Raw genomic sequence first — 57671 nt, 5'->3', positions numbered from 1 at the left:
GTGGGCACGCCGTTGTGCGGCGTTGTACTCCTCGACCTCGCGCGCCCGGGCCTCCTTGCGTCGGCGCCGCAGCCACATCAGACCGAAGATGACCGGCAGCAGGATCAGCGCCACCGTGCTGATCGCCGGTATCGGGTCGATCACCCGCGGCTCGGTGGACAGGTAGGGGCCGTTGACCGCCTCGTCGTAGATCCGTATCGGCATCCCGACGAACGCGCAGACGCCGATGTACGCGGCGAACCAGCACACGAAGGTGAGCACCAGGACCCGCAGCATGGACATCCGGGGCGGCGGCTCCTTCTGGACCGGGTCCGGCAGCGGTCCGGGCAGCGGCGTCTTTCTCGGCGGGGTGAAGAAGAGGCCCGTGCGCAGCGCGTCGTCGCGCCACTCGGGCCGCTTCCAGCGCGGGAAGTCCGCGACCACCCGCGCCACCCGCTCGGCCACCATGTCCAGCCAGTGTTCACAGGCCTCCTCGTAGTCCCGGAGGTAGTTCAGCGCCCGCGGCCGGAACTCCCTTGAGTACCCGCGCCCCACCCCGTCGCGCCACAGCGCGTAGTTGATGTGGCTCATGGTCTCGAAGCCGGCGTTCATGTCCGCGTGCATCGCGTCGACCGAGTCGCGGAGGTCCTGCAGCCCCTCGTCGACCCTGTCGAGGCCGTCGCGGACCACGTCCCTCGTCTCGGCGAGCAGTGTCTGGCTGCGCCGGGCGTTGCGGTTCGCGTTGACCGCCGCGGCCGCGTTGATCCCGTTGCCGATCACGCTGGAGGTGAGGAGCCACTTCTGCTTCGACGCCAGATCGCGGGTTGCGCCGGTCATGTCCGCGTAGTAACCGCTCATCTCTTCGTTGGTGGTCACCCTGTCACCTCCGGATCCTCACCGGCGCCCTGCCGGTTCACCTCGGATCATTGTCACCCGTAACCGGCGGAACAACCGTCGGGTGCGGGGAACGCTCCCCTCGGACGGGTCAGGCCGCGTCGAGCCCGGTGATGAACCCCGCGAGCCGTCCGGCCGCCTCGCCCAGCGCGTCGAGGAACGCCTCCGGGCGCTCGGTGTCCGCGCTGAAGGTGACCGTGTACTCGACCGCGTCCGCCAGCGGCGTGTAGCAGATCCCGAAGCCGCCGGGCGTGGTCGGCGCGAAGGCGTAGCGCACCACCTGCACGTCCGAGCCGACGGAGGTCGTCGACAGGAAGTCGGTGCACGCGGCGGCCAGCCCCGGATCCCGCAGGAACTCGGGGTCCTCCCCCAGCTCCTGCGCCGTCCAGCCGAGCGCCCACAGGTGCCGGTCCACGCCGCGGCCGGTCTTGCAGGCCTTGACCCAGTCACGGTGGGCGTCGAGGGCCGCCTGGAGCCCGGCACGGTCCGCCGAGCCCGCCGGCAGCGTGCGGGCAAACGTGACGGCGGCCGGGGTGACCGGGCGCAGGCACTCGGTGCGCCCGGCGGCGTACTCGCGCATGTCGACGGCCTCGTAGACCGCCCGCACCCGCCCGTAGGCGGCGAGCTGCGCGACGGTCATGACCAGCTGCGCGTAGGCGTCGGCGCTGAGCTTCATGTTCTTCGGCCGCGGCCGTGCCACCCGCCGGATCTCCAGGTCCGGCAGCGCGTGCTCCGGTGCGGCGAGGTCGCGGGTCCACGTCAGCTCCTGCGGCGCCCGATTGCCGACGTCGCGCCCCTCCCCCGCGGCGGTTCCCGCACCGTCGGTGTCGGTTGCGGCGAGCGCGTCTGCCCGGTCGCCGGCGTCGGCGCCGGCGAGCCCGGCCTGGATGTCGGCGACGGTCTGCACCAGCGTGGCGCCGTCGACGGTGGAGTGCTCGACGAGCAGTGCGGCCCAGCCGGAGTCGTCGGCGGCCAGCTCGTAGGTCAGGGGCTTATACGTCCAGTAGTGACCGGTGGCGAAGGCGCCAGCGCGCAGCCGGCCGGCCTCATCGGTCACCCCGGCCATCGAGGCGTCTCCGGGGGCGGGCACCGAGACGCAGAAGAGCGCGCGGGAGAGCCGCTCGTGCACGTCCGTGTTGCCGGGTTCGGTGAGCCAGGCGCGGAACCTGTCGTCCCCGCTGCCACGGTAGGAGGCGTCGGTGAATCCGGGTTCCTCCCCCACTCCGTCCGGGGCGGAACCACCGTTGGCCGCCAGGATCCGGGCGAACCCGGCCGCCAGCTCGGCGCGCGGGACGGCCCGGCACGCGGATGCCGCCGCGCAGGCAGTCCCACTGCCCGGCGGCCAGATCGTTGCCGCGCGCGTCGAAGCGGGCGCCGGTCTCACCGGCGGCCTCGGCGAGGTGGACGCGGGCCGCGGCGTGCACCACCTCGGCGAGACGCTCCACCCCGCGGGAGTAGGTCTCCAGGTTGATCTGGAACGAGACGTTCGAGCTCAGCGGCAGCGGCTCCCGGGTGACCAGGTAGCCGTCCAGCCAGCGCTCGGCGAGCCCAGCTGGAGCCGGCGGCCGCGCGCTCGGCGGCGTAGTTCTCCAGGGCCTCCTGGATGCGTGGACCTGCGCCCACGGCGAAGTCGTGGGCCAGACGGTGGGTGGGCGCGGCGTCGTCAATTACGGCGTCAACGCAGCTCAGGGTGCTTTCGAGCGTGTCGTTGAGGGGTGGCACGGGAAGTGGCTTCACCCGCGCCAGGCTACCGGTTCGAACCCGCGCCGTCCTGCCCGTCAGCGGTTCCGGGCTCCGGGTGCCCCCAGCCATCCTGCGGGTGCTGCGGCCGGGCCGCGCCCGGGGCCGGACGCGCGTCGCCAGCGTACCAGGCGGCTATGCCGCCCAGCTGCGGGTCCCTCATGGCCGGGTCGTTCTCGCGGAAGCGGCGCTTGCCGGTGCGGCGGGGGTCGTAGCCGCGCGCCGACCAGAGCAGCACGAGCACCAGCACCACACCGCAGGCCGCCAGGAGCAGCAGCACCAGGCCGATCAGCGCGATCTCTCCCCAACCGATGTTCATGGCCGCGAGGGTACAAGGTGGCCGCGGACACTGCACTCTCCAAGCGTCACTCATGCACCACGGTTGTGTGTGGATGTGTATTTTGTGTGAACTTGTGTGGTTTGTGTGTAACGGCCCGGCGGCCCGCCAAACCGCAGGCAGACGCGACGACGCCCCGCCCTCCGCTGGGGAGGACGGGGCGCCGGGCGCGGCTCAGGCGCGGACTACATCTCGAACTCGTCGAGCGGCACGGAGGCGCCGGTGAACTCGCCACCGAAGTCGTCGCCGTAGATCGACTCGCCGAAGGTCGGGATCGGGTACGCGGCGTTGCGCGCCGCCTCGGTCGGCTTGACCGAGATGTTGCGGTAGCGCGAGATGCCGGTGCCGGCCGGGATCAGCTTGCCGATGATCACGTTCTCCTTCAGGCCGATCAGCTTGTCGGAGCGCTTGTTGATCGCGGCGTCCGTGAGCACGCGGGTGGTCTCCTGGAAGGAGGCCGCCGACAGCCAGGACTCCGTGGCCAGCGAGGCCTTGGTGATGCCCATGATCTCGCTGCGCAGCTCGGCCGGGTCGCCGTTGGAGGCCAGGGCCTCCGCGTTGGCGGCCTTCGCCTCCGAGAGGTCCACCAGGGTGCCCGGGAGGAACTCGGTGGAACCGGAATCGATGACGGTGCCACGACGCAGCATCTGGCGGATGATGATCTCGATGTGCTTGTCGTGGATGGACACACCCTGGGTGCGGTAGACCGCCTGGACCTCGTCGATCAGGTGCTTCTCCACCCCGCGGCGGCCGAGGACCTCGAGCACGTCGTGCGGGTCGGCCGGGCCACGCAGCAGGCGGTCGCCCACCTCGACGTGGTCGCCCTCGCGCAGCGCGCGCTCGATGGTGGCCTGCGGGTTGGACTCCATCGGACGACGCACCTGGGCCAGGCCCTGGCGCTTCGACAGCTTCTCGTAGACAATGTCGTCGCCGCCGTCGTCCGGCGAGAGACGCAGGGTGTAGAAGTTGCCCTGGTCCTCGAGGTGCACCGTGCCGGCCGCCGAGGCGATCGGGGCGCAGTTCTTCGGCACGCGGGCCTCGAACAGCTCCTGGACACGCGGCAGACCACCGGTGATGTCGCCGCCGACGCCGCCCTGGTGGAACGTACGCATCGTCAGCTGGGTACCGGGCTCACCGATCGACTGGGCGGCGACGATGCCGACGGCCTCGCCGATCTCGACCAGCTTGCCGGTCGCCATCGACTTGCCGTAGCACTTCGCGCACACGCCGGCCGGGGTCTCACAGGTCAGCACGGAGCGGACCTTGATCTCGGTGACGCCACCGTCGACCAGCTTGTTGATGTTGGTCTCGTTGAGGTCGGAACCGGCCTCGAGGACGACCTCGCCGTCCGCGTTCGAGGCGTCGGTGGCCAGGACGCGGCCGGCGACCGTGGTCTCGTTGAGCGGGTGCGGCGCGTAGCCGGTGACGTTGCCCTCGGCGTCGAGGAGCTCCTCGGCGACCGGGACGCGCACGCCCTGGCGGGTGCCGCAGTCCTCCTCGCGGACGATGACGTCCTGGGCGACGTCGACCAGACGACGCGTCAGGTAACCGGAGTCGGCGGTACGCAGGGCGGTGTCGGCCAGGCCCTTACGGGAACCGTGGGAATTGTTGAAGTACTCCATCACCGACAGGCCCTCACGGAAGGAGGTCTTGATCGGGCGGGTGATGTACTCACCGCGCGAGTTCACGACCATGCCCTTCATGCCGGCCAGGGTCCAGATCTGACGCATGTTGCCGGCGGCGCCCGACTTCACGATCATCGGGATCGGGTTGTCGTCCGGGTACAGGGCCTCGACGGCCTCGCCGACCTCGTTGGTGGCGGTCTGCCACAGCTCGACCAGGCGGTCGTAGCGGTCGCGCTCGGTCAGGGCACCCTTATCCCAGAACTTGCGCTCGATCTGGCGGGCCTCTTCCTCGTAGCGCTCGAGGATCTCGTGCTTGTTGGGCAGGACGAGCACGTCGGCCATGGAGATGGTCACACCCGACCGGGTGGCCCAGTAGAAGCCGGCGTCCTTCATCTTGTCCATCGTCTGCGCGACGGTGATCATCGGGTACTTCGCGGCGAGGTCGTTGATGACGTCGCCGAGCAGGATCTTGCCGGAGCCGCCGCCCTTACGGATCATGACGCCCTCGCGGTACGGGTAGTCCCACGGCAGCAACTCGTTGAACATGATCCGGCCGAGCGTGGTCTCCGCCAGCCAGGTCTGGCCGCGCTGCCAGCCCTCCGGGAACTGCTCCTTCTCGATCTCCTCCGGCGGACGCAGGTGGGAGATGCGCACGTGGATCGGGGCCTGCAGGCCCAGCACGCCACGGTCGCGCGCCATGATCGCCTCGGCCATGTTGGTGTAGACGCCCTCGGCCGGGTGGTCCTCGGACGGCGCGACGTAGCAGCCCTGGCCGCCCAGCTCGTCCGGGCCCTTGTACATGGTCAGGAAGTACAGGCCGGTGACCATGTCCAGTCGCGGCATGGCCAGCGGCTTACCGGAGGCCGGCGACAGGATGTTGTTCGAGGCGAGCATCAGGATGCGGGCCTCGGCCTGCGCCTCTGCGGACAGCGGCAGGTGCACGGCCATCTGGTCACCGTCGAAGTCGGCGTTGAAGGCCTCACAGGCCAGCGGGTGCAGCTGGATGGCCTTGCCCTCGACGAGCTTCGGCTCGAAGGCCTGGATGCCCAGGCGGTGCAGGGTCGGGGCGCGGTTGAGCATCACCGGGTGCTCGGAGATGGCCTCCTCGAGCACGTCCCACACCTCGGGGCGCTGACGCTCGACCATGCGCTTGGCGGACTTGATGTTCTGCGCGTAGTCGTGCTCGACCAGGCGCTTCATCACGAACGGCTTGAACAGCTCGAGGGCCATCAGCTTCGGCAGGCCGCACTCGTGCAGCTTGAGCTGCGGGCCGACGATGATGACGGAACGGCCGGAGTAGTCGACACGCTTACCCAGCAGGTTCTGACGGAAGCGGCCCTGCTTGCCCTTGAGCAGGTCGGACAGCGACTTCAGCGGGCGGTTGCCCGGGCCGGTGACCGGACGGCCGCGACGGCCGTTGTCGAACAGCGCGTCGACGGACTCCTGCAGCATGCGCTTCTCGTTGTTCACGATGATCTCGGGGGCGCCGAGGTCGATCATGCGCTTGAGGCGGTTGTTGCGGTTGATCACGCGACGGTAGAGGTCGTTGAGGTCGGAGGTCGCGAAGCGGCCGCCGTCGAGCTGCACCATCGGGCGCAGCTCCGGCGGGATGACCGGGATCGCGTCCAGGACCATGCCGGCCGGGTCGTTGCCGGAGCGCTGGAAGGCGGCGACCACGCGCAGGCGCTTGAGGGCGCGCATCTTGCGCTGGCCCTTGCCGTTGGCGATGGTCTCGCGCAGGCTCTCGGCCTCGGCGTCGAGGTCGAAGTTGCGGATCAGGGTCTGGATGGCCTCCGCGCCCATGCCACCGGTGAAGTAGTCCTCGTAGCGGTCGACGAGCTCCTCGTAGATGGACTCGTCGATGATCATCTGCTTCGGGGCGAGCTTGACGAAGGTGTTCCAGATCTCGTCGAGGCGCTCGATCTCGCGCTCGGAGCGCTCGCGGATGTGCTGCATCTCCTTGTCCGCGGCGTTCTGCACCTTGCGGCGGGCGTCGGCCTTGGCGCCGGCGGCCTCGAGCTCGGCGAGGTCCTCCTCGAGCTTCTTGGAGCGCTCGGCGATCTCGGAGTCGGCGTCGTGCTCGACGTCCTGCTTCTCCAGCAGCATCTCCGCCTCGAGGTCCTCGAGGTCCGCGTGGCGGGCCTCGTCGTCGACGCTGGTGATGATGTTGGCGGCGAAGTAGATGATGCGCTCGAGATCCTTGGGCGCCAGGTCCAGCAGGTAGCCCAGGCGCGAGGGCACGCCCTTGAAGTACCAGATGTGGGTGACCGGCGCGGCCAGCTCGATGTGGCCCATGCGCTCACGGCGCACCTTGGACTTGGTCACCTCGACGCCGCAGCGCTCACAGATGATGCCCTTGTAGCGGACGCGCTTGTACTTGCCGCACTGGCACTCCCAGTCGCGGGTCGGCCCGAAGATGCGCTCGCAGAACAGGCCGTCCTTCTCGGGCTTGAGGGTGCGGTAGTTGATGGTCTCCGGCTTCTTGACCTCGCCCTTGGACCAACGGCGGATGTCCTCGGCGGTGGCCAGGCCGATGCGAAGCTCGTCGAAGAGGTTTACGTCGAACACGTAACTCCCTTTCACCTCCCCTTGGGGGAGGGATTGAAATGGCGGTAAGAGAACTTGACGGTGTGAGGCCCCTGCCCCGGGTGATTGCCGACGCCGCGTCAGTTGCGCGGTGCGGTTCTCACCCGTGGGCGGGGGTCGCCGTGGTTATGCGATGTCGGCGTCGGAACGCTCGTCGCGGGAGAGGTTGATGCCCAGCGACGAGCCCTCCATGTCGTCGTCGTCGGAGCCGGAGAGCTCCATCGGCGTGCCGTCGGCGGAGAGTACCTCCACGTTCAGGCACAGCGACTGCAGCTCCTTGAGCAGCACCTTGAACGACTCGGGGATGCCCGGGTCCGGGATGTTGTCGCCCTTGACGATCGCCTCGTAGACCTTCACGCGGCCCACAACGTCGTCCGACTTGATGGTCAGCAGCTCCTGCAGGGTGTAGGCCGCGCCGTACGCCTGCATGGCCCACACCTCCATCTCGCCGAAGCGCTGGCCACCGAACTGGGCCTTACCACCGAGCGGCTGCTGGGTGATCATCGAGTACGGGCCGGTGGAGCGGGCGTGGATCTTCTCGTCGACCAGGTGGTGCAGCTTCAGCATGTACATGTAGCCGACCGAGACCGGGTACTGGAAGGGCTCGCCAGAGCGGCCGTCGAAGAGGCGGGTCTTGCCGTCGCCGTCGACCATGACGTCGCCGTCACGGTTGGGCAGCGAGTTCTGCAGCAGGCCGGCGATCTCGGTGTTGCTCGCGCCGTCGAAGACCGGGGTGGCCGTCAGCGAACCGGCGGGGACGTCGTAGAGGTCCTCCGGCAGCGTCTTGAGCAGCTCCTCGTTCTTCGGGTCGTCCGGGTCCACGTGCCAGCCGGCGGCGGCGAGCCAGCCGAGGTGGGTCTCGAGGACCTGACCGATGTTCATACGACGCGGGACACCGTGGGTGTTCAGGATGATGTCCATCGGGGTGCCGTCCTCCATGAACGGCATGTCCTCCGGCGGCAGGATCTTGCCGACGACACCCTTGTTGCCGTGGCGGCCGGCGAGCTTGTCGCCGTCCTGGATCTTGCGCTTCTGGGCGACGTAGACGCGGATCATCTCGTTGACGCCCGCGGCCAGGTCGTCGTCGTCCTCACGCGAGAAGCGGCGCACGCCGATGACCTTGCCGGTCTCGCCGTGGGGCACCTTCAGGGAGGTGTCGCGCACCTCGCGGGCCTTCTCACCGAAGATGGCGCGCAGCAGGCGCTCCTCCGGGGTCAGCTCGGTCTCGCCCTTCGGGGTGACCTTGCCGACGAGGATGTCACCGGCGCGCACGTCGGCGCCGATGCGCACGATGCCGTGCTCGTCGAGGTCGCTGAGCACGTCCTCGGAGACGTTCGGGATCTCGCGGGTGATCTCCTCGGCGCCCAGCTTGGTGTCGCGCGCGTCGATCTCGTGCTCCTCGATGTGGATCGAGGTGAGGATGTCCTCCTCGACGATGCGCTGGTTGAGGATGATGGCGTCCTCGTAGTTGTGGCCCTCCCACGGCATGAACGCGACCAGGAGGTTGCGGCCCAGCGACATCTCGCCCTGGTCGGTGCCGGGGCCGTCGGCCAGCACCTGGCCGACCTCGACGCGGTCACCGATGTTGACCAGCGGCGTCTGGTTGTAGCAGGTGCCCTGGTTGGTGCGCTCGAACTTGCGCAGGATGTAGGTGTGGCGGGAGCCCTCGTCGTCCATCACGGTGATGAAGTCGGCGGCGAGGTCCTCGACCACGCCGGCGTGCTTCGAGATGATGAGGTCGCCGGCGTCGTAGGCGGCCGGCTTCTCCATGCCGGTGCCCACGTACGGGGACTCGGAGCGCAGCAGCGGCACGGCCTGACGCTGCATGTTCGCGCCCATCAGGGCACGGTTGGCGTCGTCGTGCTCCAGGAACGGAATCATAGCGGTGGCCACGGAGACCATCTGGCGCGGCGAGACGTCGAGGTAGTCGACTCCCTGCGGGCCGGTGACCTGGATGTCGCCGTCCTTGACTCGGACCTCGATGCGCTCCTGGACGATCTCACCGTCGGCGTTGACCGCGGTGTTCGCCTCGGCGATGGCGTAGCGGTCCTCCTCGTCGGCGGTGAGGTACTCGACGGTGTCGGTGACCTTGCCGTCGACGACCTTGCGGTACGGCGTCTCGATGAAGCCGAAGGAGTTCACGCGGGCGTAGGTGGCCAGCGAGCCGATCAGGCCGATGTTCGGGCCCTCAGGGGTCTCGATCGGGCACATGCGGCCGTAGTGCGACGGGTGGACGTCGCGGACCTCGATGCCGGCGCGCTCACGCGACAGGCCGCCGGGGCCCAGGGCCGAGAGGCGGCGCTTGTGGGTCAGGCCCGACAGCGAGTTGTTCTGGTCCATGAACTGCGAGAGCTGGGAGGTGCCGAAGAACTCGCGAATGGCGGCGGAGACCGGGCGGACGTTGATCAGCGAGGTCGGCGTGATCGACTCCGCGTCCTGGGTGGTCATGCGCTCGCGCACGACGCGCTCCATGCGGGACAGGCCGACGCGGACCTGGTTCTGGATCAGCTCGCCGACGGTACGCAGACGACGGTTGCCGAAGTGGTCGATGTCGTCGGTCTCGACGCGGATGGTCTCGCCGTTGGGGGCGGTCATCTCGCGCTCGCCGGCGTGCAGCCGGACGAGGTACTCGAGGATGGTGGCGATGTCCTCCTCGGTCAGCGTCATCAGACCGTCGTGGTCGCCGCCCAGGCCGAGCTTGCGGTTGACCTTGTAACGGCCGACCTTGGCCAGGTCGTAGCGCTTCGGCTTGAAGAAGGCGTTGTCGAGCAGCGACTGGGCCAGCTCGCGGGTGGGCTGCTCGCCCGGACGCTGCTTACGGTAGATCTCGAGCAGGGCCTGGTCGGTGTTCTCCACGCCGTCGTTCTCGAGGGTGGACATCATCAGCTCGGAGAAGCCGAACCGCTCGGTGATCTGCTGGGTGGTCCAGCCGAGCGCCTTGAGCAGGACGGTCACCGGCTGGCGACGCTTGCGGTCGATGCGCACGCCGACGGTGTCCCGCTTGTCGACGTCGAACTCGAGCCACGCACCGCGCGACGGGATGACCTTCACGGAGTGCAGGGGGCGCTCCGTGGACTTGTCGATGGTCCGGTCGAAGTAGACGCCGGGCGAGCGGACCAGCTGCGAGACGACGACACGCTCGGTGCCGTTGACGATGAAGGTGCCCTTGTCGGTCATCATCGGGAAGTCACCGATGAAGACGGTCTGGGACTTGATCTCCTGCGTCTCGTTGTTGATGAACTCCGCGGTAACGTACAGCGGGGCCGCGTAGTTGATGTCCTTGTCCTTGCACTCCTCGATGGAGCACTTCACGTCCTCGAAACGCGGCTCGGACAGCGAGAGAGACATGTTGCCGGAGTAGTCCTCGATCGGCGAGAGCTCGTTGAGGATGTCCTCGAGGCCGCTGCCGACGACGGCGTCCTCGCCGCGCTCGGCCTGCTTGCGGGCACGCCAGTCCGGCGTTCCGATCAGCCAGGCGAAAGACTCGCGCTGCAGATCGAGGAGCCCCGGGATCTCGATGGGCTCCGTGTACTTAGCGAAAGAGTGGCGCTTGGGCGCGCCAGGGATGTCGGCCACTGACTTGGTCTGGCGGGAGACTGCCAAGATGGGTCCTTCCAGCACCTCGTGCGGAGAGCCTGGCCGCCTGGGCGCGGGCGGCGGCATATCCGCTGGTAGATTAGCATTTTTCTCTGCTTTGGAATCCCCGCCCCCGGATAGCACAAAATCACCTTGTCAAATCGCCTCGTAAATTTGAGGCGTCAGCAAGGCGGTGCGGCACCGGCGGCGGATTCCAGCGCAAAGAAATAGCCTATACCACGTATGGCGCTCACGCAAGGACTGTGTTAAGGGTCGTCGGCGCGCGCCCGTGCGCTCCCGGAATGCGAGGTTTTCCCTTCCGGGCGGCCAGCGGCGGTGCGCCGGGAGCGAAGCGCCGGGAGCAGCGCGCCGGCCGCTACTCGGAGCGGGTGACCCGGCGCGCGGCCGGGCGGTCCCCGTCGTCGGCGCTGCGCGCGGCCCGACGGTCCTCACCGTTCCGGCGTCGTCCGCCGAAGACGCCGAAGGAACCGAGGACGCCGAGGAGCGCGACCAGTGCGCCGATGATTCCGAGCGCCCAGGAGACCGGAACGGTCGCGCCGGCGGCGTCGGCCTCGGACGCGGCGTCGAGAAGCTCGGAGACCTGAGAGTCGTCCATGGTTCCGTCGAACTCGAGGACCTCCTGGACCTTCTGCCCGTCCGGGGTGCCGTAGTAGTCGTCGATCTTCTCGTCGATCTTGACCACCAGGCCCGTGGTCTGGTCGACATAGTAGTCACGCTCGGCGGAGTGGAAGAGGTACCCCTTCTCCCCCGTGTCGGCCGGGGCCGCAGGCGCCGGGGACTCACCGTCGGGGGCCTCGCCCTCCGGGTTCTCTCCCTCCGGCGCCTCGGGCTGGGCGCCCTCCTCCGGAGCCGGTGCCTCGCCCTCGGGGGTTTCGCCCTCAGCGGGCTCTCCCTCGGCGGGCGCGGCGGGCGGCTCGGGCGCGGGCAGACGCGTCTCGTTGAAGACGCCGGCGTAGCGCTCGCGCACGTTGGCCGGCTCGATGACCTGGTGGTAGCGGTAGACCTCGCGGCCGTCGATCTCGAGCTCCTCCTGGAACTCCGCCGGGTGGGCCTCACGCAGGGTCTCGTCGAAGACGTCGTAGGTGGTCTGCTGGGCGTCGGCGGGGAACTTCAGCCACACCCCGCCCATGTCGACCTCGGTGGTCGGGCTGGCCAGCTGGTCGCTGAGCAGCGCCGCTCCCTCGGGCCGGCCGGAGAGACGGTCCATCCGCCAGTTCCACACGCCGGCGGTGATCAGGCGGTCCGCGTCGTCCTGCAGGCTGTCGCGCGAGAGCGTCGAGCCGACGCGCACGGAGACGGTGTCATCATCCGAGGGCTCCTCGAGGGTGAGGTGGTACTGGCGCGAGACCGGCGAGTCGAGCACCCGCCCGTCAGGGTCGGTCATCAGCCGGGTGCGCGCGGAGTCGTCGTGCACGGTCCAGGTCTGCTGGCCGATGTCGAGGGGCAGGCGGGCGTCGGCGGGCAGCAGTCGCGGGGCGAGGAGCCCCGCGACCAGCAGCGCGACTCCAAGCCCCACCAGCAGGGCAGAGACGACTCGGGACTTCGGCAGCATGGCCGCGAGTCTACCCGGCGCCCCAGGGGCCCTGCGATGCGCCGCGCGCGGTGTCGGCGTAGCCCTCGCGGGCCTCCCGGACGGCGCGACGGGCGTTGAACAGCATGATCAGCCCGGCGACGAGCGCCGCGACACCGAGTCCGAGGACCAGGCCGGACCACCAGTCCGGCGTTCCGAGGCTTCCGGTGGCCGCCGCCTCCGCCTCGGCGACACCGGGGCGTGTGCCGGCGCGGTCGACCCGGACGGAATTCGCGCCGCCGTCCTTGCTCTTGCGGTTCTTTCCGGCCGCGTCCTTGCCGTCCACGTCGTCCTCACCGAGGCGGCGCATCCCGCCACCGGAGCCGCTCGACTGCGATGCCTTCGACGCCTTCGGCGAGCTCGACGGCTTAGAGGACTTCGGGGACGCGGGGGACTTCGCCTGAGCCGGCGACTTGTCTGCCTCGGTGACTGAGCCCTTGGGCGCGGACTTCGCCTGCGGCTCCGACCTGGAACCGGTCTTGGCCCCGGAGCTCGACCCGCCGGCCGAGGCGGAACCACCGCCGGACGCGGGCTTTCCACCGGATGCCGGTTTCCCGGTCACCTTTCCGGATCCATTCGCGGATGTCGGGGCAGCGGTCTCGCCCAACACCTTCCCCTTCCGGTTCGTCGAGGTCGGCTCGGCGGCCTTCGACGTCGGCCGGGTCTTGGTGGTCCCGTCCCGGCGCGCGTCGCCCGAGCCGGCGCCGAAGAACGACCCGACGGCCTTGACCAGTGCGTCGCCGAGCTTCTCGATCGCCTTGTTCAGACCGCTGAAGGCCTGATCCAGGCCGTCGGCGTCGTCCGGGGCATCGTCCTTGGCTGCCGCGACCGCCTCGTCACCGACCGCGAAGTGCACCTCGAGGCGCTCGTCGAGATTCTCGCCGGCGAACGTGCCGGTGAAGCTGAAGGTGACCGTGTATTCGCCGGGCTCGGTGAAGACGAATGCCTGGTGGTCGTGTGCGTTGGGACCGTACGTGACACTCGAGTTCTTGTCGTCCGAGTCGAGCTCCACAGTGCTCTTGCCGAAGAGACTCGAGTGCGTGGTGACCATGCGGCCGGGGCCGGTGAACTCCGCGATGCGCACGGTCACCGGGTCGGACTCGCTGACGGCGTTGCCGGCGTCGGTCGTCGAGAAGCCGACCCAGGGCAGGTTGGGGTCCAGGACGTCCGGCAGGACCCAGGCTTTTCCGTCGATGCCCGGGATCTTGCCTCCGACATCTTTACGGGCGGTGTCCGGGACCAGGAAGGTGAAGGTGCCGGAGCCTCGGCGCTGCTCGTTGGTCACGTCCTCCTGGTCCTTGAGATAGACGGAGGGCCTGCCGCCCTCCGCGCCGAGCGCGAGGTCCATGTGCCCGGAGCTGATGGGGTGGCGCCAGCCGGCGGTCGCGTCACCGCTTCCCGGGTCACTCGGGCTCGGTTCCGTGGAGCCCGACTCCCCCGGCTTCTCCGGCTTGGTGGGCTCGCCGGTCTCCTCCGGTTTCTCGGCGCGCTCGGCTCCTCACTCTTGCCCGGTGCGCCGGTCTCCCCCGGCGTCCCGTTGTCGGACGGATCGGTCGACTCGGGTTCGACCGGCTCGGTGATCTCGTTGAGGTCCGTGGTGGTGCCCTCGGGCAGGCCGACCTGCTCGTCAGAGCCGACCAGCCACGTCTGGGTGACCTCCTCGGAGACCCCCTCGGTGCCGTCGGTGTGCCTGCCGCGCACCTTCCAGGTGAAGCTGTAGATGCCGGGTTTACTGAACGTCCAGTTGTAGTGGCCGTGCGAGCCGACCGGCGCGGTGAAGCTCTTCGCTCCCTCGGGCGCGCCGAACATCCGCTCCATCTCCGCGTCACCGAAGCGGCCGAAGAAGTTGTGCACCTGACCGCCCTCCGGCCCGGAGAAGTCGGTCAGCTCGAAGGTGACCTCGCCGTTCTCGAAGTCGGTGGGCACCTCGTACTCGTGAGCCGGGTCGAAGGCGCCGATGCCCGCCCACAGCGGGCGGAAGTTCTGCAGGAACGGCATCCGCTGCGGGCCGATCCAGAGCACGTCGCCGGGCCGGCCCAGGAATCTCAGCGCCGGGTTGTCGGGCAGGCGAAAGCGCGAGACCTCCGTGTCCGAGGTGTCCGCGTCGGGTGCCAGGCGCAGGCAGGATTCCTCGGCGGGCTCGACCTGCTGGCCGTTGACCACGGCCATCGTCAGTTTCCCGCCCTCGTCGCGCGGGTCAGCGGGCGCCTCCGTGGCATCGCCGACGAGCCAGGTGTAGGTCGCCGACTCCGAGGAGACGTCGCCCACGGTGGCCCGCACGGTCATCCGGTAGACGCCGGGCTCGGTGAAGACCCAGTTGGCGTGGGTGTGCGACGGGAAGCCCTGATGGATCACCGAGCCGCTCTCCAGGAGCGTCGACTCGGCGACGGGCCTGACCCCACCGAAGTCCTTCGTCTGGAAGAGGTGCACCTCGCCGGGGCCGTCGATCTCCTCGAACTCGATGTCGACCGCCTCGAAGCCGCCGGCGGCCACACCCAGCGTGTCCCAGCCGGGCCAGAGCGTGTTCTTCTTGGGGTCCGGAGTCTGCGGCAGGAAGTACGCCGGCTCGCCGATCTCCGGCACGTCGGCGACCTCCTCGCTGTAGACCTCGTCCTTCACCCGCAGGAGCACATCGGTCGGGTCGTGGGTGACGTGCGAGCCGGTGACGTCCTCCTTGAGGTTCAGGTGGAGCCCGCCGCCTTCGGCGGTGACGTTGAAGGCGTCCACGTGCCCCTCGGCGAGTTCGACGCGCTCCTGGGCCACCGGAGCGACTGGCGTCACCGGGGCGCCCGCACCCCCGCCCCCGAGGCGCGCCCCGGCGGTCCAGGTCCAGCCGGCGCAGGCGACCATCGCGAAGAGGACCGCCGCAGCCACGAACGCGGGGAGAGAGCGGACTCGGAGCATGGGACTGCCTTTCCGTGCGAGGATGGACGGCTCGTTGACAGTCCGAAGGTAGTCTATTGACACCTGTTTTCATTATTGAAAACCCACCGGTAATCCCCGAACGGGTGAAAACAATTTTCAATACAGTCCCAGAACCGACCCCGGCCCCGACAAAATGTGCACCAGGTTTCCGCGCCGCCCGCGTTTCCCCAGGAGAATTTCTCCCCTTCCTCAACTTGGTCCACATTTTGTCGAGCCGGCCGACCCCACCCCGCTCCCCCGCTTACCGCCCACCCCCCCCCAGGCACACGAAAAACCCGCACCCGCCGCGCAATGCGGCGGGTGCGGGTAAAGCGCTCGGTCGGACACTAGGCCGACGCACGCGACGTCGGTAATTGAGCCCTACCGGCCCTGAAGTGGACTACTTCAGGGTGACGGTGGCGCCAGCCTCCTCAAGCTTGGTCTTGGCGGCCTCGGCGTCCTCCTTGTTGGCGCCCTCGAGGACGGCCTTCGGGGCGGCCTCGACGAGGTCCTTGGCGTCCTTCAGACCCAGGCCGGAGACGATCTCGCGGACAGCCTTGATCACGCCGATCTTCTTGGCGCCGGCATCCTCGAGCACGACGTCGAACTCGTCCTTCTCCTCGGCGGGGGCGCCGGCCTCGGCACCCGGGGCGGCGGCGACGGCGGCGACCGGCGCGGCGGCGGAGACCTCGAAGACCTCCTCGAACTCCTTGACGAACTCAGAGAGCTCGATGAGGGTCATTTCCTTGAAGGCCTCGATGAGCTCGTCCTTGGAAAGCTTAGCCATGGCGGGCTTCCTTTCTGTGTTGTTGCCCTCGGCGACCGGTGGCGCGGTGGCCGGTTCGGTAGCGGCGGCCGGGGGCGGAAGGTGTGTGGGGTTGTGAAAAGTGGGTTAGGCGTCCTGCTTGTCGCGGAGCGCACCAGCCAGGCGTGCGACCTGACCGGCGGGCTCGTTGAACAGGCGGGCGGCCTTGGCCAAGTTGCCCTTCATGGCACCGGCCAGCTTCGCCAGCGTGGTCTCGCGGTTGTCGAGGTCCGCGATGGCCTTCACCTGGTCGGGGGTCAGCGGGTTGCCATCCATGTAGCCACCCTTGACGATGAGCGCTTCGTTCGCCTCGGCGAACTTCTTCAGCGCCTTGGCGGCGTCGACGGCCTCACCCTTGATGAAGGCGATGGCGGTCGGGCCGTTGAGGTACTCGTCAAGACCCTCGACACCGGCGTCCTTGGCGGCCAGCTTGAGAAGGGTGTTCTTGGCGACGGAGTACTGGACGTCCGGGCCCAGCGAGCGACGCAGCTCGGTGGTCTGGGCGACGGTCAGCCCGCGGTACTCGGTGAGCACCACGCTGTCGGCCTCCGCGAAACGGTTCTGCAGGGCCTTGAGATCGGCCTCGTTCTTCGGGTTCGCCATGTACTTCGCCTCCTTCCTCGTGAACGTATGCGGTTTGTCCGCCCGGGGTCCTTCCCAAAGGAAAAACCCCGTGCAGGGAGCACGGGGCCACAGGATGTGGGCTCCAAGTGTCTCCTGCGTGGGCCGTCCCGGTCTCCCGGGAACCTTCGACCCGGTTGCCCGGGTGACCGACGGTCTTAGGTGAAACTTGAGCTCGGCGATTTCCGACGCCCGCGCGGGGCGACGCCGCCGTTCAAACTTCGGGTGTGAAGCGTACCCGGCGTTTGCCCCGCGACCAAATCGCGGTGCGGGACGGGGAGTGTGCGGGGTCGTTCCCCTGCCTCGGCGGATCGCCTTATGACCCCGCGCCGGGGCGGCCGGGGCGCTGCGGCGGTAGCTTGGCTGGCATGCAGCGAAGTGGAGACGCCGGAGCCGACGCGCAGGCCGCGGCGAGTTTCCTGGGCACCTGGATCCGCTCGTTCATCCACCCCGACCGCAGCCCGCGCGGCGTCAACCGCTGGGACGAGCCGCTCGAGGGGCGCGTGCCGGTGGTGCTCATCCACGGCACCTGGATGAACTCCTACAACACCTGGGAGATGCTCGCCCCGCGGCTGGCGGCGGCCGGCCACGCGGTCTTCTGCTTCGACTACGGCCGCGACACCTCGAGCCTGGCCGGGCGGCTGCCCGGGGTGCACGGCACCCGCGGCCTGCTCGACTCGCGCGCCGAGGTCGCGGCCTTCATCGACGAGGTGCTCGATCGCACCGGGGCGCGGCAGGTCGACCTGGTCGCCCACTCGCAGGGCGTGGCGCAGGCGCGGATGTACCTGACGGACTCCGGCGGCGCGGACGCCGAGGACCCGGCCCGCAACCGGGTGCGCCGCGTGATCGGCCTGGGCGGGAGCAACCACGGCACCTACTCGTGGCTGCCCCGGATCCTGGGCCTCGGCCGGGCCGGCGTCGCCGACGCGGAGACCGTCGGCCCCGGCGCCGCGGACGTCGCCGGGCCCGGGGCTGAGCCCGGGCCCCATCCTCGGACCGGCGCCACCCGCACCCGGCGCGGCGAGCTCGGCACGCGGATCCTGCGCCTCATCGGCGGACAGGCCGCACTCGACCAGCTGGTCGGCTCGCCGGCGATGGCGCACCTCAACCGCTACGGCGACACCGTTCCCGGCGTCGAGTACACGATGCTGTGCACCCGCTACGACACCGTGGTGACCCCGTGGCGTACCCAGTTCCTCGAGGCCGGCCCCGGCGCGCGGGTGCGCAATGTGGTGGTCCAGCAGGGCGCGCTGGCCGACTTCAGCGACCACCTGGCCATGCTCTACTCCCCGCACGTCATCGACCTGGTCCTCGAGGCGCTCTCCGATGACGCCGAGGACTACCGGGCCGCCCATCCCGCCGCGGCCGGCACCGTCCTGCCCTTCTTCGGGGCACTCCCCCGCCGCCTGCCGCGGGTACGCCTCCCCCGCCACCTGCCGCGGGTACGCCTCCCCCGCCGCCTGCCGCGCGTGCGCCTCCCCCACCGCCTGCCGCAGGTCCGCCTCCCCCGCCGACGTAGAGCACGTCAGAGTGTGCGACGAGGGGATCGCACAAACTGACGGCCCGATTTTCGACACCCCGCTGACCTGCACCTTTTCACATAACGGTCGCGGGACCGTCAGAGTGTGCGCCCGCGGCGTCGCACAATCTGACGCTGAGCCAGCACGCCACCGAGCCAGCACGCCACCATCCCAGTGCCCCGCACCACCGAGCCGGCCCGCCACCACCCCAGTGCCCCGCACCACCGAGTCGGCCCACGACCGAGCCGGCCCGCCGCTGGCTGAGGCGGAGCCATCGGCCCAAGCCCACCACCGGCCCAGATCCACCACCGGCCCACGCCCACCACTGACCCAGGTCCACCAGACCCCGCCCCCACCCCAGAGACACACACCACACAGCCCGCTCTTGCCCCACACACAAGAGTTCTTTATATTGAACTTTAGTTTCCTTGGAACTGATTTTCAGTACGCTTTCAGTAGAAAGGCTACCGTGTCTCCCTCACTCACCAGCGGGAACAACCGCAACCGCCACTCCCGCAACCCCCTGCGTGCCCTGGCCGCCGTCCTCGGCGCCGCCGCGATCACGCTGACCGGCTGCGCCGGCGGCGACGCCACCTCCGACGGGGACTCCGACGCTCCCCTGTCCGTCTACGCCACCACCGGCTACCTCGCCGACGCCGTGGCCACGATCGACCCGACCGCGGAGATCACCACCATGGTCGGCCCCGGCGGCGACCCGCACACCTACCAGCCGTCCACCAAGGACATCGAGAAGCTGCGCGACTCCGACCTCGTCTTCTGGAACGGCCTGCACCTCGAGGCCCAGATGGACGACCAGCTGGCCTCCCTCGGTGACAAGCAGCTCGCCGTCGGCGACCAGCTGCCGAAGGACCTGCTGCTCGACTGGCCGGAGACCGACGACGAGGGCAACGCCCTGCACGACCCGCACGTCTGGAACAGCCCGGAGGCCTGGAGCCTGGTCGTCGACGAGGTCGCCGACAAGCTCGCCGAGACCGTCCCGGACCGCGCCGACGAGTTCCACGCCAACGCCGACAAGTACAAGGCCGACATCGACGCCGCCGTCCAACGCGCCCACGAGCGCCTCGACGACCTGCCCGAGCCGCGGGTGCTGATCACCGGCCACGACGCCTTCAACTACTTCGGCCGCACCTTCAACCTGGACATCCACGCCACCGACTTCGTCTCCACCGAGGCGAAGCTCTCCGCCGCCGAGATCTCCGATCTGGCCGACCTCATCGCCGAGAAGAAGGTCCCGGCCATCTTCCAGGACAACCAGGCGAACCCGCAGGCCATCACCTCGCTGAAGGAGGCCGTCCACGCCCGCGGCTGGGACGTGCGCGTCTCCGACCGCGAGCTGTTCGCGGACTCCCTGGGCGCCGACGCGGGCGTCGACACCTATCTGGGCGCGTTCAACCACAACGTCGACGCCGTCGCTGACGAGCTCGGGGCCGCCCGGTGATTGACGACGCCCGCGCACACGACGCAGCTGCATCCGTCACCGCCGCCGGACGCTCCGGCACATCCGCCTCCCCCACCGACCAGGTCTCGCCCGCGCCCGGCGAGCAGGCCTCGCCCACGCCCGGTACGGCCACCCCGGCCTGCCGGGCCGTCGGCCTGACCGTGGCCTACCGCGCGGAGCCGGTGCTCCGCGACGTCCACCTCGACGTCCCCGAGGGCGTGGTCATGGGGGTCGTCGGCCCCAACGGTGCGGGAAAGTCGACGCTGATCAAGGCGATGCTCGGCCTGGTCACCCCGCTGGCCGGCCACGCGGAGTTCTTCGGCGGCCGGCTCCGCGACAACCGGCTGCGGGTCGGCTACATGCCGCAGTCGGCGGGCGTGGACTGGGACTTCCCCGCCACCGTCCACGACGTGGTCACGATGGGCACCTTCGGCGCGCTCGGGCTGTTCCGCCGCCCGGGGCGGCGCCAGCGCGCCGCGGCCGACGACGCCCTCGAGCTGACCGGTATCACCGACCTGGCCGGCCGCCAGATCGGCGAGCTCTCCGGCGGCCAGCGCCAGCGGGTCTTCCTGGCCCGCGCGCTGGTCCAGGAGCCGGACCTGTACTTCATGGACGAGCCGTTCCAGGGAGTCGACGCCCGCAGCCAGGACGCGATCGTCGCGGTGCTGCACCGCCTGCGCGCGGCCGGCCGCACCGTCGTGATGGTCCACCACGACCTGGCCACGGTGCGTCGCTACTGCGACCACGTCACCCTGATCAACCGCGGCGTGGTCGCCTCGGGCCCGGCGGAGGAGTCCTTCACCGCCGCCAACATCCGCGCCACCTACGGCATCGACGACGACTCGGACTCGACGTTCCTGGAGGCGGTGCTGTGACCGTCACGCTCGCCGCGGGGCTGACCCCGCCGCCCGAATTCCTCGCCGACCACACCTTCCGCACGGTGCTGGTGGGCACGACGGTCATCGGCGTGGTCGCCGGCGCCCTGGGCACCTTCGCCTACCTGCGCCGCCAGTCGCTGCTCTCGGACGTGGTGTCCCACTCGGCGCTGCCGGGCACCCTGATCGCGTTCTTGGTCGCCGTGGGTCTGGGTCTCGACGGCCGCAACATGGCCCTGCTCATCCTGGGCGCGGTCGTCGTCGGCACGCTGGCGGTTTTCTGCACGGAGACGATCGTGCGCACCACCAAGCTCGCCGTCGACTCGGCCATGGCGGTCACCCTGACCTCGTTCTTCGGCCTGGGCATGCTGCTGATGCGGGTGATCTCGGACGCGCCGCTGCCCGGCAAGGGCGGCATCCAGGACTACCTGTTCGGCAACGCCTCGGTGATCACGCGCGCGGACCTGGCCGTCTCGCTGTCGGTTGGCGCGGTGGCGCTGCTCGTCGTGGTGCTGCTCTGGAAGGAGTTCGCGCTGCGGACCTTCGACCCGGCCCAGGCCGAGGTCACCGGACTACCCACCCGCGCGATCGACACCGCCCTGTTCGCCTGCATCGTGGTGGCCACGGTCATCGGGGTCAAGGCGGTCGGGCTGGTGCTCATGGTGGCCTTCGTGGTCACCCCGCCGGCCACGGCGCGGCAGTGGACCAACCGGCTGTCGACCACGGTGATCCTCGCCGGCGCGGTCGGCGGGCTGGGCAGCGCGGTGGGCAGCTACCTGTCCATCGCGCTGGGCGACGTGCCCACCGGCCCGCTGATCGTGCTGGTGCTCTTCGCCTTCTTCCTGGTGTCGCTGCTGTGCGCGCCGCACCGCGGCCTCATCGCCCGCGGGGTGGGCCGCGCCCGTGCCCGGCGTCGACTGCTCGCGGAGGTGGCGGCATGAGCTTCTTCCTCGGAACCGCCCTTCTCGCGGTGGTCACGGCCGTGGCCTGCGCGCTGCCCGGCGCCTTCGTCGTGCTGCGCAAGAACTCGATGCTCGTCGACGCCATCGGCCACTCGGTCTTCCCCGGCATCGTCGTCGGCTACTTCTTCACCCGCGACCTAGACTCCCCGCTGCTCATCCTGGGCGCGGCGCTGGCCGGCCTCATCGTGGTCCTGGGCAGCGAGTGGCTCGCGCGCACGGGGCTGCTCTCCGGCGACGCGCCGCAGGGCCTGGTCTTCCCGGCGCTGTTCTCCGCGGGCGTCATCCTGGTCACGCTGAACTTCGGCAACGTCCACCTGGACACCCACGCCGTCCTCGTCGGCGACCTCAACCTCGCCGCCTTCGAGCAGCTGACCGTCGGCGGGGTGCACCTGGGCCCGCGCTATCTCTACGTGATGCTGGCGGTGCTGCTTGTCGACGCCGCGTTCATCGTCGCGTTCCTGCCCCAGCTCACCGTGTCCACGTTCGACCCGCAGTTCGCGCGCACGATCGGCGTGCGTGCCGGCCTGCTGCAGGCGTCGTTCATGTTCCTGGTCTCGCTGACGGTCACCGCGGCGTTCAACGCCGCAGGCGCGATCCTGGTCGTGGCCCTCGTCGTCGTCCCGGCGGCGACGGCGCACCTGGTCACCCGCCGCCTGCCGGCGATGCTGGCGCTGACGGTGCTCATCGCCGCCGGCGGCGCGGTCGCCGGCTTCGGGGTGGCCTACCGGCTGGGTACGGCGACCTCGGCGTCGATGGCGGTCTTCTACGGCCTGCTCTTCGCCGGCGTCGCCGTCGTCGCCCGCCGCCGCGCCCGCGGGCGGGGCCGCAGGGGGCTGCCCGAGGAGCGCACGGGGGCGCTCCTGGAGGAGAAGGCCGTCCGGGCCTGACGGCCGGGCCGGTCGCCGGCTTTGGGGCGAGACACCGGCCGGGCCGGGGTCCCCGTCCGGGTGACCCCGGCCTCCCGGAATCCGCGGCGGAGGGGGCGCGCGCCACGTAGCGTGGGGCGCATGCAGATCTCAGCCGCCGACCTGACCGAACTGTGCCGCGCCGCCGCCCGCGCCCGCGGCGCCGACGAGCCGACCGCCGCCGTCCTCGCGCGCGCCGCCGTGCGCGCCGAGGCGCTGGGCAAGACCTCCCACGGGGTCAGCCACATCTTCGACTACTTCGACGGCATCGACAACGGCTCATTCATCGCCGACGCCGCGCCCGAGGTCACCCGGCGCGGCGCGATCACGCTCACCGACGCCCGCGGCAACACCGCCGCGGTCGCCTTCGACGCCGAGCTGGACAACTTCGTGCGCTGCGCGCACGAACACGGCGTGGCGGTCTTCGCCGCGCGCAACACCTTCACCGTCGGCGAGCTGGGCGTCTACGCCCACGACCTCGCCGAGCGCGGGCTCGTCGCCCTCGCGGCGGCCAACTGCCGCGCGCTGGCCGGCTGGGGGAAGGCCGAGGGCAAGGTGCTGGGCACCAACCCGCACGCCTTCGGGGTGCCGGCCGAGCCGCGGCCGGTGGTCATCGACCAGGCGATCAGCCAGATCGCCTACATGACCATCCGGGAGCGCGCCGCCCGCAGCGAGGAGATCCCCGAGGGCTGGGCGCTCGACGCTTCCGGCGAGCCGACGCGCTCGGCGCAGGAGGCCGTCGAGGGCGCGCTGCTGCCGGCCGGCTACAAGATGGGCAACATCGGCCTGATGGTCGAGTTCCTCTCCGGCATGGCCGGAGGCAACTGGTCGATGGACGCGCCGTCCTTCCGCGCCGGTGAGCGCCCGGACGTCGGCTTCTTCGTCGTCGCCTTCGACCCGCGGGCCTTCGAGTCGGGCACGGGCGCCGAGGCCTCCTGCGCGGCCGCCGGGGCGCGCGGCGGGCGGGCGAGCTTCGCCGAGCGCAGCCGCGACCTGGTCGCCCGCCTCGAGGAGCTGGCCGGTCCCCTGCCCGGGCGCCGGCACGCCCCGGCCGACCCGGTGGAGATCGACGACGCCCTGCACGCCCGCCTGCTCGAGGCCGCCGGGCGCGACTAGCCGGTTCCGTCCCCTCACGCCGGCGAACACCCTCCCGGATCGCCACGCGGGCACGGACCTGGTTGCACAACAGGTCACCCACCTGCACCCACGCGCGACGCCGGGCGGGCGCAGGCGGGGTGGGGCGGGACGTCGTCAAGCAATAGAGAGCGCCCCCGCCGCCGGAAACGGCGACGGGGGCGCTGAGCGGTGATCAGCTCACCGCACGAGAGGCGTTAGGCCTGCTCGGTGAAGTCCTTCTGGACGGAGGTGTCGACCGGGACACCCGGGCCCATGGTGGCGGACATCGTGATCTTCTTCATGTAGATGCCCTTGGAAGCGGAGGGCTTCAGGCGGTTGAGCTCGTCGATCAGCGCGCCGTAGTTCTCGGCCAGCTGCTCCGGGGTGAAGGAGGCCTTGCCGATGATGGCGTGCAGGTTCGAGGCCTTGTCGACGCGGAAGGTGATCTTGCCTCCCTTGATCTCCTTGACGGCCTTGGCCACGTCGGTGGTCACGGTGCCGGACTTCGGGTTCGGCATCAGGCCACGGGGGCCCAGGACGCGGGCCACGCGGCCGACGCGGGCCATCTGGTCCGGGGTGGCGATCGCGGCGTCGAAGTCGGTCCAGCCGCCCTGGATGCGCTCGAGCAGCTCGTCGGTGCCCACGACGTCGGCACCGGCCTCCTCGGCGGCGGTGGCGTTGGGGCCCTCGGCGAAGACGACGACGCGGACGGTCTTACCGGTGCCGTTCGGCAGGGAGACGGTGCCGCGGACCAGCTGGTCGGCCTTGCGCGGGTCCACGCCCAGGCGCACGGCGACGTCGACGGTGGCGTCGAACTTGCCGGTGGCGGTCTCCTTGACCAGCTTGGCGGCCTCGAGCGGGTGGTAGAAACGGTTGCGGTCGACCTTCTCGGCCGCGGCCTGGTAGGCCTTGGAACGCTTGCTCATGGTTGAAAATCCTCTTTCGGATCGTGTGGTCGAATGTGGGCCCTGAGCAGGCCCTGCCACGTGGGTGTGCTTACTCCTGGACGGTGATGCCCATGGAGCGGGCGGTGCCGGCGATGATCTTCGCGGCGGCGTCGATGTCGTTGGCGTTGAGATCCGGCTTCTTCTGGGTCGCGATCTCCTTGACCTGCTCCATGGTCACGGAGCCGACCTTCTGGGTGTGCGGGACGCCCGAGCCCTTCTGCAGGCCGGCGGCCTTGAGCAGGAGCTTGGCGGCCGGCGGGGTCTTCAGCTTGAAGGTGAAGGAGCGGTCCTCGTAGACCGTGATCTCGACCGGCACGACGTTGCCGCGCTGGTTCTCGGTCGCGGCGTTGTACGCCTTGCAGAACTCCATGATGTTGACACCGTGGGCACCGAGCGCCGGGCCGACCGGCGGAGCCGGGTTGGCGGCGCCGGCCTCGATCTGCAGCTTGATGAAGCCAGTGACCTTCTTGGCCATCGAAAATCCTCTTTCCTGGTTACCGGGCCGGGCGCGGTTCGATGGTCCGCACCCCACCCGTCCGGATGCCGGGGTGACGCGTACCCGTCCGGCACCGCGGGCGCCGGTCCGGGTGGCGCATGTTCCGGCCACCGGGGAGATGAATAAAGTTCTGGTCGCGCCCGTCGGTCCGGCCCCGTGCGGGGCGGCGACACGCGCGACCAGTCAGAGTACCGCAGGAGGGGGCGCTCCCCCAAACCGCGGCGGCTGCCGTGGGGCAGGTCGGCTACATGATCTTCTCGACCTGGTCCGCGGTGAGCTCCACCGGGGTCTCGCGGCCGAAGATGGAGACGAGGGCCTGCAGCTTGCCGGTCTCGTAGTCGATGTCGGAGATGGTGGCCGAGACACTGGCCAGCGCGCCGGTGAGGATGGTGACGGCCTCGCCGACCTCGAAGTCGATCTGCTGGACCGGCTTCTTCTCCGGCTCCGGCATGGCCACGACCTGCTCGCCGTCCTTGTCGACGGTCTTCTCGCCCTCGGAGGTCTCCTTGGGCATGAGGAACTTGGCCACCTCGCGGTGCTTGACCTTGGTGGCGTTGCCCTCGTTGCCGACGAAGCTGGTCACACCCGGGGTCTCGCGGACGACGGACCAGGCGCGGTCGTTCATGTCCATGCGCACGAGCACGTAGCCGGGCAGCAGCTTGCGCTTGATCTGCTTGCGCTTGCCGTCGCGCAGCTCGGTGACCTGCTCGATGGGCACGACGACCTCGTAGAGCGAGTCCTCGACCTCGAGGGTCTGGGCGCGCATGTCCAGGTTGGTCTTCACCTTGTTCTCGTAGCCCGAGTAGGTCTGGATGATGTACCAGTCGCCCGGCTGCTTCTTCAGCTCGCGGGTGAACTGGCGCAGGCGCTTGCGGTAGGCGGCCTCGGCGTCCTCCTCCTCGTCGGCACCCTCGGCCAGCTCCGCGGCGGCGGCCTCGGAGGGGGTCGGCTCGGCGGCGTCGCCCTCGCCGGCGGCAGCAGCGTCGGCGGCGGCGCCCGCAGCGGCGTCGGCGCCCTCAGCCTCGGCGCCCGCGGCGGTGGCACCCGCGGCACCCGCGGCCGCGTCGGCCTCGGTCGGGGTGGCCTCGGCCTGCTCGGCGGCGGCGTCGACCTCGGGGGTGCTCTCCTCCTGCGCGGTGGTGGCGGCCTCCATCATCGCCTCCTCCATCGCGGTGCGCGGGGCGTCGGCCGAGGGCTCCTGCGTGGGATCGACGGGGTTGACGGAATCAGAGTCGCTCATGTGGAACCACTTTCTTCGCTGCGGATCAGGGGTGGGGGTACAAAAATTTATCCCGCCCTCCCCCAGGTTAGCGGGGGCGGCGGGAGAAGTTGACGGGCTCGATCCTACTTCGAGGTCAGCGCCCACTCAACTCCGGCACCGGCGAGGAAGTCCACGCCCGCGACCAGCACGGTCAGCACGATCAGGAAGGCGAAGACGACCAGCGTGTAGGTGATCATCTGCTGCGCGGTCGGCCAGATGACCTTGCGCATCTCGGTGACGACCTCGGGCAGGTAGCTGGCCACGCCGCCGCCGGGGCCGTCCTGCTCCGGGCTCGGCTCGGCGCGCTTGGCCACGTAGGAGTCGCCGGTGACGGGGCCGGCGCCGGTCAGCTGACGCTTGCCGGTGGGGCGCGCCGGCTGAGCCGGCTTCTGGTTCTCGCGGTCCTCGCTCAAGGCTCTCCTCCTGGACAGGACTCGGTGGACGGATCCAACCAACTATAACAAAGGCGACGGCGCCGGCCGCGGGCCAACTTATGGGCCTCACGGTCGGCGCCGTCTCACCTGGCAGGGGCGACAGGACTCGAACCTGCAACCTACGGTTTTGGAGACCGTTGCGCTACCAATTGCGCCACGCCCCTATGGCGTGTGCCGTCGCCACGCGGCGACCTGCAACACACTAGCAGAACCGCCCGGCACGAACCTAACCGGCCCCCGACCCGCACATAGGCGCCCACGTCGGGCGGCGCGGCGTCGGCGAGCGAAAACGGCGAAACGGGCCGACCGGAACTTCCCGGCCGACCCGTTCATCTCGTAGCGATGGCGGGAATTGAACCCGCGACACAGCGATTATGAGTCGCTTGCTCTACCACTGAGCTACACCGCCGCGACGGCGCTGCCCGTTCCCGCACTCACGCGTTGTTCGAACGGGAGACAAGCAACAGAGCCCCCTGACAGAATCGAACTGTCGACCTTTTCCTTACCATGGAAACGCTCTGCCGACTGAGCTAAGGGGGCACGGCTTCGTGCTTCGGCCTTGGCCGCTGCGTTGAAGCCTGGACCAGGTTAACCCGCGGCGCGCAAGATACACAAATCAGCACCTCAACCGACATTTTGACGCCTCCTGAACCGTCGATTGCCGACGCCCCGTCGCACGCCGCGAGCGGTTCCGTGCGCCGCAGTGCGTGGGGCGCGCCCTGCGGGCGCGGGCGCCGTGCTGGCGCCGTGCAGCCCCTTGCGGGCCACGCGCACGGGTGCGACTCGGGCGCCGATGCGGGCCGCGGGGCCCGTGGGTGGGACAATGGACGCATGTTGAACGAGCGGGACGCACAGGCGGTCGACGCGGCGAAGCTGTACTACGCCGGCGGCCTGAGCCAGGCGCAGGTGGCGGAGCGCCTCGGCGTCTCGCGACCCACCGTGTCCAAGCTGCTCAGCCGGGCCCACGAGCGCGGCTTCGTCACCATCACGCTGCACGACCCGCGCGAGCGCGGCGACGAGCTGGTCCAGCGGCTGCGCGAGCGCTTCGGGCTCGTCGACGCCCGCGTGGTGCGCCCGCCGGCCGGGGCGCCGCTGCTCAACGAGCTCGGCGGGGCCGGGGCGGGGCTCATCGAGAAGCTCGTCACCGACGACACGACGCTGGGCGTCTCGTGGGGGACGACGATGGCGGCCGTCGCCGAGCACCTGCGCCCACAGAACCGCGTCGGGGTCAAGGTGGTCCAGCTCAAGGGCGGCCACTCGCACTCGGAGCGCTCGACGAAGGACATGGCGACCCTCGCCGGCTTCGCGCGCGCCTTCCGGGCCGAGACGTTCATGCTGCCGCTGCCGGTCATCTTCGACTCGGTCGAGGCCAAGGAGTGGGTCGTGCGCGACCGGCACATCGCCCACATGCTCGAGCTGGGCGCGAACGTCGACGTCGCTGTGTTCACCGCGGGCTCGGCGGACCCGGAGTCGCTGGTACTCAACCTCGGCTACCTGTCCGAGGAGGAGACCGCGGAGCTGTCCGCGCACGCCGTCGGCGACGTCTGCTCGCGGTTCTTCACCGCCGACGGCTCGCCGGCCGCCCCCGAGGTCGACGCCCGCACCGTGGGCATCACGCTCTCCGACCTGGCGAAGCGGCCCACCCGCGTGCTCGTCGCCGGCGGCGCGCGCAAGGCGGCGGCGATCCGCACCGCGCTGGACATGGGCCTGGCCACGCACCTGGTCATCGACCACGACACGGCCTCGCGCATCCTCGACGAGCCCGGCGACTGAGGCGCGCGGCCGCGGCACCGTCCCGCTGAACCTAGCCGCCACCGGACCCACCGGCCACGAGCCTTTCGACGCCACCGCCGCCCACACTTCCGCGGCGCACGCACTTCCCCGCCGCCCGCACTTCTCCGGCGCGCACACTTCCCCGGCGCGCGGCGCCCTTCACCCGGACCCCGCCTGACGCCGTTCGGCGCACCAGGAACCGCCGACGGCCCGAAACCCACCACCGGGAGTGCATAATCTCACACCAAAAGGCCGAACATTTGCAAATTTGCTCGTTGACATCTGTTCGCACGGGGGCTTACGCTGGGACCCGGCAACACCGCCACCGCCAGACAGGAGGGTCAGACAATGACCACCAGCACCCCCCACATCAACCCGCAGGGCGTCGAGATCGCCGAGACGGTCCTGCTGCCCGGCGACCCGCTGCGGGCGAAGTTCATCGCCGAGACCTACCTGGACAACCCGCGTCAGTTCAACGCCGTGCGCAACATGCTCGGCTACACCGGAACGTACAACGGAACGCCGGTCTCCGTGATGGGTTCCGGCATGGGGATCCCCTCGATCGGCATCTACTCCTGGGAGCTGATCCACCGCTTCGGCGTCCGCAAGGTCATCCGCGTCGGCTCCATCGGCGCCATGCAGGAGGACATCGACCTCTACGACGTCATCGTCGCCTCGTCGGCCTCGACCGACTCGAACTTCCTGAAGCAGTACAACCTGCCGGGCACCTACGCCCCCACCGCCTCCTGGAAGCTGCTCAAGGCAGTCACCGACCTCGCCGAGGAGCGCGAGGTGCCCCTGCACGTGGGCAACATCCTCAGCTCCGACGTCTTCTACAACTTCGACGAGACCGTCAACTCCCGGTGGGCGCACATGGGCGTGCTCGGCGTCGAGATGGAGTCCGCCGCGCTCTACGCCATCGCCGCCGAGGCCGGCGTCGACGCGCTCGGCGTGTTCACCGTCTCCGACAACCTGGTCACCGGCGGCGCCACCACCGCGGAGGAGCGCCAGACCGCGTTCACCCAGATGATGGAGCTCGCGCTCCCGCTGGCGGAGGTCTAGGGCCGTGAACAAGACACAGACCGCCAAGCAGGGCGAGAAGAACGCCGCCGCGCTCAACCCGAAGCGCGCCGTCCCGATCCTCCTGTTCACCTTCGTCTTCTGCCTCGTCATCGACAACGCCTTCAAGACGATGACGATGCCGATCGCCGAGGGCCTGGGCATCGACGACAACACCGCCTCCCTGCAGGCCTCCCTGGCCGGCGTGATCATCGGCATCGGCGCGGTGGTCTACGCCGCGCTCGCCGACTCGATCTCGATCCGCAAGCTGATGCTCGCCGGTGTCGGCCTGATCGTGGTCGGCTCCGCGATCGGCTGGATCTTCTCCGGCTCCTGGGCGATGGTGCTCACCGGCCGCCTGGTCCAGACCACGGGCCTGGCCGCCGCCGAGACCCTCTACGTCATCTACGTGACCAAGCACCTCAGCGAGGCGGACCAGAAGACCTACCTGGGCTTCTCCACCGCCGCCTTCCAGGCCGGCCTCCTCATCGGCGCGCTGACCAGTGGGTTCGTGTCCACGCACATCTCGTGGACCGCGATGTTCCTCATCCCGCTGATCCTCATCCTCGCCGTCCCGGCCATCTACAAAATGGTCCCCGAGGACGAGGCCGTCGAGGGCCACCTCGACGCCGTGGGGCTCGTGCTCATCGCCGTGTTCGCCACCTCGCTGACGATGTTCATGCAGGCGTTCAACTTCCTGTGGCTCATCCCGGCCGTCCTGGGTGTCGCCGGCTTCGCCTGGCACATCCAGCGCGCCCAGCACCCCGTGGTCAAGCCGGAGTTCTTCAGCAACGGCCGCTACGTCTGGACCCTGGTGATGGTCTTCCTGGTCTACTCCACGCAGCTCGGCTTCATCTTCCTGCTGCCGTACGCCGCGCAGGACCTGCACGGCATGTCCATCGACCGCGCCAGCCTGCTGATGGTGCCCGGCTACATCTGCGCGATCCTCGTCGGCGTCTTCTCGGGCCGCATCGGCAAGGTGCTGACGAGCCGGACGACCATCTACATCGCCTTCGGCATGATCGTCGGCGCCCTGGTCCTGTGCGCCCTGTTCATGAACCTGCACGTCGCGGTGCTCATCGTCGCGATCATCGCCTTCGCCTCCGGCTTCGCGCTCTTCTACGCGCCGCTGGTCAACACGGCCCTGAGCAACATCCCGGCGCAGAAGTCCGGCATCGCCATCGGCTTCTACAACCTGACGATCAACATCGCGGTCCCGCTGGGCATCGCCTACTCCGCCAAGCTCAACGACATCACGGACAACTATTCGGTGATCCTGTGGGTCCTCGCGGCCGTCGCCGCCGCCGGCAGCGCGATCTACGTGGTCGCCGACCTGGCCATGGCCCGCAGGGAGTAGGCCCCCGCCCGCGTCGCCTGAACCCCGCCCCGAGCCCGAACAACACCACCTCCAAGGAGAGAAAATGACTGACCCCAAGACCGTCGCGGACATGATCGACCACACCCTGCTCAAGCCGGAGTCCACCCCGGACGACGTCACCGAGCTGATCGCCGAGGCTGCGAAGCTGGGCACCTACTCCGTGTGCGTCTCCCCGTCGCAGCTGCCCGTCGAGACCCCCGAGGGCGTCCACGTCGCCACCGTCGTCGGATTCCCCTCCGGCGCCGTCAAGGCCGAGATCAAGGCCGCCGAGGCCGCCCGTGCCGTCGAGGACGGCGCAGAGGAGGTCGACATGGTCATCAACATCGCCTTCGCGCTGACCGGCCGCTTCGACGAGCTCGAGTCCGAGATCCGCACCGTGCGCGAGGCGATCCCCGGCGTCGTGCTCAAGGTGATCCTTGAGACTGCAGTGCTTGACGACGCCGCGGTGGTCACCGCCTGCCGCGCCGCCGAGGCGGCGGGCGCCGACTTCGTGAAGACCTCCACCGGTTTCCACCCCGCCGGCGGCGCGAGCGTGCACGCGGTGAAGCTGATGGCCGACACCGTGGGCGGGCGCCTGGGTGTGAAGGCCTCCGGCGGGATCCGCACCGGCGCCGACGCGCTGGCGATGATCGAGGCGGGCGCGACCCGGCTGGGCCTGTCCTCCTCGGCGAAGGTGCTGGCCGACATCGAGAACGAGGCGAAGTAGCCGTGGGCACCGATTCTGAACTGACGACGCCGGCCGCGGGCGACGAGGCGCTCCTCGCGCACGCCCGCCGGTGGGCCGAGCACGACCCGGACCCGGCCACCGCCGCCGAGGTGCGCGGCTGGATCGACTCCGGTGACACCGAGGCGCTGGCGGCGGCCTTCGCCGGGCCGCTGGCCTTCGGCACCGCCGGGCTGCGCGCCGCGGTCGGCGCCGGGGAGTCCCGGATGAACCGCGCCGTGGTCATCCGCACCACCTACGGTCTCATGCGCTGGCTGCGCCGCACGGTCGCGGACCCGGTCGTGGTCGTCGGCTGCGACGCCCGCCACGGCTCGGCGCAGTTCCAGAAGGACGTCGCGAAGGTCGTGGCGGCGGGCGGCGGCACGGCGCTGGTGCTGCCGGCGGAGAACCCGACGCCGCTGACCGCGTTCACGGTGCGCCACGCAGGTGCCGACGCCGGCGTGATGGTCACCGCCTCGCACAACCCGCCGGCCGACAACGGCTACAAGGTCTACCTGGGCGGGCGCGTGGTCACCGGCGACGGCCAGGGCTCGCAGCTGATCTCGCTGGCTGACAAGGAGATCGCCGGGGAGATCGCGGCCGCCCCCGCGGCCGACGAGATCCTCGCCGCCGCCTCCGACGGCCGTTCCGCGGACGGTGACCACTCCGCGCACGCCGCCGGTGAGACCACCCGCGCCAACGCCGCCGGTGAGATCCGTGACGTGGACACCCGCGCCGAGTACATCGGCCGCGCACTCCAGCTGACCGGCCCGGTCACCGACCTGACGATCGCGCTGACCGCCATGCACGGCGTGGGCGCGGCCATCGGCGAGGAGCTGCTCAACCGCGCCGGGTTCACCGTCTCGCTGGTGCCCGAGCAGGCCGAGCCGGACCCGGACTTCCCCACCGTGGAGTTCCCCAACCCGGAGGAGCCCGGTGCGCTGGACCTGGGCAAGACCCACGCGGAGAAGATCGGCGCGGACGTGCTCATCGCCTACGACCCGGACGCCGACCGCTGCGCCGTCGCTGTGCCCGGCGACTCCGGCTGGCGCCAGCTGACCGGTGACGAGACCGGCGCCCTGCTGGGCGACTACCTCGCTCGCCGCGCCGCGGCCGGCGCCGAGAACGACGCCGCGGACGCGAAGGGCACCTTCGCCAACTCGATCGTCTCCTCGCGCCTACTCGGGCGCATCGCGGAGCACTACGGCTACGGCCACGAGGAGACCCTGACGGGCTTCAAGTGGATCTCGCGGGTGCCGGGACTGGTCTTCGGCTACGAGGAGGCCATCGGCTTCTGCCCGGACCCGGACGCCGTGCACGACAAGGACGGCATCTCTACCTCGGTGGTGCTGGCCAGCCTGGCCGCGGAGCTGAAGGCCGAGGGCAAGACGCTGGTGGACCGGCTCGCGGAGATCCACGCGATGGTCGGCCCGCTGACCACCCGCCCGCTGACCTTCCGCGTGGCGGACACCTCGCTGATCGGCAAGGCGATGGAGAAGGTCGCCACCGAGCCGCCGACGCAGTTCGCCGGCTCCCCGGTCGCGGAGACGAAGGAGTTCTCGCAGGGCTTCATCTTCTTCACCGAGGCCGACGACCGCGTCGTGGTCCGCCCCTCGGGCACGGAGCCGAAACTGAAGTGCTACCTCGAGTCGCCCGACCCGGAGCGCCTGGCGCCGATCTCGGAGGGCCTGCGCGCCTACTTCGGCCTCTGACGAGCCCGGGCCGCGCAGGCGCCGGCTCGTGGCCGCCTGCGGCCCCCGGCTCCGCTGGCCCCGGGCGGCGCCCCGACCACCCGACGCAGAAATAACCCCGCCGCACCTCTCGGTGCGACGGGGTTTTCGTGGTGCCGGGTAGAAGATTCGAACTTCTGAAGGCAATGCCGGCGGATTTACAGTCCGCTCCCTTTGGCCGCTCGGGCAACCCGGCAGACGTCACGTACTGGAACCGTGGACCGGCTCCGTGGCGCGGGTTCATACTCTACTACGACGGCCCGGCCGCACACCAAATCATTGCGCTCAACTGCACAGATAAGGCACGCCCGCGCGGACGCCCCGCCCGGGCCCCGGACCTAACCGACGCGGCTAGCGGTGTACTCGGCCAGCTGCCGCAGCGCCGCCGTCACCGGCCCGTCGGGCAGGTGGGTCAGGCACTCCTCGGCCTCGTCGACCCAGGCGCGCACGTCGACCAGCGCGCGCTCGCGCCCGCCGGAGCGCTCCAGCAGCCCGAGCACCTCGGCCAGCACGGCGTCGTCGGTGACGGGGCCGTCGAGCAGCTCGCGCAGCCGCGCGCCGGTCTCGTTGTCCTCGGCCATCGCGTAGAGCACCGGCAGCGTGAACACGCCCTCGCGCAGGTCGGTGCCGCGCTCCTTGCCGGACTCCTCCGGGTCGGAGAAGACGTCGATGATGTCGTCGACGATCTGGAAGACCATGCCGATCGCGCGCCCGTAGCCGTGCAGCGCGGAGATCCGCTCGGTGTCCGCGCCGCCGTGCAGGCCGCCCAGGTAGCCGGCCGAGGCGATGAGCACACCGGTCTTCTCGCGGATGACCTGCGTGTAGTGCTCGATCGGGTCGCCGCCACGGGCGCCGACGGTCTCGCGCATCTGGCCGGTGACCAGCTCGCCGAAGGTCTCGGAGAAGTGGCGCACGGTGGCCACGCCCAGGTCCGCCATCAGCCCGGAGGCCAGGGCCAGCAGCCGGTCGCCAGCGAGGATCGCCACGGAGTTGCCCCAGCGCGCGTTCGCCGACTCCACGCCGCGGCGCCGCTGCGCCTCGTCCATGACGTCGTCGTGGTACAGCGTCGCCAGGTGCGTCATCTCGACCAGCGCAGCGGCCTTGACCACGTCGTCGCACATCGGGCGGTCGCCGTACTCGCTGGCCAAAAGCGCGAACATCGGCCGGAAGCGCTTGCCGCCCGCCTTGGCGAGGTGCAGCACCTTCTCCGAGACGATCTCGTCGCCCTCGGACAGCTTGCGCTCGAGCAGGTCCTCCACGCGTGCCATGGCGTCGTTCAGCCGGGCGGCGAGGGCCTCGTCGCTCAAGGGGAGGGACCCGGAGACTACGTCCGGGGTGCCTTCACCGTGGATCTTCAAAATTGGTGTCCTTACCGTTCACAGGCCTGTGCGTGCGTGGCCGGGCGCGGCCGCGCACCTCGGTTGTCGACGCGCCAACAGCGCGTCGGAGCTCGCCCACAACCGTAGCCCACGCACCCGTCGAAAGTGCACCCGGGCCGCATGCGTCGCCGCAGGGGACGCACCCGGGGGTGCCACGCGGGCGTCGTCAAGCGTCGATGGGACAATGACGGGCGTGGTTGAGCAAGTGCACACGGACGTCCTCGTCGTCGGCGCCGGGCCCGCGGGCTCCGCGGCGGCGATCCATGCCGCGCGCGCCGGACGCGGGGTGATCCTCGCCGACGCCGCGCGGTTCCCGCGCGACAAGACCTGCGGCGACGGGCTGACCCCGCGCGCGATGCACCAGCTGCGCCGGCTCGGCGTCGCGGGCGAGGTGCTCGGCGCCTACCGCAACCGCGGCCTGAAGCTGCACGGCTTCGGCGACTCGGTGACGGTGCCGTGGCCCGACAGCCGCTTCGGGGCTGAGGGTTCCGCGGTGCCGCGCACGCTTTTCGACGCCGCGCTGGTCCGGGCCGCCGCCGACGCCGGCGCCGAGCTGTGGGGCGGGGCGCGCGCGAGCGCGGTCGAGCGCGACGCCGCCGGGGCGGTCCGGGAGGTCGCGTTCGTGCGCGACGGGGCCGAGCGGCGCGTGCGCTGCCGGCACCTGATCGTCGCCGACGGCGTGCGCTCGGAGCTCGGGCGGCGCCTGGGCCGGAAGTGGCACCGCGGCGAGGTCTACGGCATCGCGGCGCGCTCGTACTGTCGCAGCCCGCGCGCCCGGGAGGAGTGGATCCACTCGCACCTGGAGCTGCGCGACGCCGACGGCGTGGTGCAGCCCGGTTACGGGTGGATCTTCCCGCTTGGCGACGCCCCGGTGGGCGGCGACCCCGACGCCGCTGCGGCGCGGCTGCGTGGCGGCGCTGATGCGGGCGCTGACGCGCCCGGCGCAGGCGGTTCCGCTGCGGGCTGGGTGAACCTGGGCTGCGGGGCGCTGTCGACGGCGGCGCGCCCGGCGAAGGTCAACACGAAGAAGCTGCTGTCGCACTACGCCGCCGCGCGCCGCGAGGCGTGGACGCTCGGCGAGGAGCAGCACGTGACCTCGGCGATGCTGCCGATGGGCGGCGCGGTCAGCGGTGTCGCAGGCCCGAACTGGGCGCTGATCGGCGACGCGGCAGCCTGTGTCAACCCGCTCAACGGCGAGGGCATCGACTACGCCCTGGAGACCGCCGAGCAGGTCGTCGCGCTGATCTGCGCGGCCGGCGGCGACGGCGGGGATCTCACGGCCGCCTGGCCAGCGCTGCTCAACGAGCACTACGGCGAGGCGTTCCTGCTGGCGCGCACGCTGGCCCGCGCGCTGACGCACCCGCGGTTCCTGCCGGCGGTGGGCCCGCTGGGGCTGCGCGGCCCGGCGGCGCGGGTGATCATGCCGGCGGCGGCGCGGCTGATGGGCAACCTCGTCACCGACGAGGACCGCGACCTGGTCGCGCGCGTGTGGCGGGCGGCCGGCGCGGTCACGAAGGCCGCCCGCGCGGGCTCGCCGCTCTGGGCGCCCGCGGAAGTCGCCCCGGCGAGCTAGGCGCCGGGCTTGACGGCGGAGTGGATCGCGACGATGCCGAGGGTCAGGTTCTGCCACCCGGCGTCGGTCCACCCGTTGCGGTTGATCTCGCGGGCGAGCCCGACCTGGTCGGGCCACTGGCGGATCGAGTCGGCGAGGTACTCGTAGGCCTCGGGGTTCGAGGAGACCAGCCGCGCGATCTGCGGCAGCAGGCGCATCAGGTACTCCTTGTAGACCGTCGCGAAGACGGGCACCACGGGCGTGGAGAACTCGTTGACCAGCAGGCGTCCGCCCGGCTTGGTCACGCGCGCCATCTCGCGCAGCGCGGCGCGGAAGTCGTGGACGTTGCGCAGCCCGTAGGAGATGGTCACCGCGTCGAAGGTCTCGTCGGCGAAGGGCAGGCGCATCGCGTCGCCGCACACCTTCGGCACGTCGCGGTCGCGGCCGGCCTTGAGCATGCCGCGCGAGAAGTCGCAGGCCACGCACCAGGCGCCGGAGCGGGAGAGCTCCACGGTCGACACGGCGGTGCCGGCGGCCAGGTCGAGGACCTTCTCGCCGGGCTTCAGGTCGAGGCGCTCGCGCGTGCGGCGCCGCCAGTAGCGGTCCTGCCCGAAGGACAGGACGGTGTTCGTGATGTCGTAACGCTTGCCGACGTCGTCGAACATCCCCGCGACGTCGAGCGGCTTCTTGTCCAGGTCTGCCTTAGCCACGTCGGCCGAGTCTACCGTCCATCCGCTTGCCGACGTCGCGCGGAGCACGTCGGCGGTCCCCCACGGCCTGGTGCGTGGCGGCGCACGCACTCGGCTGCCCGGGTGAAGCGCCGCTCAGGGAAGGCGCAACCGGACCGGCCCGCGCCCGAAGGCCTTTAAGCGGCGCCGGCGTTGCGGGCGTCGCCGGCGAGATGGCCCGCACGCCCGGCGCGCCCGGCGCGGGCGCCTCGCACCGCGTGGCCGGCCGCCAGGTCCGCGGTCCACAGCGGGCGGTAGGCCGCCTTGAGCGCCGCCAGGCCGGTCGGCCGGAACCGGCCGATGACCTCCCGGTAGTGCCCCAGCAACTTCTCGCCCTGCGCGTACCAGGTGCGGTTCTCCACGGTCTCCCGGCAGGTACGCGCCATGGTGTCGTGCACGGCGTCGTCAAGCAGCCGCTCCACGGCTGCGGGCAGGTCGCGGGAGAAGGTCGCGACGTCGAGGAGCTCGCCGGTGACGGACTGCTCGATGAGGTCGACGGGGCCGCCGGCGCGCGGGCCGATGGTGGGCACGCCCGAGGCCTGCGCCTCCTGGACGGCCTGGCAGAAGGTCTCGAACTCACCGGGGTGGACGAACAGGTCGAGCGAGGCGTAGGCCTCGGCGAGCCGGTCGCCGCCGAGTTGGCCGGTGAACACGGCGTCGGGCATCAGTTCGCGCAGGCGGTCGCGCTCGGGGCCGTCGCCGACGATGACCAGCTGGATGTCCGGGCGCCCGGAGAGCACGGCGAGGCGGTGCACTCCCTTCTCCGCGGCGAGGCGGCCGACGAAGCCGACGATGCACTTGCGGCCCGTCGGTTCCCAGCTGCGACGCAGCTCGGCGGAGCGCTTGGCCGGGTTGAAGCGCTCCGCGTCGACGCCGCGGCCCCAGCGGTAGACGTTGCGCACGCCGTGGGCGGTCAGCGCGGCGATCGTCGGCGAGGACGGCGCCAGGGTGCGCGCGCACGCGTTGTGCACCAGGCGGGTCCACTCCCAGGCGGCGGTGGCCAGGGGGCCGAGGTGGTAGCGCCCGGAGAAGCCGGCGACGTCGGTCTGGTAGACGCCGACGGCCGGCACGCCCAGCTGCGCGGCCGAGTAGGCGCCCGCCGCGCCGAGGACGAAGGGGCTGGCCAGGTGGACCACGTCCGGCTCGAAGTCGCGCAGCACGGCCGTCACGGTCGGGGTGGGCACGCCGACGGGCAGCGAGTCGACGAGCGGGACGCGCACGGTGGGCACGCGGTGGATCGGGAAGCCGCGGTACTCGGGGATCTCCTCTTCGAAGCCGCGGGCGCCGGGGGCGACCACGACGGCCTCGTGACCGGTGGCCTCGAGGTGCTCGAGGACGCGCAGCACCGAGTTGGTCACGCCGTTGACGTTGGGCAGGAATGACTCCGTGACGATACCGATCCGCATGCCTGTCATCCTTTCCGTGCGCCACTGCCGGGTGTTGTCCACCGGTGGTACTTAGTTTGAAGCTTAAGAGAAGTCGCGGTGAACTGTGTCACCCGCGCGGGCCGCGTCCCACCCGCGCCTGCCGTTGCCGACGGTTGCCGACGCTGCCCGCCAGCCACCACAGCAGCCCCGCGACCACGGTGCACACCAGCCACGAGGAGGCCGCCGGGGTCAGCGCCAGCGTCCACCCGCGGCCCTCGATCTTGACCAGGGCGGGGTCGTCGACGGCGTAGGTGACCCAGACGCGCTGGCCCTCCTGCAGCCCGCCCGGGTAGGCCACCCCGCCCGGCGGGGAGTGGAAGATGCCCTCGGCGTCCTGGTAGTCGACGGTGGTGCGCCGCCAGCCGACGTCGGTGACCTCGGCCAGGGCGCGCCCCGGGTCGGCGGCGATGGTGCGGTCGTTGAGCGCGGGCCCGATGACCATCGCCGCGCAGCCCAGGCACGCCAGCGTGTAGAGCGCCACGATGAACTGGCGCACGCGCTTGCGCAGCCCGCCGCTGTCCACTACGCGCCCTCCCCGACAGCGCGCACGGCGACCTTCTGCACGGTCTCCGTCAGCGCGCGCCGCGTGGCGCGCGTCGTGCGCGCCTCGATGACGTGGAAGCGCGGGTGCCCGGCGGCGTCGACGAGGGCGTCGACGAGTTCCCCGAGATTTCCGACGCGTGCGTGCTCCACCCCGTAGGCTGCACAGAGCTCGCCCAGGTCGACGCCGGTCGGCGTGGCGAAGGCGCGCTCGAAGCCCGGGCGCAGGCCAGGCGCGCCGATCTCGAGGGACTCGAAGATGCCGCCGCCGTCGTCGTTGGCGACCACGACCGTCAGGTTGTCCGGGCGCGGTTCGTCGGCGCCGATGAGCAGGCCGCCGACGTCGTGCAGGAAGGCCAGGTCGCCGAGCAGGGCGACGGTGCGCGGGGCCGTCGGCAGTTCGGGGTGCTCGGCCTGGGCTGCCAGGGCCGCGCCGACCGCCTGGGAGACCGAGCCGTCGATGCCGGCCGCCCCGCGCGGGGTCAGCGTGCGCACGCCGGCGAACGGCAGGCCGACCCAGGAGAGGTCGCGCACCGGGTTCGACGCCGCGGCGAAGAGCGTGTCGCCGTCGCCGAGCTCGTCGGCCACCGCGGCGGCCACGTGCAGGCCGGTGAAGCCGTACTCGGAGTCGGCCAGCCCGGCGCGCACGGCCTCGGCGGCCAGCTGGGAGGCGCGCTCGCAGGCGGCCAACCACTCCCGGCGCGGGGCGCCCGAGGCCCTGACCCGGGAGCCGACGCGGGAGGCAGCGCCCTCCGGGTCGGTGACCGTCTCCGTGCGGCTGAGCACGATCACCTCCGGCGGCGTCGCAGGCGCCGCCGCGGAACCGCCGGCGCCGGCGGGCGCGACGTCGTCAAGCACACCCGCGGCAAGCCGCAGCACGGCGCGGTGCAGGGTGGGGTGACCTACGACGATGACCTGCTCGGGGCGCAGCGCGGCGGCGGCCAACGGGTGGACGGGGTTGAGCGGGGCGGGCGCGCTGGGCTCGGCGATGGTGGGCGCCTCCTCGAGGCCGGGGACCTCCCAGGCCTCGTCGCCGGCGATGACGAGGGTGTCGCGCGTGAGGTCGACAGCGACCTCGCCGTGGTCGACGCCCGGGGTGACCGGGCGCGGGCGCGTGGTACGGGCCCCACCGACCGGCTCGGGCGCGACCGGCGGCACCAGCGGGTTGTCCAGCGCGACGTTGAGGTGGGCCTGCGCGTGGGCGGCGAGGAACGCGTCGATCTGCGCGGCCGCCCCCTCGCCGGTCCCGACGTGGTCGACCTGCAGGGTCGGCGCGTAGCCGCCGAAGAGGCCGCGCTGCACGATCGTCTGCGAGGCGCCGGTGCCCACCAGGCGGGCGGGGCGGTCGGCGGCGAGGACGACCAGCGGGGTGTGCGACTGGGCGGCCTCGACGACGGCGGGCAGGCAGTTGGCCACGGCCGTGCCGGAGGTCATGCACACCGCCACGCGGCGGCGCTGCGCGCGGGCCAGGCCCAGGGCGAGGAAGGCGGCGGAGCGCTCGTCGACGCGCACGTGCACGCGCAGGTCGCGCCGGGCGGTCAGCGCCAGGGTCAGGGGCGTGTTGCGCGAGCCGGGGCAGACGACGACGTCGGTGACGAAGCCGGCGAGCCGGTCGACCACCTCGGCGGCCAGTGCGGTCGAGGGTGCGGCATCACGGGAATCGCTCATGGCCCCCGATTCTAGAGCCCCGGCGCGCGGCACCCGGCGGGCGTGCGGCGCGCCCCGCCTCAGCCCGCGGTGTCCGGCGCCGGCTCGCCGCCGGGCTGCGCGCCGTCCCCACCGGTGAGCCTGCCGAGGAAGTCGTCCCACAGCTCGCGCAGCTGCGCCTCGTCGGTCGGCGCCTCCTCCGGCAGCTCGGGCAGCTGCGAGGTGTCGAAGCTCGGCAGCTCGCTGGGCAGCTCGAAGCGCGGCCCGGTCGGCTCCTCGGTGACGGTGGTGCGCTCGGTGGAGGTGACCTCCTCGGTGGTGGTCACCTCGGTCGACTCGCCGTCGCCGCCGGTGGTGCGTCCGAGCAGGAAGAGCAGCGCGCCGGCCAGCAGCACCGCCAGCGTCACCCCGATGACCTTGCCGGTGCCCGACCCCGAGCCGCCCGAGCGGCGCGGGCGCTCCTCGAAGTGGCGTAGGTCGCGGCCGCGCTCGTCGCGGTTGTCGTAGTCGTCGTAGCCGTCGTCGTAGTAGGCGTCGTCGTAGTAGGCGTCGTCGTAACCGTCGTCGTAGCGCGCGTCGCGCGGCGGGATGTACTGGCGCGGCTGCTGCGGCCCCGGCTCGCCGGCCGCGCCCAGGTAGCGCGTCGAGTCCGCGCCCGGGCGGCCGCGGTAGTTGCTTTCCGACGCCGCGCCCAAGTACCGCGTGCCCTCCCCGTCGCCGTAGGCGTCGCGACGTCCCCCCGGTTCCCGTCCCGACGAGGGGCCGAGGTAGCGCGTGGAGTCGTCGTCGGAACCGCCGTAGCGGTAGTTGTCGTTGGCCATCTCGCTCCTCCGGGGTCGTTCTCGACGGTGGCGCATGGACGCACGCCGTGCTTGCGGGCACTCTACCGCCGCAGCCTGGCAGTCCGCGGCCGGTCGGCGTAGCCGCGGCTGCACAACGGCGTCGGGTCCGCTGTCCGGGGAGCTGGCTTTTCACCCGACCCCGGCGCGCACCGGGCCGCGCGCTACTCCGCGCGACGCTCCCGCCCCGCTGCCGCGAGCGCCCGCCCGGTCGCGGTGTCGCCGGCCGCCAGCTGCGCCGGGGTGGCGTCGGCGATGATGCGCCCGCCGCGCTCGCCGGCGCCCGGCCCGGTCTCGAGCACGCGGTCGGCCGCGGCGATCACCCGCGGGTCGTGCTCGACGACGATGACCGTCCCGCCGGCGTCGGCGAGCCCCTCGAGCACGGCGAGCAGCCGGTCGACGTCGGCCGGGTGCAGCCCGGTGGTCGGCTCGTCGAGCAGGTAGACGGTGCGCCCGCGCCGCGCCTTGGTCAGCTCGGTGGCCAGCTTGATGCGCTGGGCCTCGCCGCCGGACAGCGTCGGCGCGCCCTGCCCGAGCCGCAGGTAGCCCAGCCCCATCGACTGCAGCGTGGTGATCACGGGCTGGTCCTCGAAGACCTCGGCGGCCTCGTCGACGGTCATGGCGAGCACGTCGGCGATGGTGTGGCCGTTCCAGGTCACCTCGAGGGTCTCGTCGTTGTAGCGCCGCCCGCCGCAGTCGGGGCACGTCGTGTACGAACCCGGCAGGAAGACCAGCTCGACTTCGATCTCGCCCTCGCCGCGGCAGGTCGGGCACTGGCCCTGCTTGACGTTGTAGGAGAACCGCGAGACGGTCCAGCCGCGCCTCTTGGCCTCCTCGGTGCCGGCGAACAGGCGGCGCACCGTGTCGAAGAAGCCGGTGTAGGTCGCCAGGCACGAGCGCGGCGTGCGCCCGATCGGCTTCTGCGAGATCGGCAGCACGCGCCCGGCCTGCTCCTCGGCGGCGTCGGTGAGCATGTCGAGCAGCGTCGTCTTGCCCGAGCCCGACACGCCCGCGATCACCGTGAACTGCCCGAAGCCGACCTCCAGGTCCAGGTCGCGCACCGTCCTTGACGACGCCTGGTGCAGCTCCAACATTCCCGACGCGGCCCGCGGTGCGTCGTTGAGGCGCGGCGCGCCCACGGCCAGGGCCGCGGCCGTCGGAGAGGGTACGGCGTGCGTGCCGCCCTGCGCACCGGTGCCCGGCGTGTTCCCGGCGCGCTCGGTCCGTCCGGCGGAGTCCGTGCCCGGCGCGTCGCTGCTCCCCGCAGCGCCCTGCGAAGCGACGGCCGCTTCGAGATAGTCCGCGGTGGGGCCGGAGTAGACGATGCGCCCGCCGCCGGTGCCGGCGCCCGGGCCGACGTCGACGATCCAGTCCGAGGCCGCCACCAGGTCCATGTCGTGCTCGACGAGCATGACCGTGTTGCCCTGGGCGATGAAGCGCCGCGCGATGTCGAGCACCGCCCGCCGCTCCACCGGGTGCAGCCCCGCCGAGGGCTCGTCGAGGACGTACATCACCCCGAACAGGCCCGTCTTGAGCTGCGAGGCCAGCCGCACGCGCTGCAGCTCGCCGGCCGAGAGCGTGCGCGCCGGGCGGTCCAGCGAGAGGTGGCCCAGGCCCAGCTCGAGGGCGGAGTCCAGGATGGGGCGCAGGGCACCCAGCAGCAGGCGCTCGGCCTCGGAGGAGGCGTACGCGACGTCGGCAAGCATGTCGGCGAGCCGCTCCAGCGGCACCTGCCCCAGCTCGTCGATGGGCAGGCCGGCGTACGTCACGGACAGCGCGTCGCGGCCGAGGCGGCGGCCGTCGCAGGTCGGGCAGACGGACTCCTCCATGAAGGAGATGGTGCGCTTGCGCAGCGTGTCCGACTCGGTCTCGGCCAGGGTCTTGCGCAGGTAGTTCGCCGTCGAACGCCAGGTGCCCTGGTACTGCTTCTCCACCTGGTCGGCGCGGCGGTCGGGGGTCACGGTGACCACGGGGGTCTCGTCGGTGAACAGGATCCAGTCGCGCGTAGCCTGGTCGATGTCGCGCCACGGGGTGTCCATGGGCATGCCCAGGGTGTCGAGGATGTCGCGGAAGTTCTTGCCCGCCCACGCGCCGGGCCAGGCCTTGATCGCGCCGTCGTTGATGCTCAGCGAGGGGTCCGGGACCATCGAGGCCTCGGTGGGCTCGTAGTGCACACCCGTGCCCTGGCAGTCCGGGCACATGCCCACGGCCGTGTTCGGCGAGAAGTGGTCGCTGTCGAGGCGGGTGAGGCCCGCCGGGTAGTCGCCGACGCGCGAGTAGAGCAGGCGCACCGTGTTCGACATCGTCGAGACGGTGCCCACCGTCGAGCGCGCCCCGCCGGCCGAGGTGTTCTGCTGCAGCGCCACCGACGGCGGCAGGCCCTCGACGGCCTCGACCTGCGGGTCCGTCGCCGAGCCGATGAGGCGGCGGGCGAACGGGGCGACCGACTCGAAGTAGCGGCGCTGCGCCTCTCCGTGGACGGTGCCGAAGGCCAGGGAGGACTTGCCCGAGCCCGAGATGCCGGTGACCGCGACCAGCTGACCGCGCGGCACGTCGACGTCCACGCCGGCGAGGTTGTGCAGGTGCGCGCCGCGCACGTGGATCATGCCGTCGTCGTTCGGGTCCGTCGGCGTGTTGGCGGTGCTCTGGGTGTTCTCAGCGCTCATGGGCCCCACTGTAGGGGCTGCTACTCCCCCGCCTCGGCCAGGCAGGCGTGCGCGGCGCGGATGCGCTCGAACCACCAGTCCCGCCGCTCCGGCGCGGCCGCCAGCTCCGCCAGCCGCTCCGGCTCCGGCACCGCGGGCGCGGTGGGCAGCCGCCCGCCGACGAGCTCGCGCGGGGCGGCGACGTCGGCGGCGAACAGCGACTGCGTGGCCAGCCCCGCCGGCGCCTCGGAGAGCAGCGACGCCGCGACCAGCCCCGCGTTCATGCCCACCGCCGTGTCCAGCGCGCTGGCGACGGTGACGTGCATGCCGGCGCCGCGCAGGTGCTCCGCGATCGCGGCGAGGCGGCGCACCCCGCCCAGCGGGGCGACCTTGAGCACCGCCCAGCCGCACGCCCCGGACCCGGCGACCAGGTAGGGGTCGGCGGCGCGCCGGATCGACTCGTCGGCGGCGATCGGCGTCGCGATCCCCCGCCGGTCCAGCTCCGCGCGCAGCTGCCCCAGCTCGGCCACGCTCGCGCACGGCTGCTCCAGATAGGCCAGCTCCCCCAGCTCCTCGGCCGCGCGCACCGCCTCGGAAACACTCCAGCCCCGGTTGGCGTCCACGCGCACCACCGCGCCCGGGCGCGCGGCGCGCACGGCGGCGACGCGTGCGCGGTCGTCGTCAAGCGTCTGACCGCGCTCGGCGACCTTGACCTTGACGGTGGTGCAGCCGGGGTAGCGCTCGAGCAGCTCGGGCACGCCGGCGGGGTCCATGGCGGGCACGGTGGCGTTGACCTCGACGGACCCGGACGCCGGCGCGGGCAGGCCCAACCAGGCGGTCTCGAGGCCGGCCGCCAGCCACGCGGCGGCCTCGGCGGGCGGGTACTCGAGAAACGGCGCGAACTCGCCCCAGCCGGCCGGCCCCTCGATGAGCGCGGCCTCGCGGACGGTCACCCCGCGGAAGCGCACGCGCATCGGCAGGGCGACGACGTGGGTACGCGCGAGGATCTCCTCGACGGCGGGCAGCGGCGAGGGCAGGACGGGCGGCGGCGGTTGGACGATCATGCCCGCCAGCGTAGGCGGGCGCGCCCTAGACTGGGCGGGCATGAAGCAGCCGAGCTACAGCACCGACCAGCCCTTCGACGCCGCGCAGTGGCGGCCCGTGGCGGGCTTCGAGGACCTGACCGACATCACCTACCACCGCCACGTGGGCGAGACCCGCGCCGACGGCATCGTGCGCATCGCCTTCGACCGCCCCGAGGTGCGCAACGCCTTCCGCCCGCACACCGTCGACGAGCTCTACCGCGCGCTCGACCACGCGCGGCGCACCCCGGACGTCGGCTGCGTGCTGCTGACCGGCAACGGGCCGAGCGCCAAGGACGGCGGCTGGGCGTTCTGCTCGGGCGGCGACCAGCGCATCCGCGGCCGCTCCGGATACCAGTACGCCACCGAGCACCGCCACGACGACGCCACCGCCGACGCCTCGACCGTCGACGCCGCGCGCGCCAAGGCCGAGGGCGGCCGGCTGCACATCCTCGAGGTGCAGCGCCTGATCCGCACGATGCCGAAGGTCGTCATCGCCGTGGTCAACGGCTGGGCGGCCGGCGGCGGGCACTCGCTGCACGTGGTCTGCGACCTGACGATCGCCTCGCGCCAGGAGGCCCGCTTCAAGCAGACGGACGCCGACGTCGGCTCCTTCGACGCGGGCTTCGGCTCGGCGCTGCTGGCCCGGCAGGTCGGCCAGAAGTTCGCCCGCGAGATCTTCTTTTTGGGCCGCACCTACGACGCCGAGACGATGCAGCGCATGGGCGCGGTCAACATCGTCGCCGACCACGGCCAGCTGGAGGACGAGGCCGTGCGCGCCGCCCGCGAGATCAACGGCAAGTCGCCGACGGCGCAGCGCATGCTCAAGTTCGCGTTCAACATGGCCGACGACGGCATGATGGGCCAGCAGGTATTCGCCGGCGAGGCGACCCGCCTGGCCTACATGACCGACGAGGCCGTCGAGGGCCGCAACTCCTTCCTGGAGAAGCGCGAGCCGGACTGGTCGCAGTTCCCCTACTACTACTGACCGTCGATTGACGACGTCCCGGTGGGCGCCGTCGGCGCGCACGTGCGGCGTGGGTGCGTGGGGCGGGCACCGTAGCCCGGGTCCCCGGCCGGCCGCCGCCATCCGGCAACCCGCGTCAGCGCACGCTGAGCAGCGCGCGGCGGGCGGCCCAGGTCGCGGCGGCGAGCAGCGGCAGGCCGAGCGCGGCCGCCGTGGTGAGGCGTGCGGCGGTGTCGGCGGTCTGCGCCCAGGACGGCAGGGCGGGCAGCCACAGCGGGGTCTGGGCGAGGACGTCACCGCCGAGGGTCGCCGAGACCACCGTCCACACCACGGCCGCGGCGACGGCCCACGCGGTGCCGAGGCGCACGGTCAGCGCCAGCGCGACGGCCGCGAGCACGCACCCGCTCAGGCAGGCCACGGCCGCCCAGCGGACCAGGGCGGCGAACGCGGTCGCGGTGCCGGAACCCGTCGCGGTGATCACCTGGACCGCTGCTGCGGTATCCACACCCGCGGCGGACAATCCCGCGCCCTCGCCGGCTCCGGCGAAAACCACGGCGAGCGCGGCGACAACGCACATGCCGGCGACGACCAGGAAGATCCAGGCCACGAGCGCCCCCGGCACGCGGGGGTTCTCCACCCGGACCAGCGGCCAGGCCCCCGCCAGGGCGGGCCAGACCAGTACGGGCAGCACCCCGGCGCCCAGCGGCAGGACCGCGAAGATGAACAGCCCACGCACGTACGAGGCGTCGTAGACCGCGGCCGCGACCGCCAGCGCGAGCACGCTGAGACCCACCGCGACGAGCACCGCCGGGGTGGCGGCCACCCGCGCGGTCGCCCGCAGCGCCGCCAGGGCTGAACCCGCGGCCGACAGCGCCGGGCGGCGCGCTGACCGCACCGGGTCTCGCGGCGCGTGCCGCACACCAGACCCAACCCCGAACGAGTCCGGAGCACCCTCGGCACCCGCACCGCGCCGGGCGGTGGTCGGTACCGCGCCCGTGGGGGCAGGCGGGACGTCGGCAATTGGACGACGCGGGCGGCGCCCGCGGGGCGGCACCGTGACCGCGGCGGCGGCGCCGAACAGCGCGAGCAGGCCGCACAGCGCGGCGGGCCACCACGGCGTCTGGGCGGCCAGCGGCGAGCCCGGCTCGAGCGGCAGCAGGTTGAACTGCACGCCGAGCAGCGGCAGGACCAGGCGCAACGGCCACGTCGGCGGCAGCGTCCACCACCACGGCGCGACGACCGCGGCGCCCAGGATCTGCCAGACGACGCCGGCGACGAGGACCGCGACGGTGCCGCGGCGCCGGGCCAGGGCGGCCGCGAGCCCCGCCACGCCGAGCGCGCCGAGCAGCGCCGCCGCGCCGACCGCCGCGACCAGCCACGCCCGGGCCATGCCGAACAGCACTGCGGCGAGGAAGGTCACCCCGAAGTTGAGGACGTGGAAGGCGGCGACGGCCAGCCAGACCACCACCAGACGCGCGGCGCGCTGCCGGCGCACCGGGACCGGCCGCCACGCCGTGCCGCCGGCGCGGGCGGTGCGTTCGCGGGACTCGGCGACGGCGGCGAAGAGGCCGACGAGCGGGGCGGCCATGCCGGTCAGGTAGAGGCCCTGCCAGTTGAGGACGGTGGCGGCGTCGGCACCCGGGGGCGCCGAGAGCGGGCCGAAGAGCGCGGTGACCGCGCCGAGCAGCAGCCCGAGCAGCGGCAGGCGGGCCAGCGCGGAGCCGCGGGCGCGGATCAGCTCGGCACGCAGGTGGCCGGGCCGGTGCGGGCGGCGCGCGGCGGCCGGGCGCGCGGCGCTCATCGGGCGTCCTCGGCGGTCAGGCGGAGGAAGGCGGCCTCGAGGTCGCCGTCGGCGCCGTCGGCGCCGGGGGCGAGTTCGGTGAGCGGGCCGGAGTAGCGCACCCGCCCGCCGGCGAGCACGGTGGCGTCGTCGGCGAGGTGGCGGACCTCGCCGAGCTGGTGCGAGCTGACCAGCACGGTGCCGCCGCGGGCCGCGCGCTCGCGCAGGAAGCCGCGCAGGTCGGCGATGCCCTGCGGGTCCAGCCCGTTCTGCGGCTCGTCGAGCACGAGGATCTCCGGCTCGCCGAGCAGCGCCTGGGCCAGCGCCAGGCGCGCCTTCATGCCCGTGGAGAAGTTCCTCGCCTTCTTCTTTCCGACGTCGCCGAGCCCCACGAGCGCCTGCACCCGCTCGACCTCCGCGTCGGGCAGGCCGAGCAGCGTGGTGTGCACGCGCAGGTTGTCGCGCGCCGAGAGGTGGCCGTAGCAGGCGGGGCCGTTGACGGAGGCGCCGATGTGGCGCAGGGAGTCGCGGGTGAAGGGGGAGCCTGCGACGGTGACGGTGCCGGCGTCGGGTGCGAGCAGGCCCAGCAGCACGGAGAAGAGGGTGGACTTGCCGGCGCCGTTGCGGCCGAGCAGGGCGTGCACGCGGCCCGGGCGGGCAGCGAGGGCGACGTCGTCGAGGACGCGGCGGCCGCCGAAGGAGACGGTCACGCCCTCGCAGGCGAGAGCCGCCGTACCCGGTGATGCGGAAGCGACGTCTTCTGGGCGCCCCGTGCGCCCGGGCTGCGCGGCGCGCCGGGGGCTGTCGGTCGGTACGGGGTCACTGTGTGCGTTCATGGGGCCGATGCTCCCCGGCCGGGCGGGGTGCGCACATCGGGCCGCGGGACCGTTTCCGCGCGGGCGTCTCCTACCGCGGTAGGAGCCCGGCACGCTGCACGAGGAGCACCAGCGCGACCCGGTCGCGCGCGCCGAGCTTGGCCAGCAGGTTCGACACGTGGGTCTTGACGGTCGTCTCGGCGATGTGCAGCGACTCCGCGATCTCCGGGTTGGTGGCCCCGCGCCCGATCTCGGCGAGCACCTCCAGCTCGCGGGCGGTCAGCAGGCTGAGGCCCTGGCGTTCCTCGGGCCCCAACGCACTGCGTGCGGCCACCGCCTGCCGGTAGCCCTCCAGCACGGGGCCGGTCACCCCGCTGGCCAGCACGGACTCGCCCCGGGCGACGGTACGCACGGCGTCGGCAAGCACGTCCGGCTCGGCGTCCTTGAGCAGGAAGCCGTGCACCCCGGCGGCGATGGCGGAGCGCACGAGCGCGGGGTCGCGGAAGGTGGTCAGCATCATCACGGCCGGCGCCTCCGGCAGCGCGAGGATCTCGCGGGCGGCGGCGATGCCGTCGAGGCCTGGCATGCGGATGTCGAGCACGGCGACGTCGACGCCGCCGGCGGCGTCCCGGACGGCGCGCACGGCCGCCGCACCGTCGGCCGCGGTGGCGGTGACCCGGATGTCGTCCTGGGCGTTGAGGATCGTGGTCAGGGCGCCGAGCAGCAGCGTCTGGTCGTCGGCGAGCAGCACGCGGATCACGGGCGCCTCCCCAGTTCGGCGCGGAGGGTGAAGACGTCGCCCACGTGCTCCGTGCGCAACGAGCCGCCGACGGCGCGGGCGCGCTCCGCCAGGCCGAGCAGCCCCTTGCCGCCGACCTCGCCGCGCCCGCCGGAGCCGGGCCGGTCCGGGCCCGTGGAGGCGACGGTGACGGTCAGCGCGGCGTCGGCACCCGGCACGGCGGCCAGGGTGACCACGGCGCGGGCGTCGACCTGGTGGCGCACGGCGTTGGTCAGCGCCTCGGAGATGATGCGCACCGCGGCGAGCTGGACCACGGCGGGCAGCCCGGTCAGCCGCGCCGGCGGCGTGCCGCGGCACTCGACGTCGAGCCCGGCGGCGCGGAAGGAGTCGAGCAGCCCGTCGAGCCCGGCCAGCTGCGCGGTCGGCTCGAGGCCGGCGTCGTGGCCGCGCAGCGCGTCGACCATCCCGCGCACCTCGCCGAGCGCCTCGGAGCTCAGGTCGCGCACCTGCGTCAGCGCCGCGCGCTCCTCGCCTGCGACGAGCCCCGCGTTGGCCTGCACCTTGATCAGCACCAGCGAGTGGGCGAGCACGTCGTGCAGCTCTCGGGCGAGGGTGAGGCGCTCCTCCTCGCGCAGCGCGGCGAGGTGGTCCTCGCGCGCCCGGGCGCGGGTGCGCTGCTCGGCGGCGAGCAGGTGCGCGACGACGAGCAGCGCCCAGTGCGCGGTCAGGGTCACGGCCCAGTCGACGCCGGTGCGGTAGCGCCAGTCGAGGTTCGTGTCGAGGGTCCACATCATCGGCGAGACCAGCGCGCCGGCCAGCGCGACGCCGAGCACCGCGCGGCCGAAGACGCGCGAGCCGACGTAGCGCTCGGCGCCGTAGACGGCCAGCAGCGCGAAGACGAGCCACGGGGTCACGCCGAGGCTCACGGGCGCGGTCAGCCACACCGCCGCCCACAGGCCGAGCAGCACGAGGACCGCCACCGCCGAGGCGCGCGGGCGCGTGCGGTAGACGGCGGCCGCGGCGACGAACCCCCAGGACAGCACGGCCTGCGCCGCGGTGTGCGGCGAGTTCACGCCGAGGGCGTAGACCGCCGCGAGCAGCGCGGCGGCCCCGGCGAGGATCAGGTCACCCCTGCGGAAGTGCATGGGTACAACATATCCGCGCGCGCTTGACGACGCCCCGGTGGTGCGCGTCGGCGCGCACGTGCCGCGCGTTGAGCAGGGCCGGCCCAACGGTCCCCGCGTCCAGCTCCGATTCACGCAGGCGCGAAAAATCCGCCCCAGCTATTGCCCCGGGAAACCGCGGCCGCTACTTTTTGGTGTCATGTCAGCATTTAAGAACATCGCACTGCTTCTCGCCCGCGTCATCCTGGGCGTCATCCTCATCTACCACGGCTGGGACAAGTTCGGTCACCTCGCCGACTACTCCGACAACTTCGCCGCCATGGGCGTGCCGGCCTCCTCGGTCGCCACCGTGGTCGCCGCGGTCATCGAGCTCGGCGGCGGCATCCTGCTGCTGATCGGCCTGATGACCCCGATCGCCGGTTCCCTGGTCTTCCTGGTCATGCTCGGCGCCTACTTCTTCGCCCACATGGGCAACGGCGTCGCCGCGGCCGACGGCGGCTTCGAGCTGGTCGGCGCCATCGGTGCCGCCGCGCTCGTCCTGGCCGGCGCCGGGGCCGGTGTCTTCAGCGTCGACGCCGTGCTCAACCGCCGCCGCGTGACCACCGCCGACGCCGACGCCGACGACGCCGTCGCCGCCCGCACCACCACGACCGCCTAAAGACCCCCAGGACCGCCGGAGCGCGCCTTCCCCGGGGCGCTCCCGGAGTACCCGAACCACCCGGGCCGCACCCGCGCGCCCCGCGTAACATCGACCGTCATGGCCCTCCGTAACCTCGACGTTCTCCCCGTCGACGCGCACGACCCCGCCGCGATCCTGCCCGACCTCGAGCAGGCGATCAGCGGCGGGGTCTCGCTGTTGCCGGTGCCCGCGGACGACCCCGGCCGCGCCGAGCTGCTGCGCTCCTCCCAGGGCGCCGGCCGCCCCATCGACCCCGCCGTCGCCCTGGTGGTGGGCACCTCGGGCTCCACGGGCACCCCGAAGGGCGCGCAGCTGACCCCGGCCAACCTCGTCGCCGGCGCCGACGCAACCCACCGCGTCCTCGGCGGCGAGGGCCAGTGGCTGCTGGCCATGCCCGCCCACTACATCGCCGGCCTGCAGGTGCTGGTGCGCGCCCTGGTCGCGGGCGTGGACCCGTACTGCCTCGACCTCTCGAGAGGCTTCGACGTCTCCGCCTTCGCCCGCGGCGCCGCCGAGCTGGCCGCCACCGGCGACCGCGTCTACACCTCGCTGACCCCGATGCAGCTGATGAAGGCCATGGACACCCTCGAGGGCATCGACGCGCTGCGCACCTTCGACGCGGTCCTCGTCGGCGGCGCCGCGCTCGACCCCGACACCCGCGCCGCCGCCGGCCGCCTGAACATCCACGTCGTGGCCACCTACGGCGCCTCCGAGACCTCCGGCGGCTGCATTTACGACGGTCGTCCCATCCCCGGCGCGCGCGTCAAGCTCGACGCCTCCGGGCGCATCCACTTGGGCGGCGCCACGATCGCGCACGGCTACCGCAACCGCCCCGGCCACGAGTCCTTCGCCGAGGAGGGCTGGTGGGCGACCTCGGACGCCGGCGCCTTCGACGCCGAGGGCCGCCTGGTGGTCAAGGGCCGCCTCGACGCGGTCATCGACACCGGCGGGCTCAAGCTGCACCCCGAGGTCGTGGAGACGGAACTGCTGCGCGTGCCGGGTGTCGACGCCGCGTGCGTGGCCGGCGTGGCGCACCCGCGCCAGGGCCAGGCGGCGGTCGCCGCCTACACCGGCACGGCCTCGCCGGCCGAGATCTACGAGGCGCTCGCCGAGCTGCCGCGCTGGCAGTGGCCCAAGGAGCTGCGCCGCGTGGCGGCGCTGCCGCTGACGGCCACCGGCAAGGTCGACCGCCCCGCCGTCGCCGCCCTCTTCAGCTAGGAAACGTGGGGGACGCGCCCTAGTCCTCGGCCGCCGCGGCGGCGGCGAGCACCGCGACGTCGTCAATCGTGTAGGCACGCGCGATCTGCGCGTCGTTGCCGCCGCCCGGCCCGTTGCGGCGCACGAGGGCGCCGCGCTGGGTCAGCGGCACGATCGCGAAGTTGCGCGGCTTGGCGAAGACCTGGCGGACGCGGAAACCGGAACGCAGGGCGCACAGGTGCAGCCAGACGTCGTCGGCACGCGGGGCCACGCCGCGGAACTCCTCGCCGCGCGCGGCGACGTAGTCCACGAACGCCGGGGCGTAGCACACGCCCGAGACGCCCGTGGCGAAGTGCAACACGCTGGCCCGGCACGTGTCCGCCGCCGTCCAGCGCATGTACGGCAGCAGGCGGCCGTCGCGCAGCTCGACGCGGTGCGCGCGGTAGGCCACCACCGTGTCCGGGCGCAGGCCGCCGACCTCGAGCAGCTTCTCCAGGAACCACTCGGGGTAGATGATGTCGTCGTCGACGGTGACCACGCGGGTGTCCGTGCCCGCCAGCGCGCGGAACATGTCGAAGTACTTCGCGTGCGGGCCCAGGTTCCCGCTGCCGCGGCGGACCTGCAGGCCGCGGTCGACCAGGCGCTTCAGGCACGGCGGCCACGGCCCGTCGTAGTCCTCGGGGTCCAGCCACAGCACGATCGGCGCCGGGCGGCTGCCGCGCGCGACCGACTCGACCGCGTAGAACGCCGAGGCCAGGCGGCGACCGTGCGTGGTCAGCGAGACCACCACGTCACCCTCGGCCGGGATGCGCGCGCCGCCAACGCGGTTCGCCCACGCCAGCGGGATCAGGCGGAAGAGCGTGAAGACGAAGGAGACCACCTGGCCGGCGACGTAGCTGACCCACATCCGGCGGCTCCTCTCTGGCTGCTGACTGTCGCTGATCGCGTCGGACGCGCGCGGCCGTGCGCCGCGACTCCCAAGATTCTTACCACCGCCACGGCCCCGGCGTGGGCGGGGCGCACCCGGGTGCGGGACAATGGCAGCCATGTCCGACGTTCCCGAAACCCCCACCGGCCCCGCGGCCGGCGCCCCCGGCGGTGCGCGACGCACCGCCACCTTCGCCGACTGGAAGGAGGGCGCACGCCCGCACACCTGGGCCAACGCCATCTCCCCCGTCGTCGTCGGCTCGGGCGCGGCCGCCTACCTCGGCGGGTTCAGCTGGTGGCGCGCGCTGCTCGCGCTCGTCGTCGCCTGGGCCCTGATCGTGGGGGTGAACTTCGCCAACGACTACTCCGACGGCATCCGCGGCACCGACGACGACCGCTCCGGCCCGCTGCGGCTGACCGGCTCCGGGCTCGTCGAGCCCCGGAAGGTCAAGGCCGCGGCGTTCGGCTGCTTCGGGGTGGCGGCGGTGGCCGGCATCGCGCTGTCGCTGGCCAGCGCGTGGTGGTTTATCCTCGTCGGCGTGGCCTGCATCGCCGGCGCCTGGTTCTACACCGGCGGCAAGAACCCCTACGGCTACCGGGGCCTCGGCGAGGCCGCCGTCTTCGTCTTCTTCGGCCTGGTCGCCGTGCTGGGCACCCAGTTCACCCAGGCCGGCCGCGTCGACTGGACCGGTGTGGTGTGCGCGGTGGCGGTCGGCTCGATCTCCGCGTCGGTGAACCTGGCCAACAACCTGCGCGACATCCCCTCCGACTCCGCGACCGGCAAGATCACGCTCGCGGTGCGCCTGGGCGACGCCGGCTCGCGCCGGATGTTCGTCGCGCTGGCGTGCATGCCGCTGGTCGCCTCGGTGGCGCTGGCGTTCGCCACCTGGCCGACGCTGGCCGGGCTGGTCGCCGCGCCGCTGGTCCTCGCCGGGGCGCGCCCGGTCGTCGGCGGGGCGCTCGGCAAGGACCTCATCCCGGTGCTGGGCGCCACGGGCCGCGCGATGCTGGTGTGGGCGCTGCTGACCGCCGCCGCCCTGGCCCTGGCGCCGACCGGCTGGCTGCCCGGGGTGTGACGCCGTGATCGGGGTGGTCACCGGCTTCGCCATCATCTTCACGGTGGTCGGAGCGGGCTTCGCGCTGGGCCGGGCCGGCGTCTTCGGCGGCCACGGCGGGCGCCTGGTGCTCAACCGCGTCGCCTTCCACGCGGCCACCCCGGCGCTGCTGTTCACGGTGGTGGCCAAGTCGGACCAGGCAGAGCTGTTCTCCCCGGTCATCCTGGTCAGCCTGCTGGCGGCGGTCGTGACGGCGCTGATCTACGCGGCCGTCTCGACGGTGTTCTTCCGCCGCGACCTGACCACCACGACGATGGGCGCGGCGGCGGCGAGCTACGTCAACTCCAACAACATCGGCCTGCCCGTGGGCATCTACGTGCTGGGCACGGGCGCCTACGTCGCACCGGTGATCGTGCTGCAGGTGGTGCTGTTCACCCCGCTGATCCTGGCGCTGATCACCGCCGAGGACCACCGCGGCGCCTCCCGCGCGCCGCGTCGGCCACTCGCTCCGCGAGGTCCTGGCCACTCCCCTGGTGCCCGGCTCGATCGCGGGCCTGGTCGCCTGCCTGACCGGCTGGGAGATCCCGCAGCCGGTCATGGCGCCGCTGGAGCTGCTCGGCGGGGCGTCGATCCCGCTGATCCTGATGAGCTTCGGCGCCTCGCTTACCGAGCAGAAGATGCTCGACTCCCCCGCCGACCGCCCGACCGCGCTGGTGGCCACGGCGATGAAGCTGGTGCTGATGCCGGCCGTCGCACTGGTGCTCAGCCTCGCCCTTGGGCTGTCGGGCACGCAGCTCTACGCCGCGCTGATCCTCGCCGCGCTGCCGACGGCGCAGAACGTCTACAACTACGCGGCGACCTACCGCAAGGACGAAATCGTCGCGCGCGACACCGTGTTCCTGTCCACCTTCCTGGCGCTGCCCGTGATGCTGGGCATCGCCGCGCTGTTCGGGGGTTGAGCCATGATTGACGACGTCGCGCCCACCTCCCGCACCGCGCGGACCACCGTGGCGTGGTTGGCGGTGGTCGCCGTCGCCGGTGTCGTGCTGCGCACGGCCGTGGCGGCGCGCGGGTGGTTCTACTGGGACGACCTGACGCTCTTCGCCCAGGCAACGGACGCCGGCGGCGGGCTGGCCGGGCTGCTGGCCACGCCGCACGACGGGCACTTGATGCCCGGGGCGTGGCTCGTCGAGTACGCGCTCGCCCACTCCGCGGGGCTGAGCTGGCCGGTGGCCGTCGGCACGCTCACGATGCTGCAGCTGTGCGCGGCGGCCGCGGTGGCGTGGCTGTGCGCGGAGCTGTGCCCGGGGCGCCGGGCGGCGGTGCCGCTGGCGGCCTACCTGCTCACCCCGCTGACGCTGGCGTCGACGACGTGGCTGGCCAACGCGGTCAACGTGCTGCCGCTGCACGCGGCGCTGGCGGCCGCGCTCGCGCTCTCGGTGCGCACCCTCAAACGCGCCGCACACTCCAGCCCCGGCCCTCGGCCCAGCGCCCGCACCAACAGACACGCAGGGCCCCCGACCCGGGCACGATCCGGAGCCGCCGACCGTGCCCGCGAGGAGACCACAGCGACCAGATTGCGCACCACGACATCACTCGGTCCCATGCTGCGGCCCGTGCTGATGCCCGCGCTGGGGGTCGCGGCGATCGTGCTGGCCGGCTGCCTGTTCAGCGAGCGGGCGATGGCCGCCGCCGTCGTCGTGCCCGGCTTCCTCGTCTGCTACCTGGCCTGCCAACGGGGACGGACTCCCGCCCAGCCGTCAAGGTCGCCCTCGCCGAGATCTGCGGCGCCGGAGGCGCTTGACGCTCCAGCGCCCCTGCACCACACGCGCCGCAAGCACTCGCTCACGGCGGTGGTTGCGCTGAGCGCGGGGGCAGGCGTGGCGTCGGCAATCTGGGCCGTCGTCTACGCGCTCGCCGTCGGGGACCCGCGGGGGTGGGGCACGGGGCCGTCGGCAAGTGAGCTGACCTGGCACGGCTGGGTGCACGGGCTGCTGCCGACGCTCGCCGGCGGGCCATGGGCGTGGCCGCGGTGGCAGCCGGGCCCGCCGTTCGCAGACGCCGGGCTCGCGGGCGTGGTCGCGGGCGGCGTGGTGCTGGTGGCGGTGCTCGTGTGGTCCGGGCGGCGCGCCCTGGCGTGGGTGCCCGGGCTGGTCTACCCGGTGCTGCCGCTACTCGCGCTCGGCGTGGCGCGCGGCGGGCCCGACACCGCGCTAGAGATCACGCAGACGCTGCGGCACTTCTCCGAGGCCGCCGTGTTGCTCGCCGCCGGGCTCGCCGTGACGTTGGCGGGGCCGGGTGCGCTGCGGTGGCGGCGCACGGCCGGGATGCTGGGCGTGGTGCTGGCCGTCTCGGCCGGGGTGTCGACGCTCGCGTACGCGCGGTCGTGGGCACAGCAGCCGACGCGCGAGTACGTGACGACGCTGCGCGGCGAGCTCGCCGGCCACGACGGGCCGGTCCTCGACCAGGGCCTGCCCGCCGACGTGCTGCTGCCGGTGGTGCACCCGTACAACCGCCTCTCGGCGATCGCGCCGGGACTCGGCGGCGACGAGGTGGTGGCGGACTGGACGCGGGAGCCCACGCTCGTCGACGCCGACGGGCGGCTCGTGCCCGCGGGGCTGGTGACGATGCGCGCGACGGTGCCCGGAGACGAACCCGGCTGCGGGGTGCGGGTGACCGGCAGTGAGGCGCTCGCACTGGACGGGCCGCTGATGGACGCCGAGTGGGTCGTGGAGTTCAACTACTTCGCCGACCGCGACGGCGAGTTCGCGCTGCGGCTCGACGGGCGGGAGGTCGCGGTACCGGCGCGCGCGGGGCTGAACCAGGTGTGGGTGCAGCTCGAGGGCGGCGGCGAGCGGCTCGAGGTCAGCGCGCGCGACGGGCTGGAGCTGTGCGTGGGGCGCTCCCCCGTCGGGCGGCTCGCTGTGCGGTGACGCGGGCGGCCTGCGGTTTCGCGCACGCCGAGTTGCCCGGCCAGTGGGCCGGGTTGTGTGATTCGGCGACGTGCCGGCAGCAGCGAGGATCTCCCACGCACTACCGCGCGTCCGCGGGGCTTCCGGCCAGCCCAGGTGAGCCGGGCCGCTTAAGCGGCCCGGGTGGTGCGGCCGGCGGCGTGCTCGGCCACCATCCGACGCGCCAGAGTCGGGGTGGCATCCCGCTGCTTCCTTCCACCGGGCAACACCCGGAAGACATCCAACCCGTCACGCTCGACCCGCCCGTGACGGACCGGCCCGTCAGGGTCGTCGTCGTTGGCGGCGTTGTGGTACCTGCACA

44 protein-coding genes, 4 tRNA genes and 3 pseudogenes (1 of these 51 running past the window's edge) are annotated in these 57671 nt (G+C 72.1%); 18 read left to right on the top strand and 33 right to left on the bottom strand.

All coding sequences use genetic code 11. The annotated features are described in order from the left end of the window. The 11 genes and pseudogenes from QP119_RS05570 to rplJ form a co-directional block, all read right to left on the bottom strand. On the bottom strand, positions 1-855 hold the 5' portion of the coding sequence (locus QP119_RS05570) for a hypothetical protein (protein WP_284774313.1). 375 nt of this gene lie to the left of the window's left edge; only the first 855 of its 1230 coding nucleotides appear in the window; the start codon lies at positions 853-855; its stop codon lies off the left edge, out of view. A gap of 109 nt (positions 856-964) precedes the next feature. Then, positions 965-2369, bottom strand: a pseudogene (locus QP119_RS05565) (choline/carnitine O-acyltransferase). Continuing rightward, positions 2254-2685 carry a choline/carnitine O-acyltransferase gene (locus QP119_RS11850; RefSeq protein ID WP_423777762.1) on the bottom strand — a complete coding sequence of 144 codons (432 nt, stop codon included), beginning with the start codon at positions 2683-2685 and terminating at the stop codon, positions 2254-2256. Before QP119_RS11850 ends, QP119_RS05565 begins: the two are co-directional and overlap by 116 nt. After that, positions 2621-2932 carry a hypothetical protein gene (locus QP119_RS05560; protein ID WP_284774311.1) on the bottom strand — a complete coding sequence of 104 codons (312 nt, stop codon included), beginning with the start codon at positions 2930-2932 and terminating at the stop codon, positions 2621-2623. The genes QP119_RS11850 and QP119_RS05560 overlap by 65 nt, the downstream gene beginning before the upstream one ends. A 203-nt stretch (positions 2933-3135) precedes the next feature. Beyond that, positions 3136-7143 (bottom strand): DNA-directed RNA polymerase subunit beta', encoded by a 4008-nt coding sequence (locus tag QP119_RS05555; RefSeq protein WP_284774308.1) that lies wholly within the window; start codon positions 7141-7143, stop codon positions 3136-3138. Positions 7144-7287: 144 nt separating this feature from the next. Beyond that, complete coding sequence (locus QP119_RS05550; protein ID WP_284774306.1) at positions 7288-10782, bottom strand: DNA-directed RNA polymerase subunit beta; 3495 nt, start codon at positions 10780-10782, stop codon at positions 7288-7290. Between the two features lie 331 nt (positions 10783-11113). After that, complete coding sequence (locus QP119_RS05545; RefSeq protein ID WP_284774304.1) at positions 11114-12310, bottom strand: DUF3068 domain-containing protein; 1197 nt, start codon at positions 12308-12310, stop codon at positions 11114-11116. A gap of 10 nt (positions 12311-12320) precedes the next feature. Beyond that, positions 12321-13676, bottom strand: coding sequence for a choice-of-anchor M domain-containing protein (locus QP119_RS05540; RefSeq protein ID WP_284774302.1), 1356 nt, complete (start codon positions 13674-13676; stop codon positions 12321-12323). Then, a complete protein-coding gene (locus QP119_RS05535) occupies positions 13610-15202 on the bottom strand; it encodes a choice-of-anchor M domain-containing protein (protein WP_284774300.1) in 1593 nt (530 codons plus the stop codon). The genes QP119_RS05540 and QP119_RS05535 overlap by 67 nt, the downstream gene beginning before the upstream one ends. A gap of 430 nt (positions 15203-15632) precedes the next feature. Next, complete coding sequence (gene rplL, locus QP119_RS05530) at positions 15633-16019, bottom strand: 50S ribosomal protein L7/L12 (protein WP_284774298.1); 387 nt, start codon at positions 16017-16019, stop codon at positions 15633-15635. Positions 16020-16124: 105 nt separating this feature from the next. Further along, on the bottom strand, positions 16125-16640 hold the full coding sequence (gene rplJ, locus QP119_RS05525; protein ID WP_284774296.1) for a 50S ribosomal protein L10: 516 nt from the start codon (positions 16638-16640) through the stop codon (positions 16125-16127). 386 nt (positions 16641-17026) lie between these two features. On the opposite strand from rplJ, the gene QP119_RS05520 reads away from it, so the two are divergent. From QP119_RS05520 to QP119_RS05495, 6 genes are all read left to right on the top strand, one after another. Further along, positions 17027-18217: an esterase/lipase family protein gene (locus tag QP119_RS05520; RefSeq protein WP_284774294.1), complete on the top strand. Its 1191-nt coding sequence runs from the start codon at positions 17027-17029 to the stop codon at positions 18215-18217. 430 nt (positions 18218-18647) lie between these two features. Further along, complete coding sequence (locus QP119_RS05515) at positions 18648-19637, top strand: metal ABC transporter substrate-binding protein (RefSeq protein WP_284774292.1); 990 nt, start codon at positions 18648-18650, stop codon at positions 19635-19637. A gap of 155 nt (positions 19638-19792) precedes the next feature. Beyond that, positions 19793-20512: a metal ABC transporter ATP-binding protein gene (locus QP119_RS05510; RefSeq protein WP_423777764.1), complete on the top strand. Its 720-nt coding sequence runs from the start codon at positions 19793-19795 to the stop codon at positions 20510-20512. Beyond that, a complete protein-coding gene (locus QP119_RS05505) occupies positions 20509-21453 on the top strand; it encodes a metal ABC transporter permease (RefSeq protein ID WP_284774288.1) in 945 nt (314 codons plus the stop codon). Before QP119_RS05510 ends, QP119_RS05505 begins: the two co-directional genes overlap by 4 nt. Next, on the top strand, positions 21450-22361 hold the full coding sequence (locus QP119_RS05500; RefSeq protein ID WP_284774286.1) for a metal ABC transporter permease: 912 nt from the start codon (positions 21450-21452) through the stop codon (positions 22359-22361). The genes QP119_RS05505 and QP119_RS05500 overlap by 4 nt, the downstream gene beginning before the upstream one ends. A 120-nt stretch (positions 22362-22481) precedes the next feature. Then, on the top strand, positions 22482-23495 hold the full coding sequence (locus tag QP119_RS05495; protein ID WP_284774284.1) for an Ldh family oxidoreductase: 1014 nt from the start codon (positions 22482-22484) through the stop codon (positions 23493-23495). 215 nt (positions 23496-23710) lie between these two features. Here the strand turns inward: QP119_RS05495 and rplA are convergent, their stop codons facing one another. The 7 genes from rplA to QP119_RS05460 form a co-directional block, all read right to left on the bottom strand. Next, complete coding sequence (rplA, locus tag QP119_RS05490; RefSeq protein ID WP_284774283.1) at positions 23711-24421, bottom strand: 50S ribosomal protein L1; 711 nt, start codon at positions 24419-24421, stop codon at positions 23711-23713. A gap of 70 nt (positions 24422-24491) precedes the next feature. Continuing rightward, the gene (gene rplK, locus QP119_RS05485) at positions 24492-24917 is read right to left on the bottom strand and encodes a 50S ribosomal protein L11 (protein ID WP_284774282.1); all 426 of its coding nucleotides are present in this window, start codon (positions 24915-24917) and stop codon (positions 24492-24494) included. A gap of 265 nt (positions 24918-25182) precedes the next feature. After that, a complete protein-coding gene (nusG, locus tag QP119_RS05480) occupies positions 25183-26094 on the bottom strand; it encodes a transcription termination/antitermination protein NusG (RefSeq protein ID WP_423777763.1) in 912 nt (303 codons plus the stop codon). Positions 26095-26282: 188 nt separating this feature from the next. Beyond that, positions 26283-26612, bottom strand: a complete 330-nt coding sequence (gene secE, locus QP119_RS05475) for a preprotein translocase subunit SecE (RefSeq protein ID WP_284774278.1) — start codon at positions 26610-26612, stop codon at positions 26283-26285. Positions 26613-26721: 109 nt separating this feature from the next. Continuing rightward, positions 26722-26797, bottom strand: a tRNA-Trp gene (locus tag QP119_RS05470). A 173-nt stretch (positions 26798-26970) separates the two neighbouring features. Then, positions 26971-27042: transfer RNA gene (locus tag QP119_RS05465), tRNA-Met, on the bottom strand. 58 nt (positions 27043-27100) lie between these two features. Further along, positions 27101-27173 (bottom strand) — tRNA-Thr (locus tag QP119_RS05460). A gap of 291 nt (positions 27174-27464) precedes the next feature. Here QP119_RS05460 and QP119_RS05455 point away from each other — a divergent pair. The 5 genes from QP119_RS05455 (at position 27465) to QP119_RS05435 (ending at position 33258) form a co-directional block, all read left to right on the top strand. Next, the gene (locus QP119_RS05455) at positions 27465-28406 is read left to right on the top strand and encodes a sugar-binding transcriptional regulator (protein ID WP_284774277.1); all 942 of its coding nucleotides are present in this window, start codon (positions 27465-27467) and stop codon (positions 28404-28406) included. A gap of 348 nt (positions 28407-28754) precedes the next feature. After that, on the top strand, positions 28755-29468 hold the full coding sequence (gene deoD / locus QP119_RS05450) for a purine-nucleoside phosphorylase (RefSeq protein ID WP_284774275.1): 714 nt from the start codon (positions 28755-28757) through the stop codon (positions 29466-29468). A 4-nt stretch (positions 29469-29472) separates the two neighbouring features. Then, the gene (locus QP119_RS05445; protein WP_284774272.1) at positions 29473-30822 is read left to right on the top strand and encodes an MFS transporter; all 1350 of its coding nucleotides are present in this window, start codon (positions 29473-29475) and stop codon (positions 30820-30822) included. A gap of 64 nt (positions 30823-30886) precedes the next feature. Then, positions 30887-31549 carry a deoxyribose-phosphate aldolase gene (gene deoC / locus QP119_RS05440; RefSeq protein ID WP_284774270.1) on the top strand — a complete coding sequence of 221 codons (663 nt, stop codon included), beginning with the start codon at positions 30887-30889 and terminating at the stop codon, positions 31547-31549. 2 nt (positions 31550-31551) lie between these two features. Next, positions 31552-33258, top strand: coding sequence for a phospho-sugar mutase (locus QP119_RS05435; RefSeq protein WP_284774267.1), 1707 nt, complete (start codon positions 31552-31554; stop codon positions 33256-33258). Between the two features lie 129 nt (positions 33259-33387). On the opposite strand, the gene QP119_RS05430 is transcribed toward QP119_RS05435, so the two are convergent. Both QP119_RS05430 and QP119_RS05425 read right to left on the bottom strand, forming a co-directional pair. Next, positions 33388-33472: transfer RNA gene (locus QP119_RS05430), tRNA-Tyr, on the bottom strand. Between the two features lie 142 nt (positions 33473-33614). After that, positions 33615-34544: a polyprenyl synthetase family protein gene (locus QP119_RS05425; RefSeq protein ID WP_284774417.1), complete on the bottom strand. Its 930-nt coding sequence runs from the start codon at positions 34542-34544 to the stop codon at positions 33615-33617. Positions 34545-34839: 295 nt separating this feature from the next. On the opposite strand from QP119_RS05425, the gene QP119_RS05420 reads away from it, so the two are divergent. After that, positions 34840-36228 (top strand): FAD-dependent monooxygenase, encoded by a 1389-nt coding sequence (locus tag QP119_RS05420; protein WP_284774265.1) that lies wholly within the window; start codon positions 34840-34842, stop codon positions 36226-36228. Here the strand turns inward: QP119_RS05420 and QP119_RS05415 are convergent. The 7 genes from QP119_RS05415 to QP119_RS05385 form a co-directional block, all read right to left on the bottom strand. Next, the gene (locus QP119_RS05415) at positions 36225-36917 is read right to left on the bottom strand and encodes a demethylmenaquinone methyltransferase (protein ID WP_284774263.1); all 693 of its coding nucleotides are present in this window, start codon (positions 36915-36917) and stop codon (positions 36225-36227) included. The genes QP119_RS05420 and QP119_RS05415 overlap by 4 nt on opposite strands. A 155-nt stretch (positions 36918-37072) precedes the next feature. Beyond that, positions 37073-38341 carry a glycosyltransferase family 4 protein gene (locus tag QP119_RS05410; RefSeq protein WP_284774261.1) on the bottom strand — a complete coding sequence of 423 codons (1269 nt, stop codon included), beginning with the start codon at positions 38339-38341 and terminating at the stop codon, positions 37073-37075. A gap of 88 nt (positions 38342-38429) precedes the next feature. Then, positions 38430-38885, bottom strand: coding sequence for a DUF3592 domain-containing protein (locus QP119_RS05405; protein ID WP_284774258.1), 456 nt, complete (start codon positions 38883-38885; stop codon positions 38430-38432). Continuing rightward, positions 38885-40570, bottom strand: a complete 1686-nt coding sequence (gene menD / locus QP119_RS05400; RefSeq protein ID WP_284774256.1) for a 2-succinyl-5-enolpyruvyl-6-hydroxy-3-cyclohexene-1-carboxylic-acid synthase — start codon at positions 40568-40570, stop codon at positions 38885-38887. Before menD ends, QP119_RS05405 begins: the two co-directional genes overlap by 1 nt. Positions 40571-40629: 59 nt before the next feature. After that, positions 40630-41370, bottom strand: coding sequence for a hypothetical protein (locus QP119_RS05395; protein WP_284774255.1), 741 nt, complete (start codon positions 41368-41370; stop codon positions 40630-40632). A gap of 182 nt (positions 41371-41552) precedes the next feature. Beyond that, positions 41553-43994 carry an excinuclease ABC subunit UvrA gene (locus tag QP119_RS05390; RefSeq protein WP_284774415.1) on the bottom strand — a complete coding sequence of 814 codons (2442 nt, stop codon included), beginning with the start codon at positions 43992-43994 and terminating at the stop codon, positions 41553-41555. Positions 43995-44074: 80 nt separating this feature from the next. Beyond that, a complete protein-coding gene (locus tag QP119_RS05385; RefSeq protein ID WP_284774253.1) occupies positions 44075-45097 on the bottom strand; it encodes an o-succinylbenzoate synthase in 1023 nt (340 codons plus the stop codon). Positions 45098-45137: 40 nt separating this feature from the next. Here QP119_RS05385 and QP119_RS05380 point away from each other — a divergent pair, with 40 nt between their 5' ends. After that, positions 45138-46103, top strand: coding sequence for a 1,4-dihydroxy-2-naphthoyl-CoA synthase (locus QP119_RS05380; protein ID WP_284774251.1), 966 nt, complete (start codon positions 45138-45140; stop codon positions 46101-46103). A 115-nt stretch (positions 46104-46218) separates the two neighbouring features. Here QP119_RS05380 and QP119_RS05375 read toward each other — a convergent pair whose 3' ends face one another. From QP119_RS05375 to QP119_RS05360, 4 genes are all read right to left on the bottom strand, one after another. After that, positions 46219-47883, bottom strand: a complete 1665-nt coding sequence (locus tag QP119_RS05375; protein WP_284774250.1) for a hypothetical protein — start codon at positions 47881-47883, stop codon at positions 46219-46221. Then, positions 47880-48572, bottom strand: coding sequence for an ATP-binding cassette domain-containing protein (locus QP119_RS05370; RefSeq protein WP_284774249.1), 693 nt, complete (start codon positions 48570-48572; stop codon positions 47880-47882). Before QP119_RS05370 ends, QP119_RS05375 begins: the two co-directional genes overlap by 4 nt. Positions 48573-48768: 196 nt before the next feature. Beyond that, complete coding sequence (locus QP119_RS05365; protein ID WP_284774247.1) at positions 48769-49437, bottom strand: response regulator; 669 nt, start codon at positions 49435-49437, stop codon at positions 48769-48771. Next, the gene (locus tag QP119_RS05360; protein ID WP_284774245.1) at positions 49434-50561 is read right to left on the bottom strand and encodes a sensor histidine kinase; all 1128 of its coding nucleotides are present in this window, start codon (positions 50559-50561) and stop codon (positions 49434-49436) included. Before QP119_RS05360 ends, QP119_RS05365 begins: the two co-directional genes overlap by 4 nt. A gap of 178 nt (positions 50562-50739) precedes the next feature. Here QP119_RS05360 and QP119_RS05355 point away from each other — a divergent pair, with 178 nt between their 5' ends. Both QP119_RS05355 and menE read left to right on the top strand, forming a co-directional pair. After that, positions 50740-51198 carry a DoxX family protein gene (locus QP119_RS05355; RefSeq protein WP_284774243.1) on the top strand — a complete coding sequence of 153 codons (459 nt, stop codon included), beginning with the start codon at positions 50740-50742 and terminating at the stop codon, positions 51196-51198. Positions 51199-51297: 99 nt separating this feature from the next. Then, entirely contained in the window at positions 51298-52437 is a 1140-nt protein-coding gene (gene menE, locus QP119_RS05350; RefSeq protein WP_284774242.1) for an o-succinylbenzoate--CoA ligase, read from the top strand. A gap of 19 nt (positions 52438-52456) precedes the next feature. Here menE and QP119_RS05345 read toward each other — a convergent pair whose 3' ends face one another. Next, positions 52457-53323, bottom strand: a complete 867-nt coding sequence (locus QP119_RS05345) for a glycosyltransferase (protein WP_284774240.1) — start codon at positions 53321-53323, stop codon at positions 52457-52459. A 139-nt stretch (positions 53324-53462) separates the two neighbouring features. Here QP119_RS05345 and QP119_RS05340 point away from each other — a divergent pair, with 139 nt between their 5' ends. The 3 genes and pseudogenes from QP119_RS05340 (at position 53463) to QP119_RS05330 (ending at position 57331) form a co-directional block, all read left to right on the top strand. Then, positions 53463-54419, top strand: coding sequence for a 1,4-dihydroxy-2-naphthoate polyprenyltransferase (locus QP119_RS05340; RefSeq protein ID WP_284774239.1), 957 nt, complete (start codon positions 53463-53465; stop codon positions 54417-54419). Positions 54420-54423: 4 nt separating this feature from the next. Beyond that, positions 54424-55357 (top strand): annotated as a pseudogene (locus tag QP119_RS05335) (AEC family transporter). Between the two features lie 3 nt (positions 55358-55360). Next, positions 55361-57331, top strand: a complete 1971-nt coding sequence (locus QP119_RS05330) for a hypothetical protein (RefSeq protein ID WP_284774237.1) — start codon at positions 55361-55363, stop codon at positions 57329-57331. Between the two features lie 149 nt (positions 57332-57480). Here QP119_RS05330 and QP119_RS05325 read toward each other — a convergent pair. Beyond that, positions 57481-57671 (bottom strand): annotated as a pseudogene (locus QP119_RS05325) (hypothetical protein); the annotation flags it as partial.

Source organism: Corynebacterium frankenforstense, from assembly GCF_030211955.1.
Lineage (GTDB): Bacteria > Actinomycetota > Actinomycetes > Mycobacteriales > Mycobacteriaceae > Corynebacterium > Corynebacterium frankenforstense_A.
Note: the sequence above shows the minus strand (reverse complement) of the source record. Positions and strands in the feature narration are given on the sequence as shown.

Excerpts from the sequence above, each read along its gene's own strand:
- QP119_RS11850 (WP_423777762.1), bottom strand. The coding sequence starts at position 2,685 with ATGGCTGGGGGCACCCGGAGCCCGGAACCGCTGACGGGCAGGACGGCG.
- QP119_RS05560 (WP_284774311.1), bottom strand. The coding sequence starts at position 2,932 with ATGAACATCGGTTGGGGAGAGATCGCGCTGATCGGCCTGGTGCTGCTG.
- QP119_RS05545 (WP_284774304.1), bottom strand. The coding sequence starts at position 12,310 with ATGCTGCCGAAGTCCCGAGTCGTCTCTGCCCTGCTGGTGGGGCTTGGA.
- QP119_RS05540 (WP_284774302.1), bottom strand. The coding sequence starts at position 13,676 with ATGGACCTCGCGCTCGGCGCGGAGGGCGGCAGGCCCTCCGTCTATCTC.
- rplL (WP_284774298.1), bottom strand. The coding sequence starts at position 16,019 with ATGGCTAAGCTTTCCAAGGACGAGCTCATCGAGGCCTTCAAGGAAATG.
- rplJ (WP_284774296.1), bottom strand. The coding sequence starts at position 16,640 with ATGGCGAACCCGAAGAACGAGGCCGATCTCAAGGCCCTGCAGAACCGT.
- QP119_RS05520 (WP_284774294.1), top strand. The coding sequence starts at position 17,027 with ATGCAGCGAAGTGGAGACGCCGGAGCCGACGCGCAGGCCGCGGCGAGT.
- QP119_RS05500 (WP_284774286.1), top strand. The coding sequence starts at position 21,450 with ATGAGCTTCTTCCTCGGAACCGCCCTTCTCGCGGTGGTCACGGCCGTG.
- QP119_RS05495 (WP_284774284.1), top strand. The coding sequence starts at position 22,482 with ATGCAGATCTCAGCCGCCGACCTGACCGAACTGTGCCGCGCCGCCGCC.
- rplA (WP_284774283.1), bottom strand. The coding sequence starts at position 24,421 with ATGAGCAAGCGTTCCAAGGCCTACCAGGCCGCGGCCGAGAAGGTCGAC.
- rplK (WP_284774282.1), bottom strand. The coding sequence starts at position 24,917 with ATGGCCAAGAAGGTCACTGGCTTCATCAAGCTGCAGATCGAGGCCGGC.
- nusG (WP_423777763.1), bottom strand. The coding sequence starts at position 26,094 with ATGATGGAGGCCGCCACCACCGCGCAGGAGGAGAGCACCCCCGAGGTC.
- QP119_RS05455 (WP_284774277.1), top strand. The coding sequence starts at position 27,465 with ATGTTGAACGAGCGGGACGCACAGGCGGTCGACGCGGCGAAGCTGTAC.
- deoD (WP_284774275.1), top strand. The coding sequence starts at position 28,755 with ATGACCACCAGCACCCCCCACATCAACCCGCAGGGCGTCGAGATCGCC.
- deoC (WP_284774270.1), top strand. The coding sequence starts at position 30,887 with ATGACTGACCCCAAGACCGTCGCGGACATGATCGACCACACCCTGCTC.
- QP119_RS05425 (WP_284774417.1), bottom strand. The coding sequence starts at position 34,544 with ATGGCACGCGTGGAGGACCTGCTCGAGCGCAAGCTGTCCGAGGGCGAC.
- QP119_RS05420 (WP_284774265.1), top strand. The coding sequence starts at position 34,840 with ATGACGGGCGTGGTTGAGCAAGTGCACACGGACGTCCTCGTCGTCGGC.
- QP119_RS05410 (WP_284774261.1), bottom strand. The coding sequence starts at position 38,341 with ATGCGGATCGGTATCGTCACGGAGTCATTCCTGCCCAACGTCAACGGC.
- menD (WP_284774256.1), bottom strand. The coding sequence starts at position 40,570 with ATGAGCGATTCCCGTGATGCCGCACCCTCGACCGCACTGGCCGCCGAG.
- QP119_RS05395 (WP_284774255.1), bottom strand. The coding sequence starts at position 41,370 with ATGGCCAACGACAACTACCGCTACGGCGGTTCCGACGACGACTCCACG.
- QP119_RS05390 (WP_284774415.1), bottom strand. The coding sequence starts at position 43,994 with ATGATCCACGTGCGCGGCGCGCACCTGCACAACCTCGCCGGCGTGGAC.
- QP119_RS05385 (WP_284774253.1), bottom strand. The coding sequence starts at position 45,097 with ATGATCGTCCAACCGCCGCCGCCCGTCCTGCCCTCGCCGCTGCCCGCC.
- QP119_RS05380 (WP_284774251.1), top strand. The coding sequence starts at position 45,138 with ATGAAGCAGCCGAGCTACAGCACCGACCAGCCCTTCGACGCCGCGCAG.
- QP119_RS05375 (WP_284774250.1), bottom strand. The coding sequence starts at position 47,883 with ATGAGCGCCGCGCGCCCGGCCGCCGCGCGCCGCCCGCACCGGCCCGGC.
- QP119_RS05360 (WP_284774245.1), bottom strand. The coding sequence starts at position 50,561 with ATGCACTTCCGCAGGGGTGACCTGATCCTCGCCGGGGCCGCCGCGCTG.
- QP119_RS05355 (WP_284774243.1), top strand. The coding sequence starts at position 50,740 with ATGTCAGCATTTAAGAACATCGCACTGCTTCTCGCCCGCGTCATCCTG.
- menE (WP_284774242.1), top strand. The coding sequence starts at position 51,298 with ATGGCCCTCCGTAACCTCGACGTTCTCCCCGTCGACGCGCACGACCCC.
- QP119_RS05345 (WP_284774240.1), bottom strand. The coding sequence starts at position 53,323 with ATGTGGGTCAGCTACGTCGCCGGCCAGGTGGTCTCCTTCGTCTTCACG.
- QP119_RS05340 (WP_284774239.1), top strand. The coding sequence starts at position 53,463 with ATGTCCGACGTTCCCGAAACCCCCACCGGCCCCGCGGCCGGCGCCCCC.
- QP119_RS05330 (WP_284774237.1), top strand. The coding sequence starts at position 55,361 with ATGATTGACGACGTCGCGCCCACCTCCCGCACCGCGCGGACCACCGTG.